We start from the raw sequence: 57,671 nt of genomic DNA, 5'->3' as shown, positions 1-57,671 counted from the left end.
AACCCTTGATGTCCGGCAGCGTGTCAGAGACGCCCGTCGCCAGAAGCAGGCGGCGAGCACCGTAAGCCTCGCCTGTAGACGTCTCGACGGTGAAAGCATCACGCGATCCAGACGCCTTCACTGCAAGATCGTCTACCCACGACAACGTCGGATAGGCCTCCAACTGCGTCCGTGCCGTGCTGGCAATGACGGCAGGATCTGCGCCGTCTTGGGATAGGAATCCGTGCGAGTGCGAGGCGGCCCTGTTACGCCGCTTGCCCGCATCAATGACCAGCACGCTGCGTCGTGCGCGTACAAGCTGTAACGCAGCAGCCATGCCGGCATAGCTGCCACCTACCACGATGACGTCGTAGTTCTTCATGGGGTCTCCTTCTCGATGTGCGCCTTATGTCGGCGTGCAAAGTCAGCCGCTAGATCGGCCAGAGACACCGAAGCGAAGCGCTCAAGGAGTAATGACTCGGCTTCGTTGAATGCGTCATTCAGGGCGGCGTTGACGGCCTGCTCAACCAGACAGGCAGGGTTCTCGTGCCGGTTCCCCATCGCGAACAATGCCGGCTCGCCCAGCGCCTCATGCAGTTGGCGCAGGCTGACCTGGGATAAATCGGCTTTGATGTGCCAACCACCCGCGTGCCCTCGTGCCGAGGCGACCAGCCCTGCCTCGCGAAGCAAACCCATCGTTCGACGGACGACGACCGGGTTCGTGCTCAGGCATAGCGCCAGCTCATCCGAGGTCATCGGTTCGGTGCGCTCTGCCATGTGCAGCAGGGCGTGAAGCACGGCAGAAAGTCGACTGTCTCTTTTCATGTAACAAAGGATGTTACGTATACAGGTGAGCGTCAATCCCGCCTGTGGCCTTAACCACCTATTGTTCTCTGATTGACGAAGCTACCTACCAGTAGGTAGATTACATCCTCCTTCACTAGGTTCGCTCCCCTTATGGGCATTTCACCAATCGGTTGGCTGCACACGCTGGGAAGCCTTCCCGCGATCCCGCTCGCGATCTACATGCTGGCCAAGCACGGTCGGATCGCGCCTGAGACCAAACCCGGTCGCGCGTACTTCTGGTTCATGCTGCTGGGTGTGCTCACGGTCTATCCGATCGCCCACCAGCCGGTGAGCTCCATCGTCGCCACTGTCACGTTGGTGTTCCTGCTGATCGGATATGGCATCGCGCTAGTGCGACCGGCAAGGCGGCTGTGGACGTACATCCAGACGATTTCACTCAGTGTCACCGTCTTCCTTCTGATGGTGCCCACCGTGAGTGAAAGCCTGCGTAGGCTTCCTGTTGGTGACCCGCTGGTGACAGACTTGAAGGATCCGCTGCTCTTGGGTGTCCAAGGCGCGCTGTTCCTTGCGCTGATTGTGGGCATCCCATTGCAAGTACGAGCGCTGTACAAGCAGCGTTTCCATCGAGACCAGGTAGCCCATTGATGTCGTCTGCAGAAGCCCAGCCTCAGTATTCGCCGAAGGCCCAAGAGATCATCCAGCGGACCAACGAGCTGTTGGCTTTGGGTGGATACAACGGCTTCAGCTATGCCGACATTGCCGAGCTGGTAGACGTCAGAAAGGCCAGCATCCACCATCATTTCCCGGCCAAGGTGGATTTGGTCAAAGCGACTGTCGCCCAGCATCGGCAGGCAATGAGGCAAGGACTACAGTCGCTCCACCAGTCGATTCCAGATCCCTACGCACGATTGGTGGCCTACAGTCGCTACTGGGCCGACTGCATCCAAGAGTCGAACCCACCCATATGCATCTGTGCGCTCCTTGCTGCTGAACTGCCGGCGATCCCTGTTGAGGTGGCCGACGAGGTCACGGGGCACTTCAATGACCTGCAAGCATGGCTTGCTCAGACGATGGAGGAGGGGGCGGTCAAGGGTGTGATGCGCTTGGTCGAAACTCCCTCCGCAGAGGCAGCGATGTTCATGGCATCTGTCCATGGGGCGATGCTCTCGGCCCGTGCCATGGGAAATGCTCTGGTCTTCTGGCAGATCGCGAAGCTTTCAACGGACCGCCTTCGACTGACTCCCGGCTCCGGCGAAGGACTGTCGCATTCGTAATGCATCAGGGAATACACCCGTGTCCGCGGGAATCGCCAAATTGCACAAGGCCCGCTAACGCGGGCCTTTGTTTTTACAGGTGCTTCCAATGAATGCGGACAAGGATCCTCCACGCGCAGGTTCTTTGCTTTCGGTGTAAGTCGGCTTAGTCCCGGCTTCGGCCGGTTGACAGCTTCCGACCCAAGGTAAGCATCGGCGCGAACGCGTCCGGTCTAGGTTGAGGGCTTGACAGGGTCTGCGCGGCGCTAAAGCCTCACATGCGAGCCGCCGCACGCAACAGGCGTTCGGAGGCCAGCAGAAGCTCTGTTTGTTTCGTTACACCAACTTTACAGAACGCGTGTTGTATATGGGTTCTCACTGTTGAAATGGAAATACCAAGCTCGTCTGAAGTCCGTTCTGGACTGGCCGTGCTTAGAAGGCTGCATACAACACACGCTTCTGCGCGTGATAGGCCGAATCCAGCCTCCAAAGCAAGTCGATCACATTCATAAGAAGTGGGGGCGCCAATCATTCTGATTGATGCAAACACCAGACTAGAGCAGGCGGGGCGTTCCACCCTAGAGGCCGGATGTATCTGAAGCGCATATCGATGACCCCCAGAAGAGTTCACAACCCAAGGTCCTACCGCTGAACCTGTAGCAAGACAGCGGGTAACGGATGTGCTGATCCAAGCCCTCACGAGCCTCTTTTTCACTCTTAGATATCGTCCTACAAGCGGCATCTCTGAGACGCCTAGCAGAAGAAGTGCGGAAGCCGCTGCGTCATTGATATGGACAATTTTTTGTGAATCGCTCAGCAGTACTAATCCGACGCCGAGCCCACCGAGGAGCTTTCCATAAGATTCTCTTACAAAACTGTTTGTGTCAGCCATCTGCGAGACTCGATAAGCGGCCTTCAAGTGAGGAAGAAGTCTAGGCAGTGATCGCCGTTCGCTCGGTGTGAATGGTCCTTCGCCTCTGGATCTATTGAGTGACAAAACGATCTTCTCGCAGTTGAACCCGTGTTGCAGCAAGAACCCAACGCCATGACGAATATCCAGGGGGGCGAGAAAATCTAGATAGTATGGGAGCTTGATCAGATCATTCTCAGTAATGCAATCGTCTCCATCGCTGTACCCTTGTGCCTCCATTATCCTCATGCCGCGCTGAAGCCACTCATTCTTCCCTCGCCAATTTTGGTTGTAATCGGAAATTAAACGCTCCACCTCTTTGCCTGATGCAGGCCCCGAAACCTGTAGGGCGCTCCCGGCGGGTGTGCCATCAAGATGTAGACCAGCCATATGGCATCTTAGAAGCCCTGCAATTGGTGCGACGGCTTCGATAAACGGGGCCCCCTCCGCTGCCGCCCCGTACAGAAGGGCCAGCGCCTTTTCGAGTCCGTTGTCCTCGAGCATCTAGCCTCCCACTAGGGCTCCCATGCCCTCGCTCTGGTCACGCTATGTCGTGACAGGATCGGCCAGCCGCTCATCAGAATTGATGATGCGAATAGCTCGCCGAGCGAGTATTAACTCCCTAACTACTTGAATCTAACGTCGTTTCACACGTCTTCGGCTGCGGTGTAACTCAAGTTACCAAAGTCACCTCAGCGTATAGTTGTTGGGAAGATCGAGGGTGTGTGCGGTACTGAGGGCCGATGGGTAGCCGAAAGTCACATATCGTCTAAAGGGAGGGGGAGTATGAGGTGCGCCACGCTAATGCTGGGTGCTTTGTTGCTGGTGGCCTGTAGCCCAGAGGGCCCGAAGACATCCACCTTCACTCCCCAATTGGCAAAAGGGGAGTTTGTAGTACACGCACCAGGTGGTAGTGGGTTCGGAGACTGGTCCGATAAGGTCTACTGCTCCAACGAGAGCTACGCAGTTGGATTCAGTTTGCAGATTGAAGACAGTTGTGGGGGCGGATGTGACGACACGGCACTCAATGGCGTCCGAGTCCTGTGCTCAAACGGAACTACAGTTGAGTCCGGGCATAGAGTATGGGGAGGCTGGAGGGCGCCGCAAGCGTGCGCAGCGGGTGAAGCCGCTTACGCGTACTCACTTGGAGTAGAACACTACTTGGGGGGTGGAGAAGACGACACCAGTGCGAACTCGCTAAAGGTGCGCTGTAGAAAGATTGGTTCCTACGACGTGCCGACCACTGATCTAGCAATTCATGGTCCATTCGCAGACACGTGGACGGCGTGGGCTCGATGTCCTGTAAACAGCGTGATTGTTGGACTGCTAACGCGAGATGAGAAATCGCAAGGGTCCGGCGACGACACTGCGACAAACGACGTAATGTTCATCTGTTCTCGCAGGAGCTGAATCATGAAACTGAGGATTACGGTGTTGGTCTCGTGTGCTCTGATGGCGGCGTGCTCTGGAAAGCCCCTCAAGCTGGTTGCTCCGGTGGACGCGTATGTGTGCTTCCCTGCGAGCGAGCAATGTGCGGATGATCCAGTGCCTACCATGTGGGCTCCCTTACTAAGGAGTAATCTGAAGGACGTCACTGGCGAGTCAGAGGTGTCACTTCCAGTCTTAGCAAGCCCATACGCGTCTGATGCAGTAAAAGGCATAGGGGCGCTTCCACTGTGGGCGGGGCACGTATGCCCCACGGTTAAGAAGGTTATTCCGATTGCAAACGGTCAGTTGAAAATTGATGGCGAGAGTGATCTCCATAAGAGCATATCAATAGACAGATCCGGATCTTGCGCCAACTACTACTCTCCTCTTCTGATATCTCAACTAATTGAGGATCTGAAGAAGCTGAGTTTCGCAATTGATACCTGTGAGAGAACCGCCCAGGCGCTGGATCGGCAGAGAAATATACTTGGAATTGAAGATGAGATCGCTGATCCGGACATCGCAGTTGATCTGACAATGTCGGCTCTGAGTCGTAAGGACATGGAAAGGTTGTCTCTGCCGAAAGCTCAGATAGATGACTACTCAGAAAACAAAGAAACGATAATAAGTGGAAAAGACAAGATTCGCTCTCAAATGAGAGCGCAGATTCTTGACTATGACTACATAAATCGAATGTCCGATGCAGTGCTGAGGGTTGAGCTTGCCTATGGCGGTGTCGAGCGTCAACTTTTCCTAATAACAAAAACTAGCGTCGTTGAGTGTGGTGATACTGAAAAGGTTACGCCGTTGGTTAGAAGCGGTGATTGGGTCACAAAGGGTACTGATGTACTTAGCGTTAAGCGGAGAGGGCAATGAGCTTCTTGGGAGGGGTTCATGTTTGTTCACTACTCCTCGGGTCGTTGCTAACGATGCAGAACGCCAACGCATGCACGCTATTTCAGTGCGGTGGAGCGACCTCTTATGGCAGTTATGATGTTTCGGAGTTGCCCCAAGATCATGATGATCCACCAGACCACAGCGACCCGCCAAATACTCCTGGCGATGGCCCCGATAAGCCGGACGATGGAGGCGAGGGTGACGAGGGGGAGGATGATGGATCTTCTGATCCGTCCCTACTTGGCCGGTATGGTGCTACCGAAGATGAGCAGGAGAGTGGAGAAGCGATAGTAGATTATGCGTTGGATGGAACTCCTCTCGGTAAGAAATTTAGTTTGGAGGATGAGTTTGAGACCACGCTAGAGATGACAAAGCGGTTCTCCGGCGATGTAATGGCGATGAAGGGGTTCCAGAGCTTCAAAGATTCAGCGAATAGGCGAGGATTCGGCACCGGCTATGAGGAGGGCGTGGAAACAGCATACAAACTTGAACCGGGAATTGATTTCGCGGTTGATACGTTGATGTCAGTGCTTGATGCGATGGTAGTAAAAATGGTGATTGATTCGGCTGGCATGGGCATTCCTGCCGCTGCGCTCTACTTCAGCAAAGGTAGGTCAACGCTTCAGGCGGCAGCGAAAGAGGCGGCGCTTGCCGTAGGAATTGTTGGTCTTCAGCTTGGTCATGATGCAGCGGATTACATTGGCGAAATGATAAACGATTCGTTAAGTTCCGAGCGAGAGGATTACGAGAAGATGGAGCGAGTTAATCCTGGAATAATTCCTTGACTACCATGTCGTTCGCCAACTGGGGCCAGTCCTCCGCGCAGCAATGTGGGCAAGATCCAGAAGCGGCTGGCGTATGCCTTCCGCAAAGCCGGCATGTCCGACCCGCGCAAGACGGCTGCCCATAGCTTCCGGCATACCGTCTCACAGTGCCTGAAGTCCCTGCGGATCGAGGACTACGTCATTGCCGAACTTCTTGGACATGAGCATGGGCACATCTCCGTCGGCCGGTACGGCGGACGGTCCGACCTGCCCATGCTCCATACCGTTCTGGCCCGCCTGCGGCTGCCACTTTGAGTCCCCCACCGGATGGTAAGGCAGCCGGCTCTTACGAAGGACCGACGCATTCGTAAAGCCTCCAGCGCAGTTCCGAAGCGATGGTTACAAGCAACACCGAACAAGGCCCGCTAACGCGGGCCTTTGTTTTTCCAGGTGTTTCCATTGGATGCGGACGAGGACCGTCCATGGTCGGAATCGACGCTTAGTTGGCGAGTTGGCTTAGTGCCGGCTTCGCATTCTCGGCCCATTGCCGCCTAAGATTCACCTCAGGCTGGAGCTGGACTGCTGGCATAATTCGGGAAGTGGGGTGAACAATGATCCGAGTCTCGTCGATCCTTGGTTGGTCGTTCGCGGTCTTCACGGGAAGCCTGCATGCACAGGATTTGCAGACAGTTGATGGGGAGCCCGAAACAGTCGGTCGCTACCTGCTTTCGATGCCAGCGCGCACGTTGGACCCAATCATCGAGCATTGTTCCCAGAAGCTCCCCGAGCTAAGGGAACCGTTGATGAAGGAAAGGGCGGGATTTTTCGTCAAACTTAGCGAGGCGAATAAGCCCCTGTTGGAGCAATTGAATGACGACCCTGAGTTCAATGCGCCTATGCAAGAAGCGATACAGCAGCGCGTACAGACGTTCAACGATGGCGCGCTCGGAAAGTTTAAGCAGCTCAACCCCGCCGTCGTATGTCCGACAGTGCTGGAAAACATCCAAGGCGCTACGATAGATAACCTTGCCCAAGTGGTACAGGATACATATCGAGCCTACCTGCCAGTCGTTCGAGAGAAGAACTGACGGCAGTCAGGTTGTCCCAGTTTGCGTGCAACATGAGGTTTCAACCGAATGACCAAACCGACCCTCGACTCCATCGCCACGGCTAAGGCCAAGTTGGAGGAGGAACTCCGCAAGCTGGAAGAACAGGAAGTCCAGCTACGCCAGCAACAGTCGGCTGACGCCTATTCCGAGGTCATCAGCCTATTGAGCCAATACGGGTCATTGTTCACAGCCAAGCAAAAGGCCGAAATCGTTACGGCCGTGGGTGCGTCTAGCCCAAGCCGACCCAAGAAGTCCCCCGTAGGCAGAGAAGTCGCTCCGAAGTACTGGCTGCCGCATTCCGGGGAAACTTGGACTGGTCGAGGTCGCCCGCCCCGTGCTTTCACGGCGTGGGAGGGCACGGCTGCCTATAAGGAATGGAAGGCAAGGCACCCGAACGAGAAATTCCCTAAGTTCCCAGGCTAAGGCGAAAGGCGACCCAGCGTGAAGAAGCGACTAATTGCATTGCGGGGCAAGAGCGGAGTTGGAAAAAGTACCTCGATACACATCCTCTATAGGTTGCTTCTCGAAGGGCCAGGGGCGAAGACACTGAGCTTCGAGAAGTACGGCCGACTCTTAGATTTTCGCGCGATTGTTGAGTTGCATGGTTTCAAAATTGGTATCGTCAACAGAGGTGATGTCGCCGACAAGCTTAATGACTACATCTCGATGCTTGCGGCGGAGTCATGTCAGGTGATTGTTTGCGCTGCACGAACAAAGGGTGACGTAACAGGTGTTCTTGCTTCATACAGTAGAAGATTCGTTCTGACTGAGCTTGCGAAGACCGAGAGCGATGACAAAATTGCACCAGTATCAGACCTTGCAGCTGCGCATCAACTCGCAGCGCATGTGTATGGATCGCTCTTCGATTAGTCGTTGCTGCGGTTTGACTTGGACGAAGAGCCGAGCGCGGGGTCAATGATTCGAGAGGTAATCGCCAGGATGAGCCTGCCTATTTAGGCCTCGCCAAGAGAGGGTCTCGGAGTCTGCGGCTCTAAAATGAAGGGTTGATCCTCCAGCGGGCAGCGTGAGCCGTACTTGTTGGCGGGCGCGTGTGCCCATATGATCGGCGCGGGCGCTTTGCGGCGATTGGTGGTTGGGGATAGAAAGATGGTCACTTCGTCTGACATTGATAATCTGCTCGCCTCCACGGGCGGTCTATTTTCAAATGTCTACAGTTTTGAGCTGAGCGATCTCGGCTTGCCTGGAAAATCACATCGTGGTGCCGCGATTGCGGTGCAAGACGTCGTTGAGCGTCGCACTGACTTTATTCGCGAGTTACGCAACACAATGTGCTCATGGGTCTATTCAAAAGCCAAGTACCACGAAATACTTTCGAAAGAGCTGGCCTTTAGGAATCAAGATATCCAGAATGCAGCCGCTCACGTTCAAGAGCTCGTCAAGGAGAAGTTTAGGGCGGGCTATCCCCAAGGTCAGTTTGGCGAGTTGCTGCTATTCAATGTAATTCAGCACTACTTCCGAGCTGCACCGATCTTGCGGAAGATGCAAATCACCACAAACCCGGCAATTGAACGTCACGGGGCGGATGCTATCCATTTTCGGCCCGATGGCGAGTTCAACGTTCTTTACATTGGCGAGGCTAAGAGCTATAGCTCAGACTACAAGTTCTCAGAAGCTCTTGGCGCCTCCTTGGATAGTGCGATCACCTCCTTGGATAGAATCCAGGACGAGATGTCGCTCTATGTATATGAGGGATTTATAGAAGAGCCCTTGCTTGCGGTTGCGTATGATGTGAAGCGCAATGCTTTGAAGAATGTCGTATATGACATTGTTTGCGTAGTGAGCTACGCAGAAGTAGGTGGCAAAGCTGGCAAGAACCAGGCGGAAGTAGAAGGCATCATCAGAAACATCGTACGAGATCGGATGTTAGGGTACGCCGACAGCTTCTCCAAGTTTGACCCTAATCGCCTAGGGAAGATTCACTTCTTTGTCATGCCATTCTGGGACTTCAAGGGCATATTGAAGGAGTTCGAGGCGTGATCAAGCTCGAGAAAAGGATAGAGAACTTCGCGAAATCCCTTTATGCGATTGAGCATCGACAGTTTGCCAGCAGATTGGGGCTGCGGGATGATCCAGGTGAGGTGATCGATAGCCCGGACGAGCTTGGAGAGCTAATCTTCTCGATCGATGAGCTTAGCTGGTCAGAAGATGCGGATAAGAAGAGGCTCGCCATTCAGTTGATCGCGCTTTCCTGGGAATATCTTTCCAAGGAAAGGCGAGAAGATTTGCGCGAGTTCCTCATCGTATGTCTGTCTCGACTTGGCGTGGCTCCATCTACGGTCATGATAGACAACTCGTTCTTGCAGAGGAGGCAGTACGAGGCCTTTCATAGCTTCTCTGCTCAGTTAGCTACGGTAGCGTTGCAGCTACCCACGCAAGTGCGAATCGGTCAGATTTCATACCAGCTGACAAGTTTTCAAGCGCGCTCTCTTGATGGGATTGAGCGAAGTCGGATCTCCGGCCTTTCTGCGCCGACATCCGCCGGTAAGTCGTTTGTAATTTATCTCGCTATTATCCGGCATTCCTTGGTCAGTAATTCTCCCTGCGTCTATATCGTTCCCACAATAAGTCTTGTCAATCAGGTTTCGTCAGACATAAGAGGGTTGTTGACAGGGCACGGAATCGATGATTGGCAGGTACTAAACAGCTACGATCCGCATCTGAGCAAGGCAGTTTTTGTGCTGACCCAAGAGCGCGCAATAGTTGCTCTGGATCAGGGGATGATTGCCTCAAGTGTTGGGATTCTGGTGGTCGATGAGGTTCAGAATCTTGAGAGAGTGACGCATGAAGATGAACTAAGGTCGAAGATCCTCTTTGATTTCATGCGTGCGATGCGTTTCGCAAGTAGTGTCGAGAAGATTATTGTTAGTGGCCCTCGTCTGGACAACATAGACAAAGTTGCAGAATCAATATTTGATTCTTCTTCTATTGAAGAGAAAGCTACGGAATCTCCAGTGGCGTCTCTAACTTATTCAGTCGAGTCCACGGCCAGCGGATTTTTTTTGAATCAGCATTCCGATGCTCTTGGTCGGATAGCTTCTCTAGAGATTAATCGTTCTGAGGTTATCGGTGGCGTGGGTCAGAACTCATACACGGAAGAGTTCTATCGCTTCCTTTCCCACGTTGTGTCCAGTCTGGGGGATCGATCTCGAAACCTCATATTTTCCCCTACTGCCTCGCAGGCACGAAAGACCGCTGAGCGCCTTTCTGGCTTCGGAAGTGATGCACTCTCTGGAGGTCTTGACTCTCTCTCATCCTATTTGTCTGAGTCAGTGCATCCTAAGTATCCACTTGTCGCGGCAGTGAAGCGAGGTGTCGCTTTTCACAGTGGTTCCGTGCCTTCTCATGCCCGACTCGCTATTGAGCAGGCGTTTGGCGATGGACTTCTTAAAGATGTGGTTTGCACCACAACGCTGATGCAGGGTGTCAATCTTCCGGCAGATGTCGTGTTCATAAGGAATCCGAATCTCTACGTAAGGAAGAGTGGATCGGGCAGTGCCTCGTTGTCGCCTTATGAATTTGCAAACTTGAGAGGGCGCGCTGGTAGACTCTTGAAGGACTTTGTGGGGCGAACAGTTGTTCTCGATGAGGGTTCATTCAAGTCTGAGGCTCAAGGTGAGCTTTTCGTTGACACCTATAAGGATATCGTCCCTGGTTACTCAGATATATTCGCAAAGGGGAGGGACGAGATCCTGTCTGAAATTGCTATTCCAGGCTCTGCTGAGTCAGATGGATCAAAGTTCTTGGCTTCGCATATCAGGCAGACGGTTTATCGTCACCCTGACTCTGCATTGCAACGTTTGGTTGGCGTTGGAGTATCAGTCCTTAAGGAGCACGTAGAGAAGGTTAGAGCTGATCTCCGCGAGCTTGATGTTGGTCGACATGTAATATTGGCCAATCGGTACTGGGATCCGTTTGATCTTCAAAAGATTAAGGACCACCTCCATGGCGTGAACATGGAGTTGCCGAATGACGTTTGGTCAAAGACTATCGTTGATCGAGTTGTCGAGCTCCTGCGATTCCAGTCATTGATTTCCCCTTACTACTACCGTCGGCATCTCGGATCGAGTTCAAGTGATCCGTACTTCCTCGCTCTGGCACTGTCTGCACAGAGTTGGGGTCGTGAAGTGAGACTTCGAACAATCATCGATGATCGGCATTTCTCAGGTGATTTCGCGGACAAGGTTGAGGATCAAGTTGAACTGATCTACAAGAAGGTGGTCTACGGGCTTACCGCCATTCTCAAGCCCATATCTGATATTCAAGAGTCTGGTGCTGCGTTGCTTGCCGCATTTGAGAGCGGTGTCTATCACCCGGTTAGTAGGTATCTCGTGTCTGCAGGGCTTTATCGCGAGACCGCTGTGTTGGTTCGTCGGAAGCTCCTGGCGAATGTTCGAAGTGATGAGCTTGACATTGCTGCAGTTGCCTCCAGTCGCCTGCTTGGCGGCTTAGACAAACTTGACCCCTGGACACGGCGTCAAGTGGAGCCTGTGATCCGTTATCAGATTAGAAGGAGTTAGATCATGGGAAGGGCGCAACCTGTCGATCTTGGCTTAAAGACCTTTCGCTCCGAATCTGCTGCTCGTGAGTTCTTTAAGGAGATGCTAAATCGGTACTCACCCGGAGATACGGTTTTTATTGATGATGATTTACTTCTTCGTGAGCTGATTAAGCGTCATCCCGAAGCGGAAGCGAAGATTGGGGAGGGTATCGACCACTTCGAAGTGATGAGTCATTCGTTCAATTCGCAGTGCTTCGCCGTTCATCGAACGGATGGGAGCTTCGAGGATTTCTCCTACACCTGGTGTGTTTCAGCTGGATAGAGTTTGGTGCTCCCCTGTTGAGGACGGTCCTCATCCAAACACCGTAAGCCGGGCCATCCTACGCTCTGGGCATCGACCCTACATCGGTGCCCAGCATGCGTATCACCCTGACCAAGCGTCTTGTCGCCCAAGCCCAGCCCCAGCCCAAACCCTACGAAATGCGGGACATCCTCGTTAGGGGCTTGATCCTACGTGTGCAGCCCAGTGGGCATAAAGCGTGGGTCGTCACCTGGCAGCATGGTAAGCGCCGTACGCTCGGTTCGATTGAGCACCTAACGCTGGAGCAAGCCCGAGCGTACGCGTCGCAGGCCGTGGCTGAGGCCGTCCAGCAGCGTTTGCCAGCACTGGCGACGATCAAGCAACGAGCCTGCACCCTGCGGGAGTTCCTTGATGACCATTACGCCCCTTGGGCTGCTACCGAGCTACGCCGGGGTAGCAAGTACGTCATGCGGATCAAGACACACTTTGCGGACCTGCTGGACCGGTCCTTGTCAGATATCGACGTGGCGACCATCAATCGCTGGTGGTCGGACCGTCTGACCCCTATCAATGGCAAACGCGCTGTAGAGCGCATCACGGCTCATCGGGACTTTTCGACACTTAGGGCGGCCTTGTCCTATGCCGTGGAGTGGCGCTTGTTGGACCGTAACCCGTTGCTGGGAATGCGTCAGAAGTCCGTACAGGGCCGCAAGGTCGTCCGCTTCTTGTCGCCCGATGAAGAATCCCGGCTGCGTACTGCCCTGACAGCGCGCGATAAGAGAGGCGTACAGGGTCGGGCTAACGCCAATGCTGACCGTCGGCGTTACGGTCAAGCAGTGCTGCCGGACCTACCCGAAGACGGCTACACGGACCATTTGACGCCGGTAGTCCTGCTTGCCATGAACACGGGCATGCGCCGGGGCGAGCTGCTTTCGCTGGAATGGTCTGATATCGACCTCGGGGCCAAGATCATCACCGTACAGGCCCGCAAAGCCAAAAGCGGTAAGCAGCGTCATATCCCTTTGAACGCCGAAGCGTTGCGAGTCGTGACCAAGTGGCGCGAACAGTCCGTAGCGGTAGGGCAGGTGTTTGAGCCGCAGGACGTCAAGAAGGGCTGGGCTGCGTTGCTGACAACTGCCAAGGTCACAGGGTTCCGGTTCCATGATTTCCGTCATCACTTCGCCAGCAAGTTGGTCATGGCAGGCGTGGACTTGAACACTGTCAGGGAGCTATTGGGTCACGCCGATTTGGCAATGACACTGCGCTACGCACATCTGGGGCCCGAGCATCTGGCTGCGGCTGTGGAGATGCTTGTCGCATAGCAGAGATTGAGTGAAGAAGTGCTGTTAGCTGCGCCTTCGCCTTACAGCAAGTGCGTGCCATCGCGTCGCCGTTTGAAATTGCATAGACGCCAGCCTTAGTGCCCTGCACGTCGACCGTCACGCCGATCCTTTGCCAACTTCAGTCTTGCTGGTTCCGTATACAGTCGTTCAAGCAAGGCTACCGTGAAGTCCTCGATATCCGCAGCATCGTGCTCGGAGAGATTTCCCTCATGGGCGCCGTCATTGCCATCTTCTTTGATGGCTTCGGACAATTCTCTCAACCCTTCCGGAAGCCTCCCTGTGTCAAATAGCCATTTCAGACGCAGTCCAAGCGAACGGCGAATTACGGCATTCAGACCCTCGACTCCATTGTCTGGCAGCCGGTCCCATGTGGCCAGATCGACGCACAGGCGATACATGGAGGCGGAGGCGTTGTGGCAGTCGACTGCCATACAAGTGGCGCCTTCACGAAATGCCGTCTCTATGTGAGCGGGAAGGTGCTCTGGGGGGGATATTGCCGCTTCATCTTTTAAGCTGATGTGAGTCTTGACTTGCACTAATGCGTTTATGTTGCCGGGCTGCTTGTGAAGTCCCTGCTGCAGGTAGTCGCCATACCTTGGATCGGACTGACGCAGAACAAAGATCGTTCCTTGGTTGCAGTTCCGGCAAATTCCAAACGCCTCGGCAACGCGTGCCCATTGATACTCAGTGCCCACAAGGTGGGAGTGGGGGATATCGAACGTAGTCTTCGCGGCATCGCAACGCGGACAATCTGTTACAAGCTCTGCCATCGTTAGTTCCCCAGCCAAAGTTGATTGGCTACCTAAGTCTTGAGCTACTGGCTCGTGCGGATTGAGTCCAAGATCTCTTGCCGCAATGTGCCATCGAGTTTCTCGTACGCGAGTATCCATTCCGCAAGACCGGGGTCTTCCGCAAACAGGTAAGCAAGAGGCACACCCAAGGCTGCGGCGATTTCTGCAGCTGTGTCCATATCAGCGCGCGAGGTCTGTTGCTCATAGCGATTGATTCGGACGCTGCCGTTCTTCTTGGTCATCCCGAGCATCGCTCCCAACGCGCGCTGCGACACGTCCCGCATCGCGCGGGCGTCCTTCAGTCTTTGCGCAAAGATGGCTGTCGCCTTGTCGGGCAAGCGGAATCAACGGTCTATGAACCTCCCGCATGTTCACCCTTGCGCCTCACTGTGCGAAGACTCTACAGTTTCTGAAGAGAGGGGTAAACCGGTCCGGGAAGCACAGATGACCGGCTAAGCCCTTGATCCGTCGACAAAGGGGGTCTACCTATGAAGCGTTTCGCCGTGTTCTGCTTGATACCTGTGCTGGCCGCAGCCTGCGCCACCAGCCCTATCGCCCTGACCGACGCAAAGCCGGTCCCAGCTGATCGTGTGTTCGCCTACAGCCAGCCTATCGACGGTCCCAGCGGGCAGCTGGTCATCGTCAGGGATCAGGGTGCCTTCGGGGCTGCCTGCCCGATTGCCGTCTATGTGGACGGGGTCGTAGCCGCCCACTTCCGGACATCTGAGACCCTGACGCTGCACCTTGCGCCAGGTCAGCATGTGATTGGGGCGGGACCGTCAGGCGCTGGGATGTGCTCGTGGACGAACGAAGCGGCCCATCGCCGGGAAATCTCCCATACGGTCCAAGCCGGCAGCCAAGCCAAGATGCGCCTGTCCATCACACAGCAAGGCTTGTACCAGATCACACCCACCGCTTTCTGAGGACGCTGCCATGAACCTCGGAAAGTTCGGACTCGTCTTGTTCCTGCTTGGGCTGGTTGTCGCTGGCGTAGCCGGAATGCAGCGTATGTCCCTTGAGCGCCAAGCTATCCATGCCAACACCCAGTCGGTACTGACGTACGACAGCTTCGGCAGTATCACGTCCAGCAATGCTGCCCAGCAGGCCCGTGACTTACGAAAGCAACGGGATCGTATGACCCCTTGGATGGTGGGCGGGGCTGTCGGAGCATTGCTGGGGCTGGGGTTGATCTTCGCAGCCGGTTCCAGCGATGGCCCAACGAGGACGTGCCCGAGGTGCGCCGAAGCCGTCCGGGCGGCTGCTGTGGTCTGCAAGCACTGTGGCTCCGAGCTCAGCCCTATAAGCGAACAGCCCGGAAAGTCTTCATACAAGGCATTGGCTAAGGCTGCAGAAGAAGCTGAGCGTTCTCGGGACCAGCGAAGCAACTAACTCTCCGCCGCTCGACGCTCTCGGCGCATCAGCGAAATCGATCAAGATTGTTCAACATGCGTGGTATCAGGAACCAGGAGGCATAGTCCTGCTGGCGCGAACCCGTTTCGCCGAGCACCTGCCCTACGTGACTCACAATAAGATCGGCTTCGTTTAGCAGCTTCAGTTTCTCGGGATGTATTTGAAGCTCCACTCGGCGACCATCCGTGCCGCGCTCTTCAATCAGCATCCCCTTGTTACGAAGCTGCCCAAGAGTCACGGCAACTGTGCGCTTTGTCAGATCAAAGTACTTCTCGATCTGCTTCGGTCCCACGGGAAGCTGTGTCTTGAATCCTTGCTCGTCTCGAGGCTCCCGAATGAATCGAAGAACGGCGTACTCCGCATAGGTTAGGCCCGCGCGGCTCAACTGGTGGTCGACTACCCTCCGAAGTCTTCTCTCAAGCGCGAAGATGCCGTCAATACGATCTGCAAATGCGGATCTGCCTACTTCACGCTCCAAGCTTTCTCGGACAGGCTTCGGGAGGCCTGCAAGTTGGCGGCTCGGACGCTCGCCGAACTTTGCGTGTAGCAAGCCCAGTGCTGCCCGTAGCGTCATCTTTGGGTCCTATAGGGGTGCATGCATCCCTATTTTAAGGTGCCGGCGCGATACTGCAAATGGCTACTGTTGGTGCGTTCTACTGTCGTTGGGCCCCATTGCATCTTTGGCTCTGATGGGGTTCCTCCCATAGGCAAGATCTTCGTGCGTCGCAAGGCGCAAGGCCGCGAGACTGAACATTCAGTCCGTGATTGAACCCGCACGGAGACAAATGCAATGCCGAAACCTTTTAATTTCACGCGTATCAAGCGTCTGCATGACGCCCGCAAGATCGGTCCCGATGAGTCGGCGAAGGTCGAGCAACAAATCGCCGAAGAATTGGTCGACTATGAGGTGCTTGAACGCGATCAAGTGACACGCGCTAACGCTCACCGCCAGAATGCCCATCTCCGACCGTTCCAAGCGGCTGAAGAAGTATCTGATGCGCTGGACCTCAACCTTGCTAAGAAGAGCAAGGGGAAGTACGACCCCAAGTATGCCAATGCACGAACTGTCGAGGACTTGTGGGTTCTGCGTCAAGCCATCGATAGCATCGGTATGCCCTACCAAGAATACATCGGTAGTGCTTTGCAGTACGTAGGGCGGCCAAATGGGCGAAACCCCCGAATCACTCAACTGACCAAGCCTGACGTGGTCATGCATGTTGCCCGCAAATCGGCGGGCGCGCCGTAAAAGGCGCCTTTTGATCCAAGAGATCCGCGCGAATCACTTTCGCAGCGACTGGTAGGCGCCTACCAGCTCTGCTCCCACCATTGATCGCATAGCACCCAGACGCTGGGTGGAGGGCGAAGCCATGTCCGAAGATGCAAACGACCACGATCAGAAAGGCAATAAATCACACAAAGCAACATGGAGCGGGCGTAGCAAGCCCAAGAAGACGCTATCCAAGTCCGAGAAGGCAAGGCGTGCCAAGAATCGCGAAAAGGGCTATCCGGCCGAAGTCGCATTGAAGACGCCCGGACCCAAGCGCAAGTTCTACTTGAATGACCGACATGTCGATAAACAAGCAGTGCTGGATGCCGCACGTTCGAGCGGCGACAATTCTTCAATTGCGAAAGCCGAGCTCACGATATCGCGCTCCATCATCCCAGCGGAGCGATTTCTTGAAGAGCCCGATTTGCTTGGGCGGGCGTTTGTGCCGTATCGCTATCAAAGCCCATGGAGGCGGACCGAGAACTTCGCGAAGAAGTTCGACCAAGTGTTCCGTGAGTATGAGGATCGCTACTTTGGCAAGTCCATTCCGGCGCCATCCCGTGAAGCCTTATCGCTATGGCCTGACAGCGACATCATCGCCCTATGGCGCGCAAGGCGGCATGCAGATTCGCTCGGCATGCCATACAACTTCTACATCCGGACGGCATTTGATTACCGCTTTAAGACCGGCTATAGGCGTTGTCCGAAGCCGGGGCAGCTTTGGCATGGCAAGAAGATCATTGAGCACATCGCTAAGGAATTCGAGACGCAAGGCGGGAACTCAGCCTTACGCGAGTACGACCCGGCAGTCCTCGATCCAATGTTCCTTGTAGAGAACTACCGGGGTGATCCCATCCAGCGAGCCGCGCATGACGACCTGCGCTTGAAAGCCAAGATGTTCCCCGACTTCTTCAAATTGAGCATGATGTTGAAGAGCAGCCGAATCATCACGGAGGGGGCAGCACGACAGCAATTCGGGGACGAGGCGGTGGATCGCGTGCAGGATTACACCCCACATCGGATGAGGGAGCTGTCCGTTCCGCCAACGGAAGCGCAGCGACCAAAGCCGGGCTGCTTCGGTATGCACGAGCCCACTGCGACAGACTGCCCGACATGTCCGGTACGGGTTGAGTGCCAGGTATTCCAGGCACAGGTGGACGCTATAATCCTCGCCGAGTATGGATCCATCGATCCCGTGAAAGCAGCCACCACCAATGCAGCGACACTGCGGAAGCAAAGGCAGCGCGAGCGCGAAAGGCTGGATCGGAAGGTGGCCGGATCGGAAGGTGCTGGCCACGCCGTCGAGGTTGAATCCGAGATGTCTTCAAATGAAGACCGGAGGCCGAAGCCGTAGGGTTGGGATGTCACGATCTCTATTCTTTTTTAGTAGTTATTAATAGCTTCTTTAGAAGCTATAGAGATCGTGACATCTGAAGTTGTTGCACCAGCATATCCCTTCGGTGTCATCGGGGCCTGCGGCCCCTTGCCACCTTCGGGATATGCGTTGCGCGCCCCTTCGGGGCACGCAGGCTTGCTATCTCCGAGAGGTTAGCGACTGCAGCATCCACCTGAGTCGCCCAGACACTTCCGGAATGCCTCCCAAGCCGCTCCGGAAGCACCCTGAGGCGTTCCGGTATTTTTGATGAAGTTGTGTCGCCCCAGAACCGCGACGGCTCCAGAAGGCTTCCTGTTGCGTTTTAGGTATGAAGTGCCCGGAGCTGCCTTGATGTTGCCGGCAACGACGGAACTCCATCCGTAACGCAACGAAACTCCATGCCGGGAGCCGTTCCTCCCCAATATTCGGCGAGTCGGTCGGATGTGCTCGTGCCTGCCGTGCTCGACCTACCAAGGCCACGCCTGCTTGTATGAAGTGTCAGCCCATGTTCTGCCTTACACCAACGGCATTGCCAGTCACGTCCTGAATCCTACCGGCGACGTTTTCGGCGCCTTGGCTTCCCGGGCGGCTTGGGTGGTTCGGGTGGCTCCGGAACCCACACCCTCGGTTCACCCACTGGCAGCGTAGGCAGCCCTGCCTTACGGGGTAAGGCTGCGATCTCGGCCCGCAAGCGGTTCACGTTCACCAGGGCCCATCGTTCGGCCATCTTTTTGCCATGAGGCACCGTCGGGGAAACACCACAACAGCGCATCCCCGGCTGCCACTCTCGGTGTCGATTCACGTGCACCAGCCAGTCACCGGGGACACGCTTGGAAATCAGGGCAACTTCCCGACCATCGATCTTCAGCCAGTGCTGGTCGTAGCGTTCCAGATGAGTCCACTGCATGGGGGCGTCGTCCATGAAGCGATGGTAGAGATGGCGATCCCACGGCTTGAGACGTCGGGGCTACGGGTGACGACAGGTAGTTCCCCCGGTATCGTTCTCGGGTCCACTTGGAGGGGTAAGTGATGGCGGAAGAGGGAACTAGCTGGAACGACCGTGAGCTTGCTGCAGCCGTCCTTGCTTATCGAAAGATGCAGGAGCTTGATGCATCGGGAATCGCGTACAACAAGAGCAAGATCTACAGGGACTTGGGGGCCAGGTTCGGGCGTGATGCCGGTGCGTTCGAGCGACGGATGCAGAACATCTCCGCTGTGCTATCGGATATGGGGCAGGCGTGGCTGAAGGGACTTGCCCCTCTTGCCAACGTGGGGCCTCGGGTCACCCCGAAGCTACGTAGACTGCTTGAGCCGGATGGCATGGCCCCATATCACGCGAAGCTTCCAGCGATGCGGCATTGGCTGATCGAAGTTGCGCGTAAAGCCGACACCGCGACGTATGGTGCTCTGATGGCTGCTTTCTCCCTGGATCGGTTCAATCTTCGCACGGCATTGGGCGCACTCGGGCACGAGGCGCATCACAGGGGTGAGCCGATTCTTACGGCGCTAGTGGTCAATGCGGCCACTGGACGTTGTTCTGCCGGCCTTGAAAGAGAGTTTGGGGTAGTTGACGACGAGGCTGAGCGACAACGGCTATATCAGTACTGGCGTCGAAACCCGGATACGTCGATGACTGACCTTGAGCCAGCTGGGAACTCGCTGGAGCAGCGTGCGAGCAAGTTCGCTAGGCAGGCTGTGCGCCCCGAGCAAGCGGCTTTCCGGAAGCGGGTCTATCTCGCGAGCAACGGCATGTGCGCCGTCAGTGGTTGCAGCATTGGACGCGCTCTAGACGCGGCTCATATCAAAGGCAGGGACTGGCGCAAGGGCCACAACAAGGCCGGCGACGGTCTTCTGCTACGGAAGGATCTGCATGCGCTCTACGACTGCGGGCTGCTGGAGATCGACAAGGCGGGTGTCGTGTCATTGAGAGATGCAGCTCGGGACCACTATTGCAGCTACGAAGGAAAGTCCATTGCTACGGTGGCAAAGGCGAAGAAGTAGGCTGTGCACCAGGCGCCCTCAATGACGCCTGGTGCGTCTCCGACGCTTCTGTGCTGTCAGCCTAGCGGTTGACCTGGGAGCCAGCCAGGTAGCGTCCCTCGCAGCTATGGAGATAAGTCGGTCCCGGCTTAAGGGACGTCGCCCGAGACGGGCAGGGGCGCTGGGTTGGTCCGGTAGTGCTTGATCCGCAAGGGGATCAGCGTCGGACCCAGCCAAAGGGGCGACGCATCGCAGATGCGCCGCTCTGCCGTATCATTCCGACAAGGATGATCCTCATTACAGTACCACGATGCCAACAGCCCTAGACGAGCGCATTAGCCGACGATTCTGGTTTGAGCACAGTTCCGGGGAACGCCTTTACCCCTACAAGCTTCGCGACAACAAGACGGGGCGGGTGACCTACCGTGTAGCCATTGGTCAAGCAGGGGCAAACAAGGTGGAGAACCAAGTGCAGCTGGACGACGTGGAAGACGTCTATCGGTACGTGTTTGGCAAGAACTACTCGGTTCGGATGTGCTCACCTGACGGCGAGACTGAGGGCATGTACGCCAAAGATGGTTACAGCATCGTTCGGACGTCCGAAGACTAGCCAAGTGTCTCCGGGAGCCTGCGCCGCTCCCCTGACTGACCCCAATGCGGGTGATCCGCGTTTCGGGACATGGAAGTCTTAGAGCGGTGCCGGGACTGCCGCCCCGAGTGAGCCAAAGTGGAGGGTGGGGCGGATGCACTCCATACAGGGAGAAACTAAGACTCGCTTAGCTCGTCAAGAAGGCGCGTGTAGCGTTCTGGGACCAAAGCATACTCACCCCAGCCGAGATGCTCTGCACACAAGCCGATCCCGTTTGGAGTGATGCGCGACCAAAAGATCACGTAGTGATCGATCTTGCTCTCATCAATGCCTCTCGACTCTTGTTCTACATGGTTCTGCTTTAGGAAAAAGTCGGCGATATCTGGTCCGGAGTAGAGTCGAGTCATACGGAGGTGATACGGCTGAGGGTTCGGACTCGGAATGAAGCTCCTTTGTATCTTTCCGAAGTAGAGCTTAGGTACTTCGTCCACATCACTGATGCTGGTAACCGGATGCAACAGGTCATACAGTGGTTGGGGATTCGTGTGGCCTGGAAGAATGAAGTAGCGATGCAGATTCGTATCGAGTCTTCGACATAGCATCTGGATAGACGAGATCCGAGTGGGCAGCCTGAATGTTTGTCCTCGATGTCGTGCTATAGGCACCTCAGAAACAGGGCCTGCTATGTCCTCAACAGGTGTCTGTTGATACATGCCGACCGATTCTGGCGATGTAGGGTGGTCCCTCATAAATTGGTTAATCAGAACCAGATCTTCCCTGTCGAGTGCCTCTGCGGCAGCTTCCTCGGTATCGAAGCGCATTCCCACTGGCTTGGTTGAGCGAAGCTTGCATGGCACATCGCTGTATCTTGGCCAATGAACGAAACAGGCCTTCCTGCCGTTCCTGAACCTTTGTCGTTCCTTCGGAGACCGACTTACATGGGTGAAGCACTCAGGGCAGAAAAGTCTTCCTTCCATGTCAATGGTCGCATCAGCTGGGATGATCGGCTCGCCCGACTCGGCGAGCTGTTGCCTATTACCTCCCTCGACCTCCCACGTCGGGTGATAGAGAGCGAACTTTATTCTTTGCTCTGTCATTTTTTCTAAACTCAAGATGCTGAAGTGCTGGGATGCGCTTTCCTTAGATGCTGCAGTACGTCGTCAGGGCGAGATATGACAAGCCCGAAAAGAATGCCGCATATCGATGGAGGGATCGATGAAAGAACGGAGGCCGCCCGAGGTTGAAGCGTCGCTGTAACCGACTTGATTAGGATGGAGAGCGAGGGGAGTAGGAATAGAAGCATGAGAGCCATTACCAGTCTTCGAACGCAATAGGCCAAAAAGGCACTTGGAAATTCTGCATATAATTGAGTCTCGTCTTGCCTTCTCTTAAGCCATATCTTGGCTTGCGTCGCACCAGCGCTGAGGGCGCGCCGAGTGAGAAGTTTCAAACGGCCGAAAACAGCGAAGACGCCTAACGCGAAGCTGGCGATTCCAATGAGGGTGTTGGATGTTTCAAGGTTCATGCGTTCTACCGATTGTCAGACTAAACGCCATATCGCTTCCGTCCGCCTGAGGTGATGCAGTAGCGTCCGCCACGAGGTCCGATGCACACTAGGTTGCCCGAACAGGGGCAATTGCTATCCGAGTAATTGGATCGGGCTGGCTGGTAGTTGGTCCGCGGTCTCGGCTGTGGCGTATAGCAGCCAGCCCCCGAGCAAAGCAGCTTCGAGGACACCCAGCGTTCTGGTGATCCCGTCGGAGTGATCCTTGCCCAACCATTCCTGTGTTCGTATACGTGCACCGTATCGCCACCAGTCGACTTGTCCACTACGGACCCATTGGGCGAAGAACGCTGGTTGAGCGAACTCGTCGCAACGTACATTGGCTCAGCCGGCTCGGCTATTGGCGCTTGCACGAGTTGCGACGAGGTTGCTACTGGGGTAGCGGGAGTAGTGTCCTGCTTGCGGTGGTCATCCTTGCTGGCCCGGCACATTGCGACAAGCAGGACGAAGCCCCCGATTATCCAGAATCCTGTAGTCCCCTTCGATCTCGCGCGCATGTTCATGGTACCTAAGAGCGGATTAGCATTGGTACCTGTCGCGGATATGGTCGTTGTAGTAGGTGCCTTTGGATCTGGCGTTCAGCAGGCCCTGGAAAATGTGTGCCGGAACCCCGCAGAAGTCATATGCATCCCCCTGTATGAAGCGAATGCGCATCCGCATCGTCCGCTGGTCGTAGCCAATTGCTGATATGGCCGATGAATTCACATGAATCATGTCCATGCGTAGTTCCTCCTTTTCGTCGTTGCTTATCGACGCTTCCCTGGCTTCTGCGTGAGCACACTTCCAGCGATTGCCTTATTTGCCCTACCGGTTTGATTGCTATCCAGTGCTTTTGATGCTTTGGTTGCGATCTTGGGGGATGTCGTCTTGCCGGTGCCGGCCTGTGCCAAAGCACTGCCTGCAATAGACTTCGCAGCCTTGCTTGAGTTCGGGCTGCGAAGAACTGCAGACGCTTTCGAAGCGATATGGGTCGAAGTCTTCTCGTTCTTAGCCATAAATCCTCCGGGGAATATTCAAGGTGGTCGGGAAGCGTCACTTGAATAGCTTCGCGATAAAGCGGAAAAGCTTCGCAGCCGAAGACTCAAGCCCCATCGCTCGCTTCGTCCGGCGCTTCGCGTTCTTGGGTGCATTCAGCACGCGCGTGACCTGATAGACCCCGAGGTCGCGCTTAAGCTTCTTCTTGACGGCTGTCGCGCCCAAGAGAGTCTTCAAGCTTGGCTTGCGATACCGAATTCGCATTTCTGGCCCCTAACGAATGCGGCGCGTTCACCCCTGTCGGCGCCCAAGCCGATCCTCCGCCCGAATGTGACGGGCGTCAAGTGCGTTCAGGGTTTGGTAAATGCGTGTAGCGACAAGGGGTTCGTCAGCTAGTCGTTAAACGCAATGTACGAATAGGGGTTGCGGCGTTCGCTGGGAGCATTGGAAGTCCTAGAACGGCGTTGGAAACGCAGCCCCGAGCGCGCCGAAGTGGGGCATCGGGCGGATGCACTCCATACAGGCATCCCGCACTGTGACGCGAGCAGTGACCTACATACGCTTACCTGCACTCCCGACTTTCCAAGACGGATTTCTTGGGTGTAGTTTTACCAGAAGGGGGACAATAGGTAAGCGAATAGGTTTGGACTGCAATGAGCTGAATTGGCTGTTCGAAGATGAAGCTTCGGATCGCGGAAGGCCAGGAAGCGAAGGCTCAGACGAATGAAGGTGGCGCGGAGTCATGCTGTGTGAGCGCGGGGAAATGTTGCAATAACCATCTGCCGTCCGGGGTACGGCCAATGGCTGGCACTTGACCACCCTTACAGCTAGCGCTGCACCCGAATCAGCCAAGCCCCAGACTGAGCTAGCGCATGCCAAAGTTGCGCGCGACTGCTTGATCGGCTTGGAATGGATGTAGGAAATGCGCTGTGAAATATGTTGGATCAATGTCGTAATAATCAGGTAATTCGTTGCTCACGAATACAACTAAGTATGTAACCGAACGGATATTCCTGTTTACAGAAGGGATTCAAATGAAGTTTATAGTCATTGCAAGTCAAAAAACATGGTTTAGCGTATTCATCCTGCTTTGCGGTTTTCTGATGTATGACGAAGCCATTGCTCAAGTCAATGTATGGGATAGTTATTCCGAGAAAGTTAAAGCCGGATCGCAGATTGCCGCTCTTGGTCCAAACGTCTTCGGCGACAGTGTTGATCTCTACACTGGACGGACTACCTTTGTACAGGAAGATATTTCCCTTCCAGGAAACAATGAGTTGCCGGTTAGGTTCGCTCGCGCATATTCGCCTGAGTCTCTTATAAGAAGCGGGATTCTGGGCGATTGGTATCCCGACATTCCGCGGATCTCGGGCATCTTTCCAACTAGCACAGGTTGGAAATCGTCTATGCCTGGCGACCCCAATCGACGCTGCTCGGTCGACACCTCCGACCACATGAAAGCAACCCCGCCTGTCACATACGGTACAAGCAGCGGGGTTGGTGCGTTCTCGAGTGCTGAATATTGGACCGGAAATGACTTGTACATTCCAGGCATAGGTAGTCAGCGCTTGGTTGTTATTGCCCCGGGAAATAGTAATCGACCGTCAGAGGGCGGTCCGTACTATTGGACAACTGCGAAGAATTACGTTGTTTCTTGCGTTGGTTCGACGGCCAATGGGATTGCCGGTGAAGGATTTGTTGTCACTTCACCTAAGGGAATAAAGTACCGATTCGACTGGCTTGCTAGGGTTGCATCTCCTTACACGCTGACTTTGAAGAAGCCCATAACTCAATGCTCGGTTCCTATGCCCGCATGCTATACGGAACTGGCGCGCAGTGAATATTGGTGGCTTCCAACGCGAGTAGAAGATCGTTTTGGTAACTATGTCACCTATACGTATGACAGTTCGCACCCTGAGCGTATAGCTTCCATACAATCAAATGACGGGCGAACAATCTCGTTTATCTATGATGCTTCCGGAAGAATCGCTACTGCGACTGCTAATGAACGCACATGGATATATAGCTATGTTAGTGCCAGTAGCGATTACGGCTCGGCTCTCAATCGAGTTGATCAGCCTGACGGCAGTAGTTGGATTTTCGATCTGAGCGCAGTTCAGCGCAGGCTGGTGGTGGGGTCCCTGTACAGCGACTGCACTGGTCCATCTGCACCAGGCTCTTTTGGTGGTTCTTCAACTGGCTCGATGACATCGCCATCAGGTGCCGTCGGGACCTTTACGTTCGTGCAATGGAGGCACGGTCGCTCCCATGTGCCTCGCTCGTGCGTGATGATCCCTAATGGCGGTAGCTATGCCGCCTATTCGCAAGTAGTTGACGCGATCTCGCTTGCAAAGAAGCGTTTGCATGGACCGGGTATAGATGGCGCTATTGAATGGGACTACTCATATGAAGATGGTAGGTTGAGCCCCTCGGGGTGGTCATACGCGGACGCCTGTACTTCCTCTACGTGCCCTACGACCAAAGTTACCACTGTTGCGGCAAATGACGGCACATGGACGAGCTATACACTAATCAAGAAGTATGGCGCACAAGAAGGTCTGATCAGTTCGACAGCTACAGGCTCAAACCAAACGCAGACTCGCGTCGTCACTGAGACCTTTGTGGCGGCGAATTCCCAGCCTTGGTTTCCTGCCTCTGTCGGCAGTGATCCCTGTTACAGCTGCGACCATACTGGTGAATCGTATAGCGTCACTTCTGGTACAGCGATCACTCAGGACGGAAGCACGTTCCAGCGTACCGTTACGAATTTTGACTCATTCGCGCGGCCAACTAGCGTGACGCGCTCTGGGCCATCGGCATCGCGATCAGACACTATTTCCTATTTTGACAATACAGCGAAGTGGGTATTAGGACAGGTCGCGCAGATCAAATGTGTCGCACCGACAGGCTTGCCGCCGCTCGGATGTGGTTCCTCCGGTACGGTGGAGAATGAGAGCACCTACGATGCCATCTATGCATTGCCATTGACCTATACATTGTTCGGCAAGCAGGTGCAAACGTTGACCTATGAGACGGCAGCTGCGATATCCACGGGCCAGCGCGGCACACTCAAGACGGTCAAGGACGGCAACGACAACATCACTACACTCAGCAACTGGAAACGTGGAATCCCACAAACTATTCAGTTTCCCGCCACCGATGAATCGCCATCTGGTGCGATTCTCTCTGCTGTGGTAAGCGATCTTGGCCTGATCGAGCTCTTGAGGAACGAGGCTGGCTTTCCAACTTGTTATCAGTACGATCAGATGGGACGCCTTTCCCGCGTGACCTATCCTTCGATGGGCAAGATCTCGCCGGCAATATGTGGCACGGATGAATGGAATCCGACAGCCTTTGACTTTCAGCAGGTCGCAGTCGCCGAGTACGGCATCCCAGCTGGCCATTGGCGACAGACGATCAGCACCGGCAACGCTCGCAAGATCACCTACTTCGATGCGTTGTGGCGTCCGCTGGTCACCAAGGAGCTGGATGCGACCAATACGACGACTGAAACTCTGACCAAGCGGTTCCAGCGGTTCACCTACGACCATGACGGCCGGGTCACGTTCGCCTCGTATCCCGGCGCGACCGATGCGCTGACGACCGGCACCTGGAAAGAGTACGACGCACTGGGACGCACCACCTCGGTCAGTCAGGACAGCGAACTTGGAGCCCTGACGACGCTGACGACCTACTCCGGCGACAGCGCAGGCCCCTACACCCGCGTGACGGATCCCCGCGGAACCCAGACGGTCACCCGTTATCAGATGTTCGATCAGCCCAACTATGAGCTCCCGGTGCTGATCGACCTGGCGCAGAACAAGCCCGAGCGCGCGGCAGTCGACATCACCCGCGACGTGTTCGGCAAGCCACTTTCCATCCGGAAGCGGAACAACGCCAATACCGTCTCGTTGACACGCAGTTATGCCTACAACGCCCACCAGGAGCTATGCCGCTCGGTGGAGCCAGAGACAGGCGCCACGCTGATGGGCTACGACGGTGCTGGCAACGTCTTGTGGAGCGCGGCCGGGCTCCCGGCCGGTCAGGCTTGCGAAGCTGCGGGTACCAGTGCCCCGGTCGCCGCGCGACGCACTGACCGCACCTACGATGCCCGCAACCGGATCAAGACCCTTACCTTCCCGGATGGTCGGGGCAACCAGAGCTGGACCTACACGCCCGATGGTCTGCCTTCTGGTATCACGACCTATAACGAAACCGGCAATGCCTATCCCGTCGTGAATGCCTATACCTACAACAGGCGGCGTTTGCTTACCTTCGAAACCTCGGGCCAGACAGGCTGGTATACGTGGGGCCTGGGCTATACGTACAACGCCAATGGGCATCTGAGCGCCCAGTCGTATCCGGACGGGCAGAGCGTCTCCTATGCGCCGAACGCGCTAGGGCAATCTACGCAAGCCGGCACCTATGCCACTGGGGGCAGCTACTACCCCAACGGGGCGATCAAGCAGTTCACCTATGGCAACGGCATCGTGCACACGATGACCCAGAACGCACGCCAGTTGCCGGCACGCAGCACGGACGTGATAGGCAGTAGCAAGCCCTTGGATCTGGGCTACACGTATGACGCCAATGGCAATGTCGGCAGCATTACCGACTACCTTGCCGGTGCGCGGCAGACCCGCGGCATGAGTTACGACGGTCTGGACCGCTTGATCCAGACCACGTCCAGCATGTTCGGCACCGCCAGCTACGGGTACAACGCGCTGGACAACCTGACATCGTTGAAGGTGACTGGCGGCAGTCTGGCGCGTGACCATACCTACGTCTACGACACGAACAACCGTCTGGGCAACATCAAGAACACCGTCGGTGGGGCCACGGTGGTGGGACTTGGGTACGACCCGCAGGGCAACCTGGCCAACAAGAATGGGCAGTTGTATTCGTTCACCTACGGCAACCGGCTGCGGGAAGTGCCGGGCAAGGAGAAATACCTGTACGACGGGCATGGTCGCCGGGTGGAAAGTCGGACCACCAACTACTCGGTATGGCAGTACAGCCAGTCCGGTCAGGTGATGTACTCGCACGATGCGCGCAACAATCGGAAGACGAACTACATCTATCTCGGTGGCAGCCTGGTGGCCCTGCGCGAGCTGCCCATGTCGGGTGGAACGACGGTCACGGTGAAGTACCAGCACACCGATGCGCTGGGCACGCCGATTGCGGTGACGGATGCAGCCAAGGCCATCGTCGAGACCAGCGAGTACGAGCCTTATGGGCAACTGGTGAACAGCACGCTCAAGGACGGGCCGGGGTACACGGGGCATGTGCAGGATGCAGCCACCGGGCTGACGTACATGCAGCAGCGGTACTACGACCCGCAGGTGGGGTTGTTCCTGTCGGTTGATCCGGTGATGGCTTATGAAAGTCCAGTGGGAATGTTCAATCGGTATAGATATGCGAACAATAACCCATATAGATTCGTTGATTCTGATGGCAGACAATCAAGAGACTTGGAGAATGAGTACAAGCGGTCGGGAGCTCGACCGCCGCCCAAACAGGGGCCGAGCTTCGTAGACTGGTTTTGTGGTGGATCTTGTTGGGATGCATTTGAGCACGACATTCTCCAGTATCCTGGTTCTGGTGGTCCAACCGTTAGCACCGCAAAGGGGATGTTGAGTTCGCTCTTTCGGCGCGGCGGTGGGCGCTCGATTGGCGCCGGCAAGCAAGCGATAGGAGAGGCTAGAGAACAGATTGTTGCTCGCCTTACGAACGGTGCCGTTTCTGGTGAAAAAATAACAAGTAAGACTCTAGGGTCAACAGATATTGACGTAATCTCTGGCGTGGGTGATCTGATCGCCGTAGGGGGGGCTGCGAAAGCCGGTAACTTAGGCAATTTAGGTCGCGTCCTTAGGATTTACTCAGAAGAGGCCGCCAATAGAGGTGTTCGCGCTCAAGCCTTCTTTGAACGTGGGACGCCAGATGCAGCGATAAAGCTTTCCGAAAAACTTCTTGGGAAAGATAACGTGAAGGTTTTCTAATGTACATTAATAGAATTTCTATTGGTCCTGTCCGCCAAGAGGATTTTTTGATAATCATATCATCTTATTTGGCTAAGGACGGTATTGGAATCTCAAATCCCTCTAGTGATCTTGCGTCGGGGTATTGTAGTAACGGAGATCGTATTGAAATTCCTGCGAGCACCGGAATCGAATATTTGTTTTCAAGATTGAGTGGAGTTCAGTTCTGGATTGGAGCGTCCGAAGATATTTATTTATCATGGGAGAGGGATGGGTTTGTTGATCTTCACGTGGATGGATTGAATTGGCATCAGCTTGAGTCGGTTGCGGTATCGGCCGCAAAGGCGGTAACGACTTACTCGCTCGATAGGTCTACTGATGTTGCAGTCCAGTTTGAGAGAATCTAAGTGCGCTCCGGTTGTGATGAGTTGGTTCACCAATTCGGAGATTGCGTCGGATTCAACGTCCCAGGGGCGGTTTGCAGATGACGGACGGGACTGCAAGCCAGGCCCGGCTCTCCAGCGGCAGGAAACATAGGGGTCAGAGTACGTTCCTGACAAGCCGCGCTGGCTGCTTCTGATCCTGTGTTGCTCTCTCCGCGGCTCTCCGATTCTCAAGGTGCAGCGGACAGTGGGCTCCAGAACACCGGAGGAATGGACGTGCCAGGAACGATGCGCCTGGATCTGCCAGGAGTGACGCAGCATGTGGTACAGCGAGGGAACGACAGGCAGGCATGCTTCTTCCAGCCTGTGGATTACGCACGCTATTGCTGGAAGTGCAAGTGTTACTGAAGGCATCCCCGGCTTCCCAAAGGCTTACCGCCCCATCCCCGACACCCCACATTGACCCACCCCCCGCCCCAACCCCTAAAATTCGCGGCTCCGCCGGAATAGCTCAGTTGGTAGAGCGGCGCATTCGTAATGCGTAGGTCGTAGGTTCGATTCCTATTTCCGGCACCAGCTGCATCAGAAGGGCCGCCCGCAGGGGCGGCCCTTCTGCTTTCAGCTCACAGCACGGCCCGCCGGCTCAATCCCCGATCGGGTTGATCTCGTCCACGAAGGTCAGCAGGTCCGCCATGGTGTACCGGCCCGCCGCCGTGGGCGTGACCCCCGGCTTGAACAGGCTGGGCTCGAACAGCGGATTCTGCCGGCGGAACGACAGCGCATCGCTGTCCAGCAGCCCGATGAACGTCTCCGCCACGATCCGGCTGCCCACCTGGCCCAGCCGGTCGCCGTTCTGCTGCACCTGGGCCTCCTTCAACAGGTAATACCAGAGCGGGGTATTGCCCCCCAACCCCTGCGCCACGAGCACCTGCCCATCCGGCCCGCCGCCCAGCTCCTGCGGGGTCAACGGGGTCAGCTGCATGGCCGCCGCCACCGCCTGGCCCGAGGGCAGGCCCATGCGGACACCGCGCATCAGATTGCGCGTGGGCAGCGAACCACCCCCGTTCGGCAGGCCGTGCAACTCCGCCGCCAGCAGCGGATCGATCTTGCGCGTGGCGTCGGGCGTCACCCCGCCACCGGGCAGATCATAGAAACGCCGCCAGTCGATGATCCAGTCGCTGGGCACCGGAATGTCCGCCGTGTTGCCGCTTCCCGACACGCCACTGAAGCGGAACAGCAGCGCCAGCGTCGCCGGCGCCACGCCTCCGGGCCCGAAGCGGAAAACGCGGTTGTAGTTGTACGCATTGCGCACCTGCGAATGCCCGAAGCGGTACGCCGCCACCGAGAACTCCACCGGCATGAACGCCTCGCCGGCGAAATCGAAGAACCGGCGACCGTTCTGCACCACGTCGGCCAGCACCGCGGCATCACACAGCCGTCCCAGGAAATCGTCGATCACCATCCGCTGGTAGTGCCAGGTGACCAGCTTCCGCGCCTCGGTGAACAGGCCGGCCTGCGGAAAGCCCTCCGCCTCCAGCTTGTCGACGCACTTGTTGTGCAACTTGATGAAAGCCAGATGGGTCTGCGCGACCACCAGGTTCTCATCGTTGCGCGGATCGCCGATCACCGCCGTGCCATTGAGCCGCAGCAGATCGTTCGGCATGCCGGCCGGGATCGACGCATCGCCCTGGCCCGTCTGCGTGGCGCCCACGCGCAGCTTGCGTCGGCCGGGTTCGTACAGATACGGCTGCGTGGACGGGCCGGTGCCGTACACCGAGTCGAGATCCAGCTTGGGCGTCCGGAAATTGAACACCGCCTGCGGATCCACCAGCACTTCCGGCATGGCGGTGGGGTCGAAGGTGATGTCGTGATCGATGAACTGGCCGAGATACGTGAAGCCGGAAGGGATGCCGGGATTGTCGCGGGTGGGATCGGCGCCGGCCGGGTCGCGCATGGCATCGCCCAGCGCGGCCAGTGCGGCGTCGTCCACCACCAGCCCGGGCAGGTTCGGAAACATGCGCCCGAACCGGCCGGGATCGAACACCGGACCCTTGGGCGGCGGCGTCTCGTTGCGGGGGTCGTAACCGTGCTGCGGCCAACTGGCGGGCGATGCGCCGTAGCTGTAACTGCACTTGCCGTATGCATGCGTGTTACCGGCGGCGGGTGCGGCCTTCGGGATCACGCGGGCCGCCTTGGGAGCGCGCGTGGATGCTTTCTTTGCGGACGTCTTCTTCTTGACAGCCATGGTGAATCTCCATGTTCGGAAGTGGAGTGCCGACGACATGGCAGGGGCATGCCGCCGGCACCACGTGCGATGGACGCGATGGCGTTTTCCGGGAACGTGATCGGAAGACACCACCGCGACGTTTGCAGCCACATCGCGTGAATGCCAACGCGCCGGTGGCGATGCGCCGGCCTACCGTATGTCGAGAAGTGCCGGGTTTCGCGCGGTGTTAACGCTGTCCGGCGATACCACGGCGCGCGGGTGATTCAGTCGCTCAATGAAAGCGATAGGAGGTGCCTTCCGCGGGTGCGGTTCGCACCGTGCACAGGCGGCCGCGTATTCGCGAGGCGATGGGATGCGCCGACCTGCGCTTCAGCGACGTGGTCGCCTCGTCCGCACGCGATGGATCTCGCCAGGCGAGATTGCGGGCGGCTACAGTAGGTGCTCATTCGAGCATGAGCGTTCCGGTGGCCAAGACTTCCACGAAGACCCGCACTGCCTTCGTCTGCGGTGAATGCGGTGCCGACCACAGCAAGTGGCAGGGCCAGTGCGCCGACTGCGGGGCGTGGAATTCCCTCAGCGAGATCGTGCTGGAAACCGCTACCAGCGCGCCCGCCGCCGCCCGCCGCTCCGGCTGGGCCGGCAAGGCCGAGGCGCCGAAGGTCACCGCGCTGAAGGACGTACGCCACAGCGAGGAAGCGCGCGTGAGCACCGGCATCGGCGAGTTCGACCGCGTGCTGGGCGGCGGGCTGGTGGAAGGCGCCGTGGTGCTGGTGGGCGGCGACCCGGGCATCGGCAAGTCCACGCTGCTGCTGCAGGCCGTGGCGAAGATGTCGGCCAGCCTGCCGGCGCTGTATGTCACCGGCGAGGAGTCGCTGGCGCAGGTCGCCGGCCGTGCGGTGCGCCTGGATCTGCCGCTGGACAACCTGCAGGCCCTGGCCGAGACCGGCATCGAGAACATCCTGCAGCACGCCTCGGTCGCTCGACCGAAGCTGATCGTCGCCGATTCCGTGCAGACCCTGTGGACCGAATCCCTGACCGCCGCGCCCGGTTCGGTCAGCCAGGTGCGCGAGAGCGCGGCGCGGCTGGTGCGCTACGCCAAGGAGACCGGCACGGCCGTGTTCCTGGTGGGCCACGTGACCAAGGAAGGCGGCATTGCCGGCCCGCGCGTGCTGGAGCACATGGTGGACGCGGTGCTGTATTTCGAAGGCGAGAGCGGCAGCCGCTTCCGCGTGCTGCGTGCCTTCAAGAACCGCTTCGGTGCGGTCAACGAGCTGGGCGTGTTCGCCATGGGCGAGAAGGGCCTGAAGGAAGTGCCCAATCCATCGGCGATCTTCCTCTCCGGCAGCGCGCAACAGCCGGGCAGCTGCGTGATGGTCACCCGCGAAGGCACGCGCCCGCTGCTGGTGGAAGTGCAGGCGCTGGTGGACAGTTCGCCGCTGTCGAACCCGCGCCGCGTGGCGGTGGGCCTGGAGCAGAACCGCCTGGCGATGCTGCTGGCCGTGCTGCACCGGCACGGCGGCGTGGTGGTGGGCGACCAGGACGTGTTCGTGAATGTCGTCGGCGGCATCCGCGTGCAGGAAACCGCGGCCGACCTGCCGGTGCTGCTGGCGGTGCTGTCCTCGCTGCGCGACCGCCCGCTGGCCGAGAAGACCGTGGCCTTCGGCGAAGTGGGCCTGTCCGGCGAGATCCGCCCCGTGCCGAACGGCGAGGAGCGCCTGCGTGAAGCCGCGACGCACGGTTTCAAGCGCGCCATCGTGCCCAAGGGCAACGCGCCGAAGTCGGGCACGTTCAAGGGTCTGGAAGTCGTTGCGGTGGAGCGGCTGTCGCAGGCGCTGGAAGCGGCGGCGGAGTAGGGGCTAGCGCGGATTCCTTGTAGGAGCGACGTGAGTCGCGACCGCGAGATCGACACACCTTGGAGGGTCGGCGCGCGCGTCAGCCGTGCGGTCGCGACTCACGTCGCTCCTACAAGAAGCAGGTCGCGACGAGCATCAGAGCCGCATTCCCAGCCAGATCACCGCTGCCGTCGAGACGCGCACGACCGGGGTCAGGATCGATGGCCAGAAGGCGCCGGAGCGCATCGCGTCACGGCCGTGATCGTGATGCTCCTGTTCTTCCGCCACGATGCGCGAGACGGCATCGAAGGCATCGGGATCAGTGGACCCCAACTGCTGTCGTTGCTCCATCAGGTGCTGCAGCACCACGCTTTCGACGGCACAGGTGGTGGCCGCGATGGCGGACGGTCCCAGCAGGCCGGTCAACAAGCCCAGCATCCAGCCGCCGGCACCACATAGCAGATAGCTGCGGCAGCGACGCACTCCGCGCGCCTGCAGGCGATCCCGGAACAGCGCGCGATGGCCGAGTTCGTGATCGAGAAAATGCCGGAGCAACGGCGTCATCTGCGACGCCGTCCACCGCGACACCAGGATCTGCGCACGATAGAGGTTGACCGCGCCGTGTTCGCCCGCGTGATCGACCTTCAGGATCCGGTCGCCCAGCGGCGTACTCAACCGCGCCTCAACACCATCTCATAGACGAACTTGCTGCCGAAGAACGCCAGCAGCAGCAACGCCATGGCCGTCAGGGTCCAATGCACGGCCTTCGCGCCGCGCCAGCCGTAGCGCCAGCGGCCGACCAGCAGGGCGCCGAAGGTGAGCCACGACAGCACGCTGAGCACGGTCTTGTGGGTCAGCTTCTGGACCAGGAAGTTCTCGACGAACAGCACGCCGGTGAGCAGCGTGGCGGTCAGCAGGATGAAGCCGACCGTGATCGTGCGGAACAGCAGGTCTTCCAGTTCCGTCAGCGGGGGCAGGGCACGCAGCCAGAGGTGGAACTCGCGCCGGCGCAGAGCGCGTTCCTGCGCCCACAGCATCAGCGCCAGCACGGCGGCGATGGCCAGCGCCGCGTAGGCCAGCAGCGCGAGCCAGGCATGCAGTTGCAGGCGCCAGTCCAGCCCGCTGGAGGCCCGGTGCCCGTACAGGTGGTAGACCACCAGCAACAACGCAGCCAGCGGGAACGCCACGACGCCGAGGGCGGCCATGCGGCCCTGGATGGCGACCAGCAGGGTCATCACCGCCATGCCCAGCGCCACCAGCGACAGGGCCGCGAAGAAGTGCATGTCCGGGCCGCCCGGCGTCCGCCAGGCCACCAGCAGGTGGTAGGCGCCATGCAGCAGCACGCCGCCGATGGCGGGCCACAGCCACAGGCGCATGCCTTCGCCCGGATCGCGGCCGACGGAGCGGACCAGCAGGCCGGTGGCGAACAGGTAGAGCGCGACGGCAATGAGAATGACTGTCATCGGAGCAGTGTCGCACAGCGGGCCGGCAGGAAGGCAGGGGGCGGGCGTGGCTTGACCGCATATAATTCCGGTCCGTTTTCCCCGGTCCCTTCCCTCATGTTCGAATCCCTGACCCAGCGCCTCTCCGGCACCATCGAACGGCTCCGTGGCCGTGGCCGCCTGAGCGAGGAGAACATCCGCGAAGCCACCCGCGAAGTCCGCATCGCCCTGTTGGAAGCCGACGTGGCGCTGCCGGTGGTGCAGGCGTTGATCGAGCGCATCAAGGTGCGCGCGGTCGGCCAGGAAGTGCTGAAGTCGCTGACGCCGGGCCAGGCGCTGATCAAGGTCGTGCGCGATGAGCTGACCGCGGTGATGGGTTCGCAGGCCAGCGATCTGAACCTCAACGTGCCCGCGCCCGCCGTCATCCTGATGGCCGGCCTGCAGGGCGCGGGCAAGACCACCACCGTCGGCAAGCTGGCCAAGCACCTGCGCGAGAAGCGCAAGAAGAAGGTCATGGTGGTCAGCGCGGACGTGTACCGTCCGGCCGCGATCGAGCAGTTGAAGACGCTGGCCCAGCAGGTGGACGTGCTGTTCTTCCCGTCCGATGCGGGGCAGAAGCCGGAGGCCATCGTTCGCGCCGCCATCGACGATGCGAAAAAGTCCTTCGTCGATGTGCTGATCGTCGATACCGCCGGCCGCCTGGCGATCGACGAAGCCATGATGGCCGAGATCAAGGGCTTGCACGCAGCGGTGAAGCCGGTGGAAACGCTGTTCGTCGTCGACGCGATGACCGGCCAGGACGCTGCCAACACCGCCAAGGCCTTCAGCGAAGCGTTGCCGCTGACCGGCGTTGTGTTGACCAAGACCGACGGCGATGCGCGCGGTGGCGCGGCGCTGTCGGTGCGCTACATCACCGGCAAGCCGATCAAGTTCATCGGCGTGGGCGAGAAGCCCGACGGGCTGGACGTGTTCCACCCCGAGCGCGTGGCCAACCGCATCCTCGATATGGGCGACGTGCTGTCGCTGGTGGAGCAGGTCGAGCAGAACGTCGACCGCGAGAAGGCCGAGAAGCTGGCGGCCAAGGTCATCAAGGGCAAGAAGTTCGACCTCAACGACATGCGCGACCAGCTGGAGCAGATGCAGAACATGGGCGGCATCAGCGGCCTGATGGACAAGCTGCCGGGCATGGGCCAGATCCCCGAGCACGTGAAGCAGCAGGTGCAGCAGGGCAAGGAAGTGCCGCGCATGATCGCCATCATCAACTCGATGACGAAGAAGGAGCGCCGCAACCCCGCGCTGCTGAACGGTTCGCGCCGCTCGCGTATCGCCAAGGGCGCCGGCCTGACCCCCGCCGACGTCAACAAGCTGATGAAGCAGTACCAGCAGATGGAAAAAATGATGGGCAAGCTGGCCGGCGGCGGCATGAAGGGCATGATGCGCAACATGAAGAGCATGATGGGCGGGCGCGGCGGGATGCCGTTCCGGTGAGAGCCGACCTGCTGTAGGAGCGACGTGAGTCGCGACCGGATGCCGTCGGTCTCCATGGTGTTTTCGTTGTCGCGGTCGCGACTCACGTCGCTCCTACATTGAAAAAGCCAGGCGCCGCATGACCTCCACGTTCCTCAACGGCCAACCCGCCACCGCCGACGACCTGCGCGCCCTGGCGCTGGCCAACTACGGCCACTTCACCTCGATGCAGGTGCGCGATGGCGCGGTGCAGGGACGTGCGCTGCACACGCAGCGACTGGAAGAGGCCACGCTCGCGCTGTTCGGGAGCGCGCTGGATGGCGACGATGCATTGAAGCAGGCCACGCAGGTGATGGAGCAGGCTGGCCTGCGCGATGCATCGGTACGCATCACCGTGTTCTCCACGCGTTTCGACTACCGCGATCCGGCCCGCACCGTCACTCCGGATGTGCTGGTGACGCTGTCGCTGCCGTCATCGCCGGACAAGCCCGCGCTGCGGGTGAAGTCCTGTCCGTTCGTACGCCCGCTGCCGCAGTACAAGCACGTGGGCACCTTTCCGCTGTTCCACTACCGCCGCCAGGCGGTGGCGGACGGGTACGACGACGCACTGTTCGTCGATCCTGCCGGACAGGTGGTGGAGGGCTCCATCTGGAACATCGGCCTGTGGGACGGTGCCGCGGTGACCTGGCCTGAGGGGCCGGCATTGCGTGGCACGGCCGAGCGGTTGCTGCGACAGGCGCTGGACGGGGCGGGGGTCCCGCAGCGCAGTGGACCGATCATGCTGGCGGATCTGGCCCGTTACCGGGCGGGCTTCGCCTGCAACGCCAGCGGACTGCAGCCGGTGATCGCGGTGGATGGTGTCGCATGGGGGGCTGATACCGCCCTGATGGCGCGCCTGAAAGCTGTCCTGGCGTCCGTGCCGTGGGAACCCCTGGCCTGACTCGCCGGATTACCGGTCGGGGGCGGGGTTTTCCTGACGGATTCAATGGCTTAGAATAGCCGGCTTACCTCGCCATTCTGGCGACTGGGCAACACTGGAAAACACCATGGTCAAGATCCGTCTCACCCGCGGCGGCGCGAAGAAGCGTCCCTTCTATCACATCATCGTCACCGACTCGCGCAGTGCGCGTGACGGCCGCAACATCGAGCGCGTGGGTTACTACAACCCGGTCGCCGCCGGCAACGAAAAGCGCATCGAGCTGGATATCGCCCGTGTAGACCATTGGGTCGGCAACGGCGCGCAGCTGACCGAGAAGGTCCGCAACCTGTACAAGGAAGCCGCCAAGTCCGCTCCGGCGGCCTGAGTGGTCAGGCCGCGCCTGATGCGCGGCCTCCTGTCCGCATGAACACCGAGCGCCCACCGACCCCGCAGAAGATGATTCTGCTGGGAAGGCTCCTGGGCGCTTTTGGTGTGCGCGGCCAGATCAAGATCGAATCCTGGACCGAGCCGCGCGACGCCATCTTCCGCTACCAGCCGTGGACATTGCGCGACGCCAGCGGCGCCGAACGCGAGTTCGCGGGCGCCCGTGGCAAAGCCTCGGGCAAGCATTTGGTGGCCACGCTGCCGGGCGTGGAAGACCGTGATGAGGTCGAGGCCATGCGCGGGCTGGAGATCTTCGTGCCGCGTTCGGCCTTGCCGCCACCGAGTGCCGGCGAGTTCTACTGGGTCGACCTGGAAGGCCTGCGCGTGGTCAATGTGGACGGCACCGATTTCGGCACCGTCTCGCACCTGTTCTCGACCGGCGCGAACGATGTGCTGGTGGCGCGTGGCGACCGCGAGCGCCTGATTCCGTTCGTGGATCCCGATTACGTCCGCTCGGTGGATTTCGAGGCCGGCGTGGTCACCGTGGACTGGGATCCCGAGTTCTAGCCGCCTCGCCGGCGACCGCCGTGGCGGTTACCCTGCGTCCCCACCGAGTTGCAGCCGATCGCCATGCGTATCGACGTCATGACCCTGTTTCCCGAGTTCATCGCCCAGGCGGCCGCCGTGGGCGTGGTCGGGCGCGCGCAGGAACGCGGGCTGCTGTCGCTGCATGGCTGGAATCCGCGCGACTACGCCACCGGTGGTTACCGCCGGGTGGACGACCGTCCGTTCGGTGGCGGTCCCGGGATGGTGATGATGATCGAGCCGCTGCAGGCCTGCCTGGAGGCGGTCCGTGCCGCGGATGCCGCGCCGGCGCCCCTGATCTACCTGAGCCCCCAAGGTGCGCCGCTGACCCAGAAAAAGGCGCGCGAACTGGCCGCGCTGCCGCGCATGATCCTGCTGTGCGGCCGCTACGAGGGCGTGGACGAGCGCTTCCTAGATGCCGAGGTGGATGAGGAACTGTCCATCGGCGACTACGTGCTGTCCGGGGGCGAACTGGCGGCGGCCGTGGTCATCGACGCGGTCGGCCGCCTGCAGGACGGTGCACTGAACGATGCCGATTCGGCCATCCAGGACAGTTTCGAAGGCGATGGCCTGCTCGATTGCCCGCATTTCACCCACCCGTCCAGCCATCCGTTGGGTGATGTCCCGGCGGTCCTGCGATCCGGCGACCATGCCGCCATCGCGCGCTGGCGTCGCCAGCAGGCGCTGGGGCGGACCTGGCTGCGCCGGCCCGACCTTCTGGACGAGGCTGGCCTGTCCAAGGCCGACAAGGCCCTGCTTGCCGCTTTCCGGGCAGGCCAGGCGGGCGGGGACGGGGCAGGGTAGCCAGTCCGGCCGTGGATCCGGTAGAATGCGCGACCCTTGGGCGGTTCACGCCCCCGGATCCCATAACAATATCGTGCGGCGCAATCCGGCGACCGCATCAGTTTCCGTTGTCGCAAGACACAATCACGCATACAAGCATTGGTGCCAACATGAGCAAGCTCCTCCAGGAATTCGAAGCCTCCCAGATCACGCGCGAGCTGCCCGCGTTCGGCCCCGGTGACACCGTGGTCGTCAACGTGAAAGTGAAGGAAGGCAACCGTGAGCGCGTGCAGGCGTACGAAGGCGTTGTCATCGCCAAGAAGAACGCCGGCCTGAACTCCGCGTTCACCGTCCGCAAGATCTCGCACGGCTACGGCGTCGAGCGCGTGTTCCAGACCCACAGCGCCACCATCGACTCGGTCGAAGTGAAGCGCCGCGGCAAGGTCCGCGCCGGCAAGCTGTACTACCTGCGCGAACTGGAAGGCAAGGCCGCCCGCATCAAGGAAGACCTGGCTGCCAACGCCGCCGCCAAGGTCGCCCGCCAGGCCGCCGCTGCAGCCGCTGCTTCCGCCGAGTAATTCCGGCGCAAGCGTGTCGCAGGAACGGCCACCTTCGGGTGGCCGTTTGCGTTTCCGGCGGGCGCATTCCGGTGCAGACTAAGGCGCGCCGGGGTGCTTGCAGGCACACGGTAGAGCCGCGGCTTCCCATCTTCCCTGCACGCCTGCCCTGAGGCGGCACTCACGATATTCCGATGACCGATTCTTCCGATGCTTCCGTCCGCCTGGATCTGTGGCTCTGGGCGGCACGCTTCTTCAGGACGCGCAGCCTGGCCAAGCAGGCCATCGAGACCGGCAAGGTCGACGCGGCGGGACAGCGCGCGAAATCTTCGCGCGCGGTGCGGGTGGGCGACGTGCTGGCGGTGACGCGGGGCGAGGACGTATTCGAGATCGAAGTCCGTGCGCTCAGCGACAAGCGTGGCCCGGCGGCCGTGGCGCAGGCGCTCTACGTGGAGTCCGACGACTCGCGGGCGAGGCGTGTCGCCGCGCTGGCGGCACGGCAGGCCGAGCGTGCCGGCTATCAGGCACCACCGTCGCGTCCGGACAAGCGTGCCCGCCGGTTGATCCGCGCACTGGGCGACATCGACGCCCTGTAGCGTCATGCCACATGAAGAAGGGCGCCGATGGCGCCCTTCCTTGTCGTTGCTTCGCGCTGCGCGTAAGCGGATCAGCGTCCGCCGCCCAGCATGCCGCTGCCGATCTTGAGGATGTCGCCCAGGCCCAGTTGGCCGTCGCCGTCCTGGTCGAGCACGGCACCTAGCAGGCCCCCACCCAGTCCGCCTTGTTGCTGCGCGACCTGTCGCTCCTGGCCCAGGACCTGGCCCAGTGCGCTGGGGTTGGCGTTGCCTTGGCCCAGGAAACGCTGGGCCAGGAAGGACAGCACGATGGGCGCCAGGATCTTCATCAGCATCGCCGACTTGTCGCCGCCCAGTCCCGTCGCCTGGCCGAGGCTGGCTTCCGCCCTCGGCTGGGACCCGCCGAAGATGTGACCGAGGATGGCGGCCCCATCCGTCTGGCGACTGGGGGCAGAGCCACCTCCCAGCACCGCACCCAGCACGCCGCCAAGATCCAGGCCGGCATGGTCCTTCTGCAGCGCCCCGAACAGCGCCTCGGCGCCCTGGGGCTGCGCGGCATTCTTGCCCAGCGCACCCAGCAGCAAGGGCAGGGCCGCCGCCACGGCGCCGGAGGTCTGCATCTGTCCCACGCCGAGTTGCTGCGAGACCTGCTGCAACGGCGCGCCCTGCAATTGAGCGAAAAGTTCTTCTGCGAGTGACTGGTTGCTCATCGTGTGGCCGTCCTCCTGGACGAGTGATAGTGGCGACGATCATCCTAGCGCCAAACGATGTGACCGCCGCCTCACAATAGCAGGCGCCGACCGGCGGGCCGGAATCGGCCCACACACACAGCAGGCGTGCAGGCCGTCCGGCGCCCGTCGGACTACGCCAGGTCGAAGCGGTCCAGTTCCATCACCTTGGTCCAGGCGGCGACGAAATCCTTCGCGAGCTTTTCCTTGCCGTCTGCACTGGCGTAAACCTCGGCGAGCGCGCGCAGGACGGAGTTCGAGCCGAACACCAGGTCCACGCGCGTGCCGGTCCATTTCACGGCGCCGGTCTTGCGGTCGCGGCCTTCGTACCGGTTGGCACCGGTCGCTTTCCACTCCGTGCCCATGTCGAGCAGGTTGACGAAGAAGTCATTGCTCAGCGTGCCGGGCGTGTCGGTGAACACGCCCTCGCTGCCACCGTCGGCATTCGCACCCAGCGCACGCAGGCCGCCGACCAGCGCCGTCATCTCCGGCGCGGTCAGGGTCAGCAGTTGGGCGCGATCCACCAGCAGATGTTCGGCGGGCACCACCGAACGCCCCTTGAGGTAGTTGCGGAAGCCGTCGGCGAAGGGTTCGAGCACGGCGAACGACTCGACATCGGTCTGGTCCTGGCGCGCATCGGTACGACCCGGCCGGAACGGTACGCTGACATCGTGGCCGCCGGCCTTTGCCGCCTGCTCCACGCCAACGCCGCCGGCCAGCACGATCAGGTCGGCCAGCGAGACCTTCTTGCCACCGGATGCGTCCAGATTGAACTCCATCTGGATGCGTTCCAGCGCCTTCAGCACCTTCGCCAGATGCTCAGGCTGGTTCACTGCCCAGTCCTTCTGCGGTGCGAGGCGGATGCGCGCACCGTTGGCGCCCCCGCGCTTGTCGCCGCCACGGAAGGTCGAGGCCGAGGCCCATGCGGTCGAGACCAGTTCGGGCACCGACAGTCCCGACGCCGCGATCTTCTTCTTCAGTGCCTCGATGTCGGCTGCATCCACGCTGGCGTAGTCCGCCGTGGGAAGCGGGTCCTGCCATATCAGTTCTTCCTTCGGTACTTCCGGCCCGAGGTAGCGCGCGCGTGGGCCCATGTCGCGATGGGTCAGCTTGAACCATGCGCGTGCGAAGGCTTCCGCGAAGGCCTGCGGATTCTCGAGGAACCGCTTCGAGATCGGGCCGTAGATCGGGTCGAAACGCAGCGACAGGTCGGTGGTGAGCATCTTCGGGCGTTGCTTCTTCGACGCATCGTGCGCGTGGGGCACGTTTTCCGGCGCGTCCTTGGCGACCCACTGGTGTGCGCCCGCAGGGGATTTCTCCAGTTCCCATTCGAAGCCGAACAGGTTCTCGAAGAATTTGTTGCTCCACAGCGTCGGTGTCTGCGTCCAGGTCACTTCGATGCCGGAGGTGATCGTGTCGCCGCCCTTGCCGCTGCCGAACCTGTTGTGCCAACCGAAGCCCTGCTGCTCCAGATCGCCCGCTTCCGGCTCGGCACCCACGTTGTCGGCCGGGCCGGCACCATGGGTCTTGCCGAAGGTATGGCCGCCCGCGATCAGCGCGACGGTTTCTTCATCGTCCATCGCCATGCGGCCGAACGTGTCGCGGATGTCCTTCGCGGCCAGCAACGGGTCGGGATTGCCGTCCGGGCCTTCGGGGTTCACGTAGATCAGGCCCATCTGGACGGCGGCCAACGGATTCTCCAGCCGGCGCGAATGCACCTGGCCGTCGGCATCGTCGTCGGAGACCAGCACGCCTTCGTCGCCGGGTTTCTCCACGCCTTCGGAACCCTGCGCATAGCGCACGTCGCCGCCCAGCCAGGTGGTCTCGCGGCCCCAGTACACGTCCTGGTCGGGTTCCCAGGTGTCCTCGCGACCACCGCCGAAACCGAAGGTGCGGAAGCCCATCGTTTCCAGTGCGACGTTGCCGGCCAGGATCATCAGGTCGGCCCAGGAGATGCTCTGTCCGTACTTCTGCTTGATCGGCCACAGCAGGCGGCGCGCCTTGTCCAGGCTGACGTTGTCCGGCCAGCTGTTGAGGGGCGCGAAGCGCTGCTGTCCGCGACCACCACCACCACGCCCGTCGCCGATGCGGTAGGTGCCCGCGCTGTGCCAGGCCATGCGGATGAAGAGACCGCCGTAGTGGCCGAAGTCGGCCGGCCACCAATCCTGCGAATCGGTCATCAGGTCGCGCAGGTCCTTCTTCAGCGCGTGGTAGTCGAGCTTCTCGAAGGCCTCGGCATAGTTGAAGCCGCTGTCGAGCGGATTCGAACGCGCGGAATGCTGGTTGAGCAGGTCCACGCGCAGCTGGTTGGGCCACCAGTCGCGGTTGCCGGTGCCGCTGCCAGCAGTCTGGTGAAACGGACACTTCGATTCGGTGGTCATGGGTGTGCTTCCTTTTGCCGTCGGGTGTGGGTGGGAAGGAGTCGGATCAAGCGGGAGATTGCGGTTGCCGTGGGGCCCGCGCGTCAACGGCGCAGGTCAGCTGCGCGCGCTGCCGGGAGGAGGCGGGAGGGGCCAGCGGGATCTTCGATACGGCGCGTGCGTGCGCGGCGTACCGGATGGCGGGCATGCACATGGCTGACGTCCTGCGGGCGTTGGCGGATGACGACCAGACTAGGTAATGCGAACGATCAATGAAAATCGTTTGTGACGAAGAGTTCGATAGCGCGGTTCAATGGTGCGTTGCGCAACCGGCACCCCGTCGGCGCACACGACAATACGCCGCGCGCGTTACGTGGATGTTGTACGGACGTGCGTGACGCGACCAACGCCGGGTGCCGGTCGGCATCGGATGCGTCGCGAGGCGGTCGTGGGGTGGGATCAGAGCAGGGCTTTCAGCCGGTACATGGCTTCGAGTGCCTGCTTGGGTGTCAGTTCGTCGGGATCGATCGCGGCAAGCGCTTCCTGCGCGGCCGAGGGCCTGGCAGAGAACAAGGCGAACTGCTGCGGTGCATCGAGTGCCTGGGGAGCCATGTCCGAGGCGTGCGTCTCGCGGCCGCGCTGCTCCAGTTCGGCCAGGCGACGACGGGCCTGCTGCAGCGTGGTCCTCGGCAGGCCGGCAAGCGCGGCCACCTGCAGGCCGAAGCTGCGGTCCGCCGCTCCTTCTTTCACCGCGTGCATGAAGACCAGCGTATCGCCGTGTTCGACGGCATCGAGATGCACGTTGGCGATGCCGCTGCCTGTTTCGTTGGCCAACGCGGTCAATTCGAAATAGTGGGTGGCGAACAAGGTGTGGCAGCGGTTGGTTGCCGCGAGATGGCGCGCGACAGCGTCGGCCAGTGCCAGGCCGTCGTAGGTCGACGTGCCGCGGCCGATCTCGTCCATCAGCACCAGGGATTGCGCGGTGGCGTGGTGCAGGATGTAGCTGGTCTCCGCCATCTCGACCATGAAGGTGGACTGCCCGCGCGCGAGATCGTCGCCGGCGCCGATGCGGGTGAGGATGCGGTCGACCGGGCCGATGACGGCGCGCGAGGCGGGCACGAAGCTGCCGATGTGGGCGAGCAGCACGATCAGCGCGTTCTGCCGCATGTAGGTGCTCTTGCCGCCCATGTTCGGGCCGGTGATGACCAGCATGCGCCGGTCTTCGTGCAGGTGCAGGTCGTTGGGCTCGAAGGGCTCCTTGCGCACCGCTTCCACCACGGGGTGGCGGCCGCGCTCGATCCGCAGGCCCGGCGCATCGTTGAGTTCCGGCTGGGTCCAGTCCAGCACCTGCGCCCGCTCGGCGAATGCGGCGAGCACGTCGAGTTCGCTGAGCGCGGCGGCGCAGCGCTTCAGCGGTTCGAGTCGTTCGTTGAGCATGTCCAGCAGCGCGTCGTAGAGCAGCTTCTCGCGCGAAAGCGCGCGTTCGCGCGCCGAAAGCACCTTGTCCTCGAACTGCTTCAGCTCTTCGGTGATGTAGCGCTCGGCGCCTGTCAATGTCTGCCGGCGCGTGTAGTGCACCGGGGCCTTCTCCGCCTGGCCCTTGCTGATCTCGATGTAATAGCCGTGCACGCGGTTGTAGCCCACCTTCAGCGTGGGAATGCCGCTGCTCTCGCGTTCCCGGGCTTCCAGATCGACCAGGAACTGGTCCGCGTGGGTGCTGAGTTGGCGCAGTTCGTCCAGCTCCGCGTCGTAGCCGTCGGCCAGCACGCCACCATCAGTGAGTTTGAGCGGCGGCTGCGGTGCGATGGCGGCCAGCAGCAGTGATGCGGTATCGGCGTGCTCACCGAGTTCCATCGCCAGCGCCTGCAGGCGCGGCGCGTCCAGCGGCACCAGGTGCGAACGCACGTCCGGCAACAGGGCGAGGCCATCGCGCAGCGTGGACAGGTCGCGCGGCCGCGCCGAGCGCAACGCCACGCGGGTGAGGATGCGTTCCACATCGCCCAGCGCACGGAAGCCGGTCCGCAGTTCGCCATCGGTGCCGTGTTCGATCAGGGTGGCCACGGCCTGGTGGCGTTCGCCCAGCACGCGCTGGTCGCGCAGCGGCCGGTGCAGCCAGCGACGCAGCAGGCGCCCTCCCATCGGCGTGATGGTGGAATCGAGCACGCCGAGCAGCGTGTGCCGCGTGTCGCCGTCGACGCGCGTATCGAGTTCCAGGTGGCGACGCGTGGCCGCGTTCATGGCGATGGCATCGCCGGCCGATTCCACCGCGATCGCGGTCAGGTGGGGCAGGCGCTGCTTCTGGGTTTCTTCCACATAGCCGAGCAGGGCGCCCGCGGCGCCCGTGGCGAGCGGCTTGTCGTCGATGCCGAAGCCGCTGAGATCGTGCAGGCCGAAGAAGTTCAGCAGCTGCCGCCGGCCGCTGTCGGGGTCGAACAGCCAGGGCGCGCGTCGGCGGATGCCCGTGCGCTGCTGCAGGAATGCCGGCCAGCCTTCTTCGTCGGGCACCAGCAGCTCGGCTGGCTCCAGGCGGGAGAGTTCGGCCTCCAGGGCGTCGTCGCTGTCCACCTCGTTGACCATGAAGCGGCCCCCCGCCAGGTCTGCCCACGCAAGGCCATAGCCCGAGCGGCCTCGCGCGACAGTCATGAGCAGCGTGTCGCGACGCTCGTTGAGCAAGGCTTCGTCGGTCACGGTGCCTGGGGTGACCACGCGCACCACTTTCCGTTCGACGAGGCCCTTCGCCAGTGCCGGATCGCCGATCTGCTCGCAGATCGCCACCGATTCGCCCAGCGCCACCAGCCGGGCCAGATAACCCTCGCAGGCATGGACGGGCACGCCCGCCATCGGGATGGGCGCGCCGCCCGAACTGCCGCGCTGGGTCAGGGTGATGTCGAGCAGCCGGGCCGCCTTGCGGGCATCGTCGTAGAACAGCTCGTAGAAGTCGCCCATCCGGAACAGCAGCAGAAGGTCCGGGTACTCCGCCTTGGCGGCGAAGAACTGCTTCATCAGGGGCGTGTGTTCCGACTTGTCTTTGCTCACGAGACCTGCGGGGAGGGGAAGTGCAAAAGGGGGCTGATTGTAGCGGCTGGGCGTGCGTGTCCGCGGAATGGAACAGGGGGGTGGTGCAGCGAGCGGCACGCGGCGTAATCGAAGTTCCGCACGATCGTTCGGAAAATCAGTGACTTATCCATGCCAAAGTGATGGCCTGCGTATCGACGCAGTGCAGAATGCCGTGCTGTGAAGTGGGTGTTAATTTCACGTTGACGCAAGGGGAGTTGCGTTCGCCACAGCGGCATCGCCGCACGTTACACCGGAAACACACAAGCACCCGTCGTCAGCACATGACCCTTGGAGGGGAGAACATGGTCACCGCATCGCCCAGGCACAAAGCGCTTTCACTTGCCGTCTTCGCCGCGCTCTGCGCCAGCTCGCACGCGCATGCGCAGCAGGCCGCACCCGCGGCAGAGGAAGAACCCACCACCCTGGCGACCATGACGGTCACCGCGCAGAAGCGCGAGGAGGCCATGCAGGACGTGCCGATCTCGGTGACGGCGGTGTCCGAGCAGCTGCTGCAGGACACCGGCGTGCGCGACATCAAGGACCTGCAGGTCCTCGTGCCCGGCCTGACCGTCACCAGCACCCAGAGTGAAGCCATCACCACCGCCCGTATCCGTGGCGTCGGCACGGTGGGCGACAACGTCGGCCTGGAGTCATCGGTCGGCGTGGTGATCGATGGCGTGTACCGCCCGCGCAACAGTGTCGGCTTCGGTGATCTGGGGCAACTTGAACGCATCGAGGTGCTGAAGGGGCCGCAGGGCACGGTGTTCGGCAAGAACACCTCGGCCGGCGTCATCAATGTGGTGACCCGTCGCCCGAGCTACACGCAGAGTGCGGAAGGCGAGGTCACGGTCGGCAACTACGGCGCGCTCGGCGTGTCCGGCAGCTACAACGACGCATTGGGCGAGGTGGGCGCATTCAACATCTACGCAGCCAAGCGCAAGCGCGACGGCTGGATGGATGTCCGCACGGGCAACGGCCCGCGCCAGGAAACCGACGACAACGACCAGAACTTCCACACGGTGCGCGGCAAGCTGTTGCTGGAGCCCTCGGAGAACCTGGAAATCCTGGTGTCGGGGGACTTCACCAGCCGTGAGGAGAACTGCTGCGCGGCGGTGCAGACCACGGTAGGTGCCACGGCGGCGATCCTCAATGCCCTGGTCGGGGGCAAGGCGGTCGCCGCGCCGAGCGACGATCCGTTCGACCGGGTGGCCTACAGCAACCGTCCCACCACGCAGGACATCAAGGAAAACGGCGTGGCCGTCGAGGTGAACTGGGATTCGTCCTGGTTCGGCGGCGCCACGCTGACGTCGATCACCGCACAACGCGAGTGGGAGGCGATCAACGGCCTGGACTATGACTTCAGCACGGCCGATATCCTGTACCGCGTGGCAGACGAGGACGAGTCCTTCACCGGCTTCAAGACCTTCAGCCAGGAATTCCGCCTGACGGGCGGCAACGATCACATCGACTGGATGGTCGGTGCGTTCTACACCGACGAAGACCTGGACCGTACCGAGACCTATCGCATCGGCTCGCACTACGAGCCCTATCTGTCGGTTGCGCTGCTGTCGATCATCAATCCGGCCCTGGGCCAGTCGCCGACCGCTCCGCTGTTCCTGTCGCAGGCCACGGGTCGCCCGTTCGGCACCGTGTTCGCCGGCCTCGGCGCGCTGGACACGTATGAGCAGAGCGCCAAGAGCACGGCGCTGTTCACCAACAACACCTGGCACGCGACGGACGCGCTGGACCTCACGTTGGGCCTGCGCTACACCCGCGAGAAGAAGACGCTGATCTCGAACTACAGCAACCCGAACGGCGGTGCAGGCTGCGGTTCGATGCTGGCCAACCCGGCGCAGGTCGTCGCCGCGCTGGTGGCGCGCGGCCTGTCGGTCGCGCAGGCCAGTGCCGCGGCACCGACGGTGGTCGGCTACGGCTGCCTGCCGTGGGCCAACCCCTTGCACAACGCGCCCACGCGCGACACGGTGCAGGAGCGGGAAGAGAAGGAATGGTCCGGCACGCTGAAGGCGGCATACCGCTGGAACGAGCACGTCATGACTTACGGTTCGTTCGCCCGCGGCTACAAGGGCGGCGGCTTCAACCTCGATCGCGTGCAGTCGTCCAACGGCCTGTCCAGCGGCGGCACGGGCATCCTGCCGGTGCTCGACACCTCGTTCGCAGGCGAGTTCGTCGACAGCTATGAACTGGGTGCCAAGACCACGTGGCTGGACGGCAACCTGTTGCTGAACGCCACGCTGTTCCACCAGAAGTACGAGGACTTCCAGCTCAACAGCTTCCTCGGCACCAGCTTCGTGGTGCGCTCGATCCCGGAAGTCACCTCGCAGGGCCTGGATGCGGAACTGCTGTGGCAGCCGCGCTCTATCCGTGGCCTGATGCTGCAGGGCGGCCTGATGTACGCCGACACGCAGTACGGCGACAACATCCCGGGCGGCGACTTCGTGACGCCCACGGGCGCGCTGTACAAGCTGCCTGGCGCGCAGATGAGCTTCGCGCCGAAGTGGTCGGGTTCGGCATCGGTGACGTACGAGTGGGATGTGGGCAGCCTGATGGCGCGCTTCAACATCGGTGCCAAGTACGTGTCCGAGTACAACACCGGCTCCGACCTCGACCCGGAGAAGATGCAGGACGCCTACGCCGTGGCCAACGCACGGTTCGGCATTGGTGCGCAGGACCAGCGCTGGATGCTCGAGTTCTGGGGCACCAACATCACCGACGAGGACTATGTGCAGGTCGGCTTCGATGGACCGCTGCAGAACGTGTCGCCGGCGCCGAACAACCCGTTCAACACCTTCAATGCCTTCCTCGGCGCGCCCCGCATGTACGGCGTGACACTGCGCGTGCGGTACTGATCCCCTTCGCAGAACATCGCGAACGGCCCGCCTCCCAGGCGGGCCGTTTTCTTTGGCGCGGCACGGCGGGGCGACAGCGGCGGACAAATGGGCTACAACACGCACGCCCCCCAGCCGGAACCGATGATGTCCGTCCCCACCGATGAAGAACTGCGCGTCCTGGCCCACCGTCTGGGCGATCGCCTCAGGCAAGGCCGCGATCATCTGGTCACGGCGGAAAGCTGCACGGGAGGCTGGATCGCCAAGTGCGTGACCGACATCGCCGGGTCGTCGGACTGGTTCGATTGCGGCTTGGCCGCGTACAGCTACGAAGCCAAGCAGGCTCTGTTGGGCGTGCGGCCGCAGACACTGGAGACCCATGGCGCGGTCAGCCGCGAGACGGTGATCGAAATGGTGTCCGGGGCACTGGTCAGCTCGGGTGCCAGCGTCGCGGTGGCCGTGACCGGCATTGCCGGCCCTGGCGGCGGAAGCCCGGACAAGCCGGTGGGCACGGTCTGGATCGGCTGGAAGCGGCGGGGCGGTTATGCGCGCGCCGAGGTTTTCCAGTTCTCCGGCGACCGCGATGCCGTGCGCCGGCAGACAGTGGCGACCGCGCTCGATGGGTTGGAACGGTTGTGATCGCGACACTCCTGCGTGGAGGAATGCGGTGATGTGGGAAACGCTGGGCACGGTGCGCGATCTGGGCCGATTGCAGGAGATCGCATCGGTGTTGATCCGCTGGGGCTTCGGCGATGTCGTCAAGCGCATCGGCATGGCCGGCGTGCTGGAGAAGGCAGGGCGCCTGCTGCACTGGCAGGCGGTCGAGGAAGGACGCCTGCGCATGGACGTGCCGGCGCGGCTGCGCTGCACGCTGCAGGACCTGGGGCCCACGTTCGTCAAACTGGGCCAGGTGCTGGCCACACGTGTCGACCTGCTGCCGCCCGCATGGATCGATGAGCTCGGCCAGTTGCAGAATGCCGTGCCGGCGTTGCAATGGGAGGACGTGCTGCCACAACTGCGCGAAGACCTGGGGGCGGATCCCGAAGCGGTCTTCGACAGGATCGAGCGGGAGCCGCTGGCGGCCGCCTCACTGGCACAGGCACACCGTGCGTGGCTGGCCGACGGCAGCGCCGTGGTGCTGAAAATACGCCGCCCCGGCATCCGCGATACGGTGGAGGCCGACCTCCGGCTGCTGAAACACCTGGCCGTGATCATCGAGAAGAACCTTCCCGAACTGCGCCGCTACCATCCGCAGCGCATCGTGCAGCAGTTCAGTGCCTCGCTGCGCCGCGAACTGGATTTCGCCGCGGAATGCCGCAATGCCGAGCGCATCGCGCAGAATTTCGCGGGCCGAGAGGACATCGTGATCCCGCGCGTGTACTGGGAGTGGACCTGCGAGCGGCTCAATGTGCAGGCCTGCCTGGACGGGATCCCCGGGCGCGACCTTGCTGCAGTGGATGCGGCGGGGCTGGACCGTCGGCAGCTTGCGCGCACCGGTGCGGGGATCGTGCTGAAGATGGTGCTGGAGGATGGCTTCTTCCATGCCGACCCCCATCCCGGCAACATCTTCTACATGCCGGATGGCGCCATCGGCGTGATCGATTTCGGCATGGTCGGGCGGGTCACCGAACAGCGCCGTTTCCAGATCGTGCGCCTGCTGCATGGCCTGGTCGCGCATGAGTCGGAAGCCGTGGCGGAAGTCCTGTGCGACTGGACCGAGGAGAACAACGACATCGACGAACTGCGGTTGCAGGAGTCGGCCGATGCCTTCGTCGATCAGTACCGCGGCGTGCCGCTGAAAGACCTGCGCATGGGCGCCATGCTCGGCGATGTCACCGCGATGCTGCGCGAGCACGGCCTCAGCCTGCCTGCCGACCTGGCGCTGATGATCAAGGCCTTCCTCACACTGGAAGGCATGGGTCGCCAGCTCGATCCGGACTTCGACATGGCAAGCGAAGCGCGCCCCTACCTGGAGCGCGCCATGCTGGAGCGCTACGCCCCCGATGTCCTCGTACGGCGCGGACGACGGACCTTGTCCGGGCTGGTGGACCTGTTGCGCGACATGCCGCGCGACGTGCATCGGCTGCTGCAGTCGGCCCGGCGCGGCAAGCTGCAGATGCACATCGAGGTCGATACGCTGAAGGTATTCGGCGAGCAGGTGGACCGGGCCGCCAACCGCCTGACGATGGGCATCATCACGGCCGCGCTGATCATCGGTTCGTCGATCGTGATGAACAGCGTGGGCGGAGGTGTTTCCAACCGGTGGCTGATGGCCCTGGGTGTGTTGGGCTTCCTCGGAGCCGCCTTGTGCGGGGTATGGATCCTGTTCTCGATCCTGCGCAGCGGGAAACGCTGACGCTGTCCAGGTTGCCAATCGGTGAAGTTAGTAGTATTACTACTAACCATGGACCTGACCGATACCCAACACGCCATCCTCGCCTTGATCGCCGAACGGCTTGAAGCCGAGGGCATGCCGCCATCGCAGGCGGAAATCGCCAAGGCCTTCGGCTTCAAGGGTGTACGTGCCGCCCAATACCACCTGGAAGCGCTGGAACAGGCGGGGGCCATCGAACGGGTGCCCGGCCGTGCGCGCGGTATCCGGTTGCTCAAGGCGCCGCTGCCACCCCAGTCGGACCTTGCATTTCCTGCTGCCGATGAAGACGGCCTTCGCGTGCCGGTACTGGGGCAGGTCGCGGCGGGTTCGCCGATCGGCGCGGACGCGGGGCATCACGACTACGTGCTGCTGGACCGGGCCTTCTTCGCGCCCGCGCCCGATTACCTGCTGAAGGTCAAGGGCGACTCGATGCGCGACGAAGGCATCTTCGATGGCGATCTGATCGGGGTGCACCGCACGCGCGACGCCCGTTCCGGCCAGATCGTGGTGGCGCGGATCGACGATGCCATCACCGTCAAGCTCCTGAAGATCGGCAAGGACCGCATCCGTCTGCTGCCACGCAATCCCGACTATGCCCCCATCGAGGTGCTGCCCGACCACGACTTTGCCATCGAGGGTCTGTATTGCGGGCTGGTAAGGCCCAATCGGTGAGCGACATGCCCCATGCCCCGGGGAGGGGTTTTCCGATGTCCCGGCGCGGCAGGGGCCGATCCTTCCGGACCGGATCGCCGATTAATTTCATTCCTGCCCGCCCCGTCGCAGCCTGTGCGATGGGCGCCTCCCACACTTACTTCACCGCACACGACCACATTGACCAGGACTACGACAATGGATGAGAACAAGAAGCGCGCCCTTTCCGCCGCATTGACCCAGATCGAGCGCCAGTTCGGCAAGGGCTCGGTGATGCGCATGGGAGACCGGGTCATCGAGCCCGTGGAAATCATCCCCACCGGCTCGCTGATGCTGGACATTGCCTTGGGCATCGGTGGACTGCCGCGTGGTCGCGTGGTGGAGATCTACGGTCCTGAATCCTCCGGCAAGACCACCCTGACCCTGCAGGCCATCGCCCAGTGCCAGAAGCAGGGTGGCACCGCCGCATTCATCGACGCCGAGCATGCGCTGGACCCGATCTACGCCGCCAAGCTGGGCGTGAACGTGGATGACCTGCTCCTGTCGCAGCCGGATACCGGCGAACAGGCGCTGGAAATCGCCGACATGCTGGTGCGTTCCGGCTCCGTCGACATCGTGGTCATCGACTCCGTGGCGGCGCTGACGCCGAAGGCCGAGATCGAAGGCGAGATGGGCGACCAGCTGCCGGGCCTGCAGGCACGCCTGATGAGCCAGGCCCTGCGCAAGCTCACCGGCAACATCAAGCGCTCGAACACCACCGTCATCTTCATCAACCAGTTGCGCATGAAGATCGGTGTGATGATGCCCGGCCAGAGCCCCGAGACCACCACTGGCGGCAATGCGCTGAAGTTCTACGCCTCGGTCCGTCTGGACATCCGCCGCATCGGTGCCATCAAGAAGGGCGACGAGATCATCGGCAACCAGACCAAGATCAAGGTGGTCAAGAACAAGCTGGCGCCTCCGTTCAAGCAGGTCGTCACCGAGATCCTCTATGGCGAAGGCATCAGTCGCGAAGGTGAACTGATCGATATGGGCGTGGAAGCCAAGCTGGTAGAGAAGGCGGGCGCCTGGTACAGCTACGGCAGCGAGCGCATCGGCCAGGGCAAGGACAATTCCCGGACCTTCCTGCGCGAGAATCCTGCCATTGCCGCCAAGCTGGAGTCCGAACTGCGCGAGAAGTTCCAGCCCGCCGAAGCGCAGCGCGAAGAAAGTGCGGACAACGACGGCGAATAAGCACCGCAATGGGTGAACCGGACGCGCGTCATGGTCGATGAAGCAGGAGATGCACCGGGGGCAGGACGCCGCCGGCGCAAGCCGGTCGAACAGACACCCCTGCAGCGCGCGCTCGGGCTATTGACCCGCCGGGAGCACTCCCGGCGGGAGTTGTCCCGCAAGTTGACATCCCGTGGAGTGGAAGCGGCCGATGTGCGATCGGCTGTGGACCGGTTGACGGATGAGGGTTGGCAGAGCGACACGCGCTTTGCGGAGGCCCTTGTCCGAAGCCGGGCCTCGGGTGGTTATGGTCCGCTACGTATCAAGGCCGAGCTGTCCACGCATGGGCTGGACCGCGAGGCGGTGGCGGTGGCCATGGCCACCTTCGATGGCGACTGGACCGAAGCGGCGTGCGACCTCGTCCGCCGTCGTTTCGGTCCAGCCCGCCAGATCGACCCGGCTCAACGGCGCAAGATCGCGGATTTCCTGATCCGGCGTGGCTTCGATGGTGCAGCCGTCCGTGCCGCAAGCCGGCTGGAGGCTGAGGACTGGGACGGGGCGTCCTGATAATCTAGAGCATTGGGTTGCCTCCACCTTGCCGCACCCGCATGTAGCGGAGAGCGCGGCGCGGAGATGCGCCTTCCAGCCAATGCCTGCCAGATGACCACTCCCAATACCTTCAGCACCCGCCAGATCCGCCAGGACTTCCTCGATTTCTTCGCCGGGAAGGGCCATACCATCGTGCCGTCCGCCTCGCTCGTGCCCGGCAACGATCCTACGTTGCTGTTCACCAATTCCGGCATGGTGCAGTTCAAGGACGTGTTCCTGGGCGCCGAGAAGCGCAGCTATGTGCGGGCGGCCGACGTGCAGCGCTGCCTGCGCGCGGGCGGAAAGCACAACGATCTGGATTCGGTCGGTTACACGGCCCGCCACCACACCTTCTTCGAGATGTTGGGCAACTGGTCCTTTGGCGATTACTTCAAGAAGGAAGCCATCGGCTGGGCGTGGGAACTGCTGACCGAGGTCTGGAAGCTGCCCAAGGAACGGCTTCTGGTCACGGTGTACCACACCGATGACGAAGCCTACGACCTGTGGCACGACATGATCGGCCTGCCGGCCGAGCGCATCGTGCGCATCGGCGACAACAAGGGTGCGCCTTACGCGTCCGACAATTTCTGGCAGATGGCCGATACCGGGCCCTGCGGCCCGTGCACGGAGATTTTCTACGATCACGGCGACCATATCGCGGGTGGTCCGCCGGGTTCGCCGGATGAAGACGGCGATCGCTACATCGAGATCTGGAACAACGTCTTCATGCAGTTCGACCGTCAACCCGACGGTACGCTGATACCGCTGCCGGCACCCTGCGTCGATACAGGCATGGGCCTGGAGCGCCTGGCGGCCGTGCTTCAGCACGTCCACACGAACTATGAGATCGATCTGTTCCAGGGCCTGATCCGCAAGGCCGCCGAACTGACCGGCACGGCCGATCTGGAGAACAAGTCGCTGCGCGTCATCGCGGACCATATCCGTGCGTGCAGCTTCCTCATCGTCGATGGCGTGCTGCCATCCAATGAGGGCAGGGGTTATGTGCTGCGACGGATCATCCGTCGTGCCCTGCGCCACGGCTGGATGTTGGGCATGCGCCAGTCCTTCTTCCACAAGATGGTCGGCACGCTGTCCGACCTGATGGGCGACGCCTACCCGGAACTGCCGGCGGCCCGCGACCTGGTCGAGCGCGCGCTCAAGGCAGAGGAAGAGCGGTTCGCGGAGACGTTGGATTCCGGCATGCGCATCTTCGACGACGTCGCCGCACGCGCGGCCGATGGGATCATCCCGGGCGCCGATGCGTTCCGGCTGTATGACACGTACGGCTTCCCGGTCGACCTCACTGCCGACATCGCACGTGAGCGCGGACTGACCGTGGACATGGCCGGGTTCGATGCGGCGATGGAGCAACAGCGGGAAACCGCACGTGCCGCCGGCAAGTTCACCTCGAATACCGGCTTGCCCGCCGACCTCGTGGCCCAGCTCTCGCCCACGGTCTTCCTGGGATACGACCACCTGGATGCCGGCGGCCTGCAGGTCGTGGCGCTGCTGAAGGACGGGCGCCCGGTGGCGTCCGTGGAAGCGGGCGATGAGGCGGTGGTTATCCTGGACAAGACGCCGTTCTACGCGGAATCCGGCGGGCAGGTCGGCGATACCGGCGTGCTGGCCGAACAGGGCGTCGAGTTCGATGTCGCGGACACGCTGAAGTTCGCGGGCCAGTTCCATGGCCATGCCGGCCGTGTCGCCAAGGGCACGCTGAAGCTGGGCGACCATGTGGTGGCATCGGTGGACGCGATGCGTCGCGCCAGCACCATCCTGAACCATTCCGCCACCCACCTGCTGCACGCGGCGTTGCGCGAAGTGCTCGGCACCCACGTCCAGCAGAAGGGCTCGCTCGTCGCACCGGACCGCCTGCGCTTCGATTTCTCCCATTTCCAGCCGATGACGGCGGTGGAACTGGCCGAGGTAGAACGTCGCGTCAACGCGCAGATCCGTGCCAACAGCGCAGCCGAAGTGCATCACATGGGCATGCAGGAAGCACTGGATTTCGGCGCCGTGGCGTTGTTCGGCGAAAAATACGGCGAAAACGTGCGCGTACTGAAGATGGGCGATTACTCCACCGAACTCTGTGGCGGTACCCATGTCGGCCGCACCGGCGACATCGGCCTGTTCAAGCTGGTCGGTGAAAGCGGCGTGTCCGCTGGCGTGCGCCGCATCGAGGCGGTGACGGGGCAGGGCGCACTCGACCATGTGGCCGGCGAGGAGCGCCGGCTTGCCGAAGCGGCTGGGCTGCTGGGCGGCAACACCGGTGAGGTGGTCGAGAAGATCCGCGCGCTGGCCGACCGGCAGAAGAAGCTCGAGAAGGAACTGGAGTCCCTCAAAGCCAAGGCGGCCTCCAGCGCCACGTCGGACCTGGGCGGCTCGGCTGTCGAGGTAGGGGGTATCCGTGTCCTCGCTTCGCGGCTGGAAGGTTTCGACGCCAAGGCGCTCCGCGATGCCATGGACCGCCTGAAGCAGCAGTTGGGCGACGCAGTGATCGTCCTCGCGGGCACCGCGGATGGCAAGGCGGCGCTGGTGGCAGGCGTGAACGGTGCCGCAACGGGGCGGGTCAAGGCGGGGGAACTACTGTCACATATCGCCAGTCAGATCGGGGGCAAGGGCGGTGGTCGCCCGGACCTCGCCCAGGGTGGTGGTGAGGACGGGCCCGCCCTTGCCACCGCCCTCGCAGGCGTTCCCGGATGGGTCCAGCAACGCCTTGGCTGATCCGCCATTCGACCATACGGCGCTTGCGGCCATGTGCCCCCGGCCGCTACCATGCTTTAGGTTCATGAATGTACCAGGAAGCTGTCGGCCCATTTTCACAAGGCTGGCGCGCCCCCGGCACTATCCTTGCCGGATTACGGAGAAGAAACATGTTGATCTTGACCCGCCGTGTCGGCGAAACCCTGATGATCGGTGATTCGGTCACAGTGACCGTGCTTGGCGTGAAAGGAAATCAGGTGCGTATCGGTATCACCGCGCCCAAGGATGTGGCCGTGCATCGCGAAGAAATCTACCAGCGCATCCAGCGCGGTGAAGAGATCGCGTCACCTGCAGGTTCGGAAAACGTCACTTCGGAGTGAATTTGTTTGCCGCCCGCGCGGCGAGTCGCTATCCTAGGCGGCCGCTGCAGCATGGCTGCAACGTGCGAAAAAACCGGAGTGATGCCCGAGTGGCCGAAGGGGCTCCCCTGCTAAGGGAGTATAGGGTCAAAAGCCTTATCGAGGGTTCGAATCCCTCTCACTCCGCCAGTTTGAAAAAGCCCCGCATTGCGGGGCTTTTTTTTTCGAACGAAGCGGTGTTTGTCTTCGGATGGGCGAAAAAAAACAGGCTGACCTAAGTCAGCCTGTTTCGAGAATGGCGCGCCCGGAGAGATTCGAACTCCCGACCGCCTGGTTCGTAGCCAGGTACTCTATCCAGCTGAGCTACGGGCGCGTTTCGTTAGACGCGGAATTCTGCACG

49 protein-coding genes and 3 tRNA genes (1 of these 52 only partly in view) are annotated in these 57,671 nt (G+C 60.7%); 36 read left to right on the top strand and 16 right to left on the bottom strand.

Translation table 11 applies throughout. From position 1 onward, the window contains the following. A protein-coding gene (locus OY559_RS13520) for an NAD(P)/FAD-dependent oxidoreductase (RefSeq protein WP_277726768.1) crosses the window boundary here: on the bottom strand, positions 1–361 show its 5' end (the start). 533 nt of this gene lie to the left of the window's left edge; 361 of the gene's 894 nt are visible here — the first part of the coding sequence; its start codon is at positions 359–361; its stop codon lies off the left edge, out of view. Further along, positions 358–804, bottom strand: a complete 447-nt coding sequence (locus OY559_RS13515; RefSeq protein WP_277726767.1) for an Rrf2 family transcriptional regulator — start codon at positions 802–804, stop codon at positions 358–360. Before OY559_RS13515 ends, OY559_RS13520 begins: the two co-directional genes overlap by 4 nt. A gap of 132 nt (positions 805–936) precedes the next feature. Between OY559_RS13515 and OY559_RS13510 the strand changes: the two genes are divergently transcribed. Both OY559_RS13510 and OY559_RS13505 read left to right on the top strand, forming a co-directional pair. Continuing rightward, positions 937–1,431: a hypothetical protein gene (locus OY559_RS13510; RefSeq protein ID WP_277726766.1), complete on the top strand. Its 495-nt coding sequence runs from the start codon at positions 937–939 to the stop codon at positions 1,429–1,431. After that, a complete protein-coding gene (locus OY559_RS13505; protein ID WP_277726765.1) occupies positions 1,431–2,060 on the top strand; it encodes a TetR/AcrR family transcriptional regulator in 630 nt (209 codons plus the stop codon). Before OY559_RS13510 ends, OY559_RS13505 begins: the two co-directional genes overlap by 1 nt. A gap of 253 nt (positions 2,061–2,313) precedes the next feature. On the opposite strand, the gene OY559_RS13500 is transcribed toward OY559_RS13505, so the two are convergent. Further along, entirely contained in the window at positions 2,314–3,453 is a 1,140-nt protein-coding gene (locus tag OY559_RS13500; protein ID WP_277726764.1) for a helix-turn-helix transcriptional regulator, read from the bottom strand. Between the two features lie 909 nt (positions 3,454–4,362). Between OY559_RS13500 and OY559_RS13495 the strand changes: the two genes are divergently transcribed. The 10 genes from OY559_RS13495 to OY559_RS13450 all read left to right on the top strand — a co-directional run bounded on the left by OY559_RS13495 (position 4,363) and on the right by OY559_RS13450 (position 13,289). Beyond that, positions 4,363–5,253 (top strand): hypothetical protein, encoded by an 891-nt coding sequence (locus OY559_RS13495; RefSeq protein ID WP_277726761.1) that lies wholly within the window; start codon positions 4,363–4,365, stop codon positions 5,251–5,253. Further along, positions 5,250–6,059 carry a hypothetical protein gene (locus tag OY559_RS13490; RefSeq protein ID WP_277726759.1) on the top strand — a complete coding sequence of 270 codons (810 nt, stop codon included), beginning with the start codon at positions 5,250–5,252 and terminating at the stop codon, positions 6,057–6,059. The genes OY559_RS13495 and OY559_RS13490 overlap by 4 nt, the downstream gene beginning before the upstream one ends. Before the next feature lie 45 nt (positions 6,060–6,104). Beyond that, a complete protein-coding gene (locus OY559_RS13485; protein WP_277726758.1) occupies positions 6,105–6,353 on the top strand; it encodes a site-specific integrase in 249 nt (82 codons plus the stop codon). Between the two features lie 296 nt (positions 6,354–6,649). Continuing rightward, positions 6,650–7,126 carry a hypothetical protein gene (locus tag OY559_RS13480; RefSeq protein WP_277726757.1) on the top strand — a complete coding sequence of 159 codons (477 nt, stop codon included), beginning with the start codon at positions 6,650–6,652 and terminating at the stop codon, positions 7,124–7,126. Between the two features lie 48 nt (positions 7,127–7,174). Then, complete coding sequence (locus OY559_RS13475; protein WP_277726756.1) at positions 7,175–7,570, top strand: H-NS histone family protein; 396 nt, start codon at positions 7,175–7,177, stop codon at positions 7,568–7,570. An 18-nt stretch (positions 7,571–7,588) separates the two neighbouring features. Continuing rightward, positions 7,589–8,017: a P-loop NTPase family protein gene (locus OY559_RS13470; RefSeq protein WP_277726755.1), complete on the top strand. Its 429-nt coding sequence runs from the start codon at positions 7,589–7,591 to the stop codon at positions 8,015–8,017. A 237-nt stretch (positions 8,018–8,254) separates the two neighbouring features. After that, positions 8,255–9,145 carry a HamA C-terminal domain-containing protein gene (locus tag OY559_RS13465; protein ID WP_277726754.1) on the top strand — a complete coding sequence of 297 codons (891 nt, stop codon included), beginning with the start codon at positions 8,255–8,257 and terminating at the stop codon, positions 9,143–9,145. After that, the gene (locus tag OY559_RS13460; protein WP_277726753.1) at positions 9,142–11,685 is read left to right on the top strand and encodes a DEAD/DEAH box helicase; all 2,544 of its coding nucleotides are present in this window, start codon (positions 9,142–9,144) and stop codon (positions 11,683–11,685) included. Before OY559_RS13465 ends, OY559_RS13460 begins: the two co-directional genes overlap by 4 nt. A 3-nt stretch (positions 11,686–11,688) precedes the next feature. Then, positions 11,689–11,988, top strand: coding sequence for a DCL family protein (locus tag OY559_RS13455; RefSeq protein WP_277726752.1), 300 nt, complete (start codon positions 11,689–11,691; stop codon positions 11,986–11,988). 95 nt (positions 11,989–12,083) lie between these two features. Beyond that, entirely contained in the window at positions 12,084–13,289 is a 1,206-nt protein-coding gene (locus OY559_RS13450) for a site-specific integrase (protein ID WP_277726751.1), read from the top strand. Positions 13,290–13,384: 95 nt separating this feature from the next. Here OY559_RS13450 and OY559_RS13445 read toward each other — a convergent pair whose 3' ends face one another. Both OY559_RS13445 and OY559_RS13440 read right to left on the bottom strand, forming a co-directional pair. Continuing rightward, positions 13,385–14,080: a DUF4145 domain-containing protein gene (locus tag OY559_RS13445; RefSeq protein ID WP_277726750.1), complete on the bottom strand. Its 696-nt coding sequence runs from the start codon at positions 14,078–14,080 to the stop codon at positions 13,385–13,387. Between the two features lie 44 nt (positions 14,081–14,124). Beyond that, a complete protein-coding gene (locus OY559_RS13440; RefSeq protein ID WP_277726749.1) occupies positions 14,125–14,439 on the bottom strand; it encodes a helix-turn-helix domain-containing protein in 315 nt (104 codons plus the stop codon). Between the two features lie 150 nt (positions 14,440–14,589). On the opposite strand from OY559_RS13440, the gene OY559_RS13435 reads away from it, so the two are divergent. Further along, a complete protein-coding gene (locus OY559_RS13435; protein WP_277726748.1) occupies positions 14,590–15,024 on the top strand; it encodes a hypothetical protein in 435 nt (144 codons plus the stop codon). A gap of 494 nt (positions 15,025–15,518) precedes the next feature. On the opposite strand, the gene OY559_RS13430 is transcribed toward OY559_RS13435, so the two are convergent. Then, entirely contained in the window at positions 15,519–16,085 is a 567-nt protein-coding gene (locus OY559_RS13430) for a MarR family winged helix-turn-helix transcriptional regulator (protein WP_277726747.1), read from the bottom strand. A gap of 216 nt (positions 16,086–16,301) precedes the next feature. Here OY559_RS13430 and OY559_RS13425 point away from each other — a divergent pair, with 216 nt between their 5' ends. From OY559_RS13425 to OY559_RS13410, 4 genes are all read left to right on the top strand, one after another. After that, positions 16,302–16,757 (top strand): hypothetical protein, encoded by a 456-nt coding sequence (locus OY559_RS13425; protein ID WP_277726746.1) that lies wholly within the window; start codon positions 16,302–16,304, stop codon positions 16,755–16,757. 121 nt (positions 16,758–16,878) lie between these two features. Further along, positions 16,879–18,132: a hypothetical protein gene (locus OY559_RS13420; protein ID WP_277726745.1), complete on the top strand. Its 1,254-nt coding sequence runs from the start codon at positions 16,879–16,881 to the stop codon at positions 18,130–18,132. Positions 18,133–19,182: 1,050 nt separating this feature from the next. Next, on the top strand, positions 19,183–20,154 hold the full coding sequence (locus OY559_RS13415; RefSeq protein WP_277726744.1) for an HNH endonuclease: 972 nt from the start codon (positions 19,183–19,185) through the stop codon (positions 20,152–20,154). 289 nt (positions 20,155–20,443) lie between these two features. After that, positions 20,444–20,743, top strand: coding sequence for a hypothetical protein (locus tag OY559_RS13410; RefSeq protein ID WP_277726743.1), 300 nt, complete (start codon positions 20,444–20,446; stop codon positions 20,741–20,743). 155 nt (positions 20,744–20,898) lie between these two features. On the opposite strand, the gene OY559_RS13405 is transcribed toward OY559_RS13410, so the two are convergent. The 3 genes from OY559_RS13405 to OY559_RS13395 form a co-directional block, all read right to left on the bottom strand. Next, entirely contained in the window at positions 20,899–21,543 is a 645-nt protein-coding gene (locus tag OY559_RS13405) for a hypothetical protein (RefSeq protein ID WP_277726742.1), read from the bottom strand. A 1,262-nt stretch (positions 21,544–22,805) separates the two neighbouring features. Then, on the bottom strand, positions 22,806–23,006 hold the full coding sequence (locus OY559_RS13400; protein ID WP_277726741.1) for a KTSC domain-containing protein: 201 nt from the start codon (positions 23,004–23,006) through the stop codon (positions 22,806–22,808). 312 nt (positions 23,007–23,318) lie between these two features. Beyond that, on the bottom strand, positions 23,319–23,498 hold the full coding sequence (locus tag OY559_RS13395; protein WP_277726740.1) for a hypothetical protein: 180 nt from the start codon (positions 23,496–23,498) through the stop codon (positions 23,319–23,321). 797 nt (positions 23,499–24,295) lie between these two features. Between OY559_RS13395 and OY559_RS13390 the strand changes: the two genes are divergently transcribed. Then, on the top strand, positions 24,296–29,260 hold the full coding sequence (locus OY559_RS13390; protein WP_277726739.1) for an RHS repeat domain-containing protein: 4,965 nt from the start codon (positions 24,296–24,298) through the stop codon (positions 29,258–29,260). Positions 29,261–30,122: 862 nt separating this feature from the next. Further along, positions 30,123–30,198, top strand: a tRNA-Thr gene (locus OY559_RS13385). Positions 30,199–30,265: 67 nt separating this feature from the next. On the opposite strand, the gene OY559_RS13380 is transcribed toward OY559_RS13385, so the two are convergent. Then, positions 30,266–31,867 (bottom strand): peroxidase family protein, encoded by a 1,602-nt coding sequence (locus tag OY559_RS13380; protein WP_277726738.1) that lies wholly within the window; start codon positions 31,865–31,867, stop codon positions 30,266–30,268. 434 nt (positions 31,868–32,301) lie between these two features. On the opposite strand from OY559_RS13380, the gene radA reads away from it, so the two are divergent. After that, entirely contained in the window at positions 32,302–33,702 is a 1,401-nt protein-coding gene (gene radA / locus OY559_RS13375; protein WP_277726737.1) for a DNA repair protein RadA, read from the top strand. A gap of 135 nt (positions 33,703–33,837) precedes the next feature. Here the strand turns inward: radA and OY559_RS13370 are convergent, their stop codons facing one another. Both OY559_RS13370 and ccsA read right to left on the bottom strand, forming a co-directional pair. Then, positions 33,838–34,356, bottom strand: a complete 519-nt coding sequence (locus OY559_RS13370) for a demethoxyubiquinone hydroxylase family protein (RefSeq protein WP_277726734.1) — start codon at positions 34,354–34,356, stop codon at positions 33,838–33,840. Then, on the bottom strand, positions 34,353–35,144 hold the full coding sequence (gene ccsA / locus OY559_RS13365) for a cytochrome C assembly family protein (RefSeq protein WP_277726733.1): 792 nt from the start codon (positions 35,142–35,144) through the stop codon (positions 34,353–34,355). The genes OY559_RS13370 and ccsA overlap by 4 nt, the downstream gene beginning before the upstream one ends. A 96-nt stretch (positions 35,145–35,240) precedes the next feature. Here ccsA and ffh point away from each other — a divergent pair, with 96 nt between their 5' ends. The 7 genes from ffh to OY559_RS13330 all read left to right on the top strand — a co-directional run bounded on the left by ffh (position 35,241) and on the right by OY559_RS13330 (position 40,414). After that, positions 35,241–36,611: a signal recognition particle protein gene (gene ffh / locus OY559_RS13360; RefSeq protein ID WP_277726732.1), complete on the top strand. Its 1,371-nt coding sequence runs from the start codon at positions 35,241–35,243 to the stop codon at positions 36,609–36,611. Between the two features lie 118 nt (positions 36,612–36,729). After that, the gene (locus tag OY559_RS13355) at positions 36,730–37,530 is read left to right on the top strand and encodes an aminotransferase class IV family protein (RefSeq protein ID WP_277726731.1); all 801 of its coding nucleotides are present in this window, start codon (positions 36,730–36,732) and stop codon (positions 37,528–37,530) included. Between the two features lie 106 nt (positions 37,531–37,636). Then, entirely contained in the window at positions 37,637–37,894 is a 258-nt protein-coding gene (gene rpsP, locus OY559_RS13350; protein WP_277726730.1) for a 30S ribosomal protein S16, read from the top strand. 38 nt (positions 37,895–37,932) lie between these two features. Next, positions 37,933–38,460: a ribosome maturation factor RimM gene (rimM, locus tag OY559_RS13345; protein ID WP_277726729.1), complete on the top strand. Its 528-nt coding sequence runs from the start codon at positions 37,933–37,935 to the stop codon at positions 38,458–38,460. A gap of 63 nt (positions 38,461–38,523) precedes the next feature. Beyond that, the gene (trmD, locus tag OY559_RS13340) at positions 38,524–39,282 is read left to right on the top strand and encodes a tRNA (guanosine(37)-N1)-methyltransferase TrmD (protein WP_277726727.1); all 759 of its coding nucleotides are present in this window, start codon (positions 38,524–38,526) and stop codon (positions 39,280–39,282) included. 149 nt (positions 39,283–39,431) lie between these two features. Then, complete coding sequence (gene rplS, locus OY559_RS13335) at positions 39,432–39,839, top strand: 50S ribosomal protein L19 (RefSeq protein ID WP_142124371.1); 408 nt, start codon at positions 39,432–39,434, stop codon at positions 39,837–39,839. Between the two features lie 173 nt (positions 39,840–40,012). After that, entirely contained in the window at positions 40,013–40,414 is a 402-nt protein-coding gene (locus tag OY559_RS13330) for an Hsp15 family ribosome-associated heat shock protein (RefSeq protein ID WP_277726726.1), read from the top strand. A 71-nt stretch (positions 40,415–40,485) separates the two neighbouring features. Here OY559_RS13330 and OY559_RS13325 read toward each other — a convergent pair whose 3' ends face one another. The 3 genes from OY559_RS13325 to mutS all read right to left on the bottom strand — a co-directional run bounded on the left by OY559_RS13325 (position 40,486) and on the right by mutS (position 46,484). Next, entirely contained in the window at positions 40,486–41,103 is a 618-nt protein-coding gene (locus OY559_RS13325) for a DUF937 domain-containing protein (RefSeq protein ID WP_277726725.1), read from the bottom strand. Between the two features lie 152 nt (positions 41,104–41,255). Next, positions 41,256–43,502: a catalase/peroxidase HPI gene (katG, locus tag OY559_RS13320; RefSeq protein WP_277726724.1), complete on the bottom strand. Its 2,247-nt coding sequence runs from the start codon at positions 43,500–43,502 to the stop codon at positions 41,256–41,258. Between the two features lie 438 nt (positions 43,503–43,940). Then, positions 43,941–46,484, bottom strand: coding sequence for a DNA mismatch repair protein MutS (mutS, locus tag OY559_RS13315; RefSeq protein WP_277730006.1), 2,544 nt, complete (start codon positions 46,482–46,484; stop codon positions 43,941–43,943). A 356-nt stretch (positions 46,485–46,840) separates the two neighbouring features. On the opposite strand from mutS, the gene OY559_RS13310 reads away from it, so the two are divergent. The 9 genes from OY559_RS13310 (at position 46,841) to OY559_RS13270 (ending at position 57,460) form a co-directional block, all read left to right on the top strand. Then, positions 46,841–49,405, top strand: coding sequence for a TonB-dependent receptor (locus OY559_RS13310; RefSeq protein WP_277726723.1), 2,565 nt, complete (start codon positions 46,841–46,843; stop codon positions 49,403–49,405). A gap of 126 nt (positions 49,406–49,531) precedes the next feature. Then, entirely contained in the window at positions 49,532–50,023 is a 492-nt protein-coding gene (locus OY559_RS13305) for a CinA family protein (RefSeq protein WP_277726722.1), read from the top strand. Positions 50,024–50,054: 31 nt separating this feature from the next. Next, positions 50,055–51,740 (top strand): ABC1 kinase family protein, encoded by a 1,686-nt coding sequence (locus OY559_RS13300; protein ID WP_277726721.1) that lies wholly within the window; start codon positions 50,055–50,057, stop codon positions 51,738–51,740. Positions 51,741–51,788: 48 nt separating this feature from the next. Then, entirely contained in the window at positions 51,789–52,430 is a 642-nt protein-coding gene (gene lexA, locus OY559_RS13295) for a transcriptional repressor LexA (protein ID WP_277726720.1), read from the top strand. Positions 52,431–52,607: 177 nt separating this feature from the next. Further along, complete coding sequence (gene recA, locus OY559_RS13290; protein WP_277726719.1) at positions 52,608–53,642, top strand: recombinase RecA; 1,035 nt, start codon at positions 52,608–52,610, stop codon at positions 53,640–53,642. Between the two features lie 30 nt (positions 53,643–53,672). Further along, complete coding sequence (gene recX, locus OY559_RS13285) at positions 53,673–54,188, top strand: recombination regulator RecX (RefSeq protein ID WP_277726718.1); 516 nt, start codon at positions 53,673–53,675, stop codon at positions 54,186–54,188. A 93-nt stretch (positions 54,189–54,281) separates the two neighbouring features. Continuing rightward, positions 54,282–56,933 (top strand): alanine--tRNA ligase, encoded by a 2,652-nt coding sequence (gene alaS / locus OY559_RS13280; protein WP_277726717.1) that lies wholly within the window; start codon positions 54,282–54,284, stop codon positions 56,931–56,933. A gap of 149 nt (positions 56,934–57,082) precedes the next feature. Then, the gene (gene csrA, locus OY559_RS13275) at positions 57,083–57,292 is read left to right on the top strand and encodes a carbon storage regulator CsrA (protein ID WP_142124622.1); all 210 of its coding nucleotides are present in this window, start codon (positions 57,083–57,085) and stop codon (positions 57,290–57,292) included. A 75-nt stretch (positions 57,293–57,367) separates the two neighbouring features. Further along, positions 57,368–57,460, top strand: a tRNA-Ser gene (locus OY559_RS13270). Between the two features lie 107 nt (positions 57,461–57,567). On the opposite strand, the gene OY559_RS13265 is transcribed toward OY559_RS13270, so the two are convergent. Then, positions 57,568–57,644, bottom strand: a tRNA-Arg gene (locus OY559_RS13265). Between the last annotated feature and the right edge of the window lie 27 nt (positions 57,645–57,671).

Source organism: Pseudoxanthomonas sp. SE1, assembly GCF_029542205.1.
Lineage (GTDB): Bacteria > Pseudomonadota > Gammaproteobacteria > Xanthomonadales > Xanthomonadaceae > Pseudoxanthomonas_A.
Note: the sequence above shows the minus strand (reverse complement) of the source record. Positions and strands in the feature narration are given on the sequence as shown.

Coding starts and splice junctions, on each gene's coding strand:
- OY559_RS13515 (WP_277726767.1), bottom strand. CDS start 804: ATGAAAAGAGACAGTCGACTTTCTGCCGTGCTTCACGCCCTGCTGCAC.
- OY559_RS13510 (WP_277726766.1), top strand. CDS start 937: ATGGGCATTTCACCAATCGGTTGGCTGCACACGCTGGGAAGCCTTCCC.
- OY559_RS13505 (WP_277726765.1), top strand. CDS start 1,431: ATGTCGTCTGCAGAAGCCCAGCCTCAGTATTCGCCGAAGGCCCAAGAG.
- OY559_RS13500 (WP_277726764.1), bottom strand. CDS start 3,453: ATGCTCGAGGACAACGGACTCGAAAAGGCGCTGGCCCTTCTGTACGGG.
- OY559_RS13495 (WP_277726761.1), top strand. CDS start 4,363: ATGAAACTGAGGATTACGGTGTTGGTCTCGTGTGCTCTGATGGCGGCG.
- OY559_RS13490 (WP_277726759.1), top strand. CDS start 5,250: ATGAGCTTCTTGGGAGGGGTTCATGTTTGTTCACTACTCCTCGGGTCG.
- OY559_RS13480 (WP_277726757.1), top strand. CDS start 6,650: ATGATCCGAGTCTCGTCGATCCTTGGTTGGTCGTTCGCGGTCTTCACG.
- OY559_RS13475 (WP_277726756.1), top strand. CDS start 7,175: ATGACCAAACCGACCCTCGACTCCATCGCCACGGCTAAGGCCAAGTTG.
- OY559_RS13465 (WP_277726754.1), top strand. CDS start 8,255: ATGGTCACTTCGTCTGACATTGATAATCTGCTCGCCTCCACGGGCGGT.
- OY559_RS13455 (WP_277726752.1), top strand. CDS start 11,689: ATGGGAAGGGCGCAACCTGTCGATCTTGGCTTAAAGACCTTTCGCTCC.
- OY559_RS13450 (WP_277726751.1), top strand. CDS start 12,084: ATGCGTATCACCCTGACCAAGCGTCTTGTCGCCCAAGCCCAGCCCCAG.
- OY559_RS13445 (WP_277726750.1), bottom strand. CDS start 14,080: ATGGCAGAGCTTGTAACAGATTGTCCGCGTTGCGATGCCGCGAAGACT.
- OY559_RS13435 (WP_277726748.1), top strand. CDS start 14,590: ATGAAGCGTTTCGCCGTGTTCTGCTTGATACCTGTGCTGGCCGCAGCC.
- OY559_RS13430 (WP_277726747.1), bottom strand. CDS start 16,085: ATGACGCTACGGGCAGCACTGGGCTTGCTACACGCAAAGTTCGGCGAG.
- OY559_RS13425 (WP_277726746.1), top strand. CDS start 16,302: ATGCCGAAACCTTTTAATTTCACGCGTATCAAGCGTCTGCATGACGCC.
- OY559_RS13420 (WP_277726745.1), top strand. CDS start 16,879: ATGTCCGAAGATGCAAACGACCACGATCAGAAAGGCAATAAATCACAC.
- OY559_RS13415 (WP_277726744.1), top strand. CDS start 19,183: ATGGCGGAAGAGGGAACTAGCTGGAACGACCGTGAGCTTGCTGCAGCC.
- OY559_RS13410 (WP_277726743.1), top strand. CDS start 20,444: ATGCCAACAGCCCTAGACGAGCGCATTAGCCGACGATTCTGGTTTGAG.
- OY559_RS13405 (WP_277726742.1), bottom strand. CDS start 21,543: ATGCGCTTCGATACCGAGGAAGCTGCCGCAGAGGCACTCGACAGGGAA.
- OY559_RS13400 (WP_277726741.1), bottom strand. CDS start 23,006: ATGGACATGATTCATGTGAATTCATCGGCCATATCAGCAATTGGCTAC.
- OY559_RS13390 (WP_277726739.1), top strand. CDS start 24,296: ATGAAGTTTATAGTCATTGCAAGTCAAAAAACATGGTTTAGCGTATTC.
- OY559_RS13380 (WP_277726738.1), bottom strand. CDS start 31,867: ATGGCTGTCAAGAAGAAGACGTCCGCAAAGAAAGCATCCACGCGCGCT.
- radA (WP_277726737.1), top strand. CDS start 32,302: ATGAGCGTTCCGGTGGCCAAGACTTCCACGAAGACCCGCACTGCCTTC.
- ccsA (WP_277726733.1), bottom strand. CDS start 35,144: ATGACAGTCATTCTCATTGCCGTCGCGCTCTACCTGTTCGCCACCGGC.
- ffh (WP_277726732.1), top strand. CDS start 35,241: ATGTTCGAATCCCTGACCCAGCGCCTCTCCGGCACCATCGAACGGCTC.
- OY559_RS13355 (WP_277726731.1), top strand. CDS start 36,730: ATGACCTCCACGTTCCTCAACGGCCAACCCGCCACCGCCGACGACCTG.
- rpsP (WP_277726730.1), top strand. CDS start 37,637: ATGGTCAAGATCCGTCTCACCCGCGGCGGCGCGAAGAAGCGTCCCTTC.
- rimM (WP_277726729.1), top strand. CDS start 37,933: ATGAACACCGAGCGCCCACCGACCCCGCAGAAGATGATTCTGCTGGGA.
- trmD (WP_277726727.1), top strand. CDS start 38,524: ATGCGTATCGACGTCATGACCCTGTTTCCCGAGTTCATCGCCCAGGCG.
- rplS (WP_142124371.1), top strand. CDS start 39,432: ATGAGCAAGCTCCTCCAGGAATTCGAAGCCTCCCAGATCACGCGCGAG.
- OY559_RS13330 (WP_277726726.1), top strand. CDS start 40,013: ATGACCGATTCTTCCGATGCTTCCGTCCGCCTGGATCTGTGGCTCTGG.
- OY559_RS13325 (WP_277726725.1), bottom strand. CDS start 41,103: ATGAGCAACCAGTCACTCGCAGAAGAACTTTTCGCTCAATTGCAGGGC.
- katG (WP_277726724.1), bottom strand. CDS start 43,502: ATGACCACCGAATCGAAGTGTCCGTTTCACCAGACTGCTGGCAGCGGC.
- mutS (WP_277730006.1), bottom strand. CDS start 46,484: ATGAAGCAGTTCTTCGCCGCCAAGGCGGAGTACCCGGACCTTCTGCTG.
- OY559_RS13310 (WP_277726723.1), top strand. CDS start 46,841: ATGGTCACCGCATCGCCCAGGCACAAAGCGCTTTCACTTGCCGTCTTC.
- OY559_RS13305 (WP_277726722.1), top strand. CDS start 49,532: ATGTCCGTCCCCACCGATGAAGAACTGCGCGTCCTGGCCCACCGTCTG.
- OY559_RS13300 (WP_277726721.1), top strand. CDS start 50,055: ATGTGGGAAACGCTGGGCACGGTGCGCGATCTGGGCCGATTGCAGGAG.
- lexA (WP_277726720.1), top strand. CDS start 51,789: ATGGACCTGACCGATACCCAACACGCCATCCTCGCCTTGATCGCCGAA.
- recA (WP_277726719.1), top strand. CDS start 52,608: ATGGATGAGAACAAGAAGCGCGCCCTTTCCGCCGCATTGACCCAGATC.
- recX (WP_277726718.1), top strand. CDS start 53,673: ATGGTCGATGAAGCAGGAGATGCACCGGGGGCAGGACGCCGCCGGCGC.
- alaS (WP_277726717.1), top strand. CDS start 54,282: ATGACCACTCCCAATACCTTCAGCACCCGCCAGATCCGCCAGGACTTC.
- csrA (WP_142124622.1), top strand. CDS start 57,083: ATGTTGATCTTGACCCGCCGTGTCGGCGAAACCCTGATGATCGGTGAT.